This window comes from Staphylococcus sp. HGB0015 (genome assembly GCF_000411275.1).
Classification (GTDB): domain Bacteria; phylum Bacillota; class Bacilli; order Staphylococcales; family Staphylococcaceae; genus Staphylococcus; species Staphylococcus schleiferi.
Genome location: NZ_KE150417.1, coordinates 1,155,244 through 1,212,914, shown reverse-complemented (window position 1 = coordinate 1,212,914; position 57,671 = coordinate 1,155,244). Strand labels below are relative to the sequence as shown.

Here is a 57,671-nt window from a genome sequence, read left to right as displayed (position 1 = left end):
GTAGAAGCGGGTATTGATGTAGAGTACCGTCCGATGAAACGAGCCTTGGATTTATATGCTGACTTTTTCAAAAGTAAATCAGAGGGACGACCTATTGTAACTGTCAAAGTCAGTGCAAGTATAGATGGCAAACAAGCTACAGATGTTGAAGAGAGTCAGTGGATTACATCAAAAGCTGTAAAGCAAGATGTTTTTAATTTGAGGCATAATCATGATGCCATTATCACTGGTAATGGGACACTTCGCAAAGATAATCCAAGTTTGACAACGCGTATTGAAGACGGACATCATCCGGCAAAAGTCATTCTTTCGCGTTCTGGTGACGTGAACTGGAATGCGCAACTCTTTAAAGATGAAACGACACCGATTTATATTTATACCGAGAACCATAGTTTAACATCGACAAAAGACCATATTCATATTATTAAAGCGAATCAATTAAATGTTGATTTTATATTAAAAGATTTATTTCAAAAAGGTTTCGGTCGGATACTTGTTGAAGCCGGACCGAACGTGACATCACAATTTTTAGCGTCACATGATGTGACTAACTTCATCCTATATTTAGCCCCGAAAATCATAGGTGGTCAAGGTAAATATCAATTTTATCAAACAGACGATGTAATGCCTTTAGACCAACTACCACAATTTGAAATTGTACACAGTGAAATAATAGATACCGACATGAAATTACGAATGAAGAGGAAGTGAATCCATGTTCACAGGTATCGTTGAAGAAATAGGTACAATTGAAAAAATTCAAAAGCGAAACCCCACAACTGAACTGACTATACAATGTCAACATATATTAACAGATATGCATATTGGTGATTCTATAAGTGTCAATGGCACGTGCTTAACGGTAACCACTTTTAACGCAAACAGTTTTTCAGTGGAAGTTATTTTAGGTACTGAAAATAAAACATATCTTGCAGAACTTAAGGCAGGCGATAAAGTCAATCTAGAGCGCGCGTTATTAGCCACTGGCCGTTTAGGAGGTCACTTTGTGCAAGGCCATGTAGATGGGAAAGGTCGTATCAAACAAATTCAATCATCACAAAATGAATGGATTTATACGATTGAAGCACCCACTATTTTAATGAATCAAATGGTTTCTCAAGGGTCTATTGCTGTTGACGGTATCAGTTTAACAATTTTTAAAAAGCACCCTCATGCTTTTGACATTCATTTAATTCCAGAAACAAGAAAAGCGACAACTTTATCTACGAAGAAACAAGGAGATCCTGTTCATTTAGAGACAGACATGTTATTTAAATATGTCCAAACGATTGCAACACAAAAATCAGACCTATCTATGGAAGATTTGCTGAAAGCAGGATTTTAATGGAGGCGTAAGTAATGAAATTAGATACAATTGATGAAGCGCTCAATGCTTTAAAAAAAGGAGAAATGATTATTGTTGTAGACGATGAAGATCGTGAAAATGAAGGAGATCTTGTTGCTATAACGGAGTGGATGCACGATGACACCATTAATTTTATGACTAAATATGGAAGAGGACTCATATGTGCACCTATTACAAAAGAAATCGCTGAAAAAGCAGGATTGGATGGAATGGTTAAACACAATAACGATCCACATGGTACGGCTTTTACACAAAGTATTGATCATATCCAATCGACAACTGGAATTAGCGCTTTTGAAAGGATGCAGACTGCACGTGCTTTAATTGATGAACAAATGGACCAACATACCTTTAACCAACCGGGCCATTTATTTCCGTTGATTGCAAAAACGCATGGTGTTTTAGAACGTCGTGGTCATACAGAAGCCACTATTGATTTAGCACGGTTAACGGGTGCTACACCTGCAGGATTAATTTGTGAAATTATGAATGAAGATGGAACAATGGCTAAAGGCGTGCAACTTGAACAGTTCAAAGAGATGCATCAATTGAAAATGATTTCTATTGAGGATCTTGTTGGACACATTAAAGTGAATCGTAAAATCATAACGGAACAAGCGAAAGTTAAGTTACCTACGCGATTTGGTACTTTTGATATGTATGGATTCACTTCGAATATAGATGGTACTGAACATTTAGCTATTGTGAAGGGTGAGATTCACCCAACGATGAATGTACGTATTCATTCTGCTTGCGCTACAGGAGATATTTTTCATAGTGCACGCTGTGATTGTGGAGATCAACTTGAAGCGGCAATGGCCTATATTGAACAACATGGTGGCATGATTTTATACTTACCCCAAGAAGGTAGAGGCATTGGCTTAATGAATAAATTAAAAGCTTATGAGTTGATTGAGCAAGGCTATGATACAGTTTCCGCTAATGAAGCGTTAGGTTTTGAACCAGATTTAAGAGAGTACGATATCGCAGCACAAATGTTAAGACACTTTAATGTAGAGCGCGTGCATTTATTGAGTAATAATCCAGAAAAATTTCATGGTTTAAAACGTTATGGAATTCAAATTGATGAGCGAATTCCGCTCATAGCTGAAGAAAATGAACACAATCATGATTATATGCACGTCAAAAAAACACAAATGGGACATATGATTTAAATATAGGAGGAAGAAAAATGAAATTTGAAGGTCAACTTATAGGTAAAGGTTTAAAAATAGGGATTGTTGTAAGTCGTTTTAATGATTTTATCACAGGTCGTTTAGTCGAAGGGGCACTTGATGCGTTAAAACGCCACCAAGTCGAAGCTGACGATATTGATATTGCTTATGTACCGGGAGCATTCGAACTTCCAATTGTGTCAAAGAAAATGGCACAAACTCAAAAATATGATGCAGTGATTACACTTGGCTGTGTGATTCGTGGTGCAACATCCCATTATGATTATGTTTGTAACGAAGCTGCTAAAGGCATTGCTAAAGCGGGAGACGATACAGGCATTCCTGTAATATTTGGTGTTTTAACAACTGAAAATATTGAACAAGCTATTGAACGTGCAGGTACAAAAGCAGGCAATAAAGGGGCAGAAGTCGCCGTTGGTGCAATAGAAATGGCTAACTTATTAAAACAGTTTTAATGAAATAAAGCGCTCATATTTCAATTACGTAGCGATTACCAAAATTTTATAATTGAAAACGATGATGTGGAGTGGCGCTAAGACATGATGTCAATAGAGACAGCCACTCCATTTTGTTAATGTGACATTAATAAGCAGAAGCCACAACAGCTACTATTTTGGCATGTTGTGGCTTTCTAAAGTTGACATGAGTGTCAAACTATTTTATTTATTTTTTAACAGCTTAAATAATGTACCGACTGCAAGTCCAATTGCACCTATAGAGAGAAGGACTTTTGGTTTTACAAATTCTTTGAAGGCTAATGTTAAGTTTTGAGGTCTTTCCGCTAATCGTCGCATGAAGTAACCAAACCAATCATCACCATAAGGGACATAAATCGTAAAATTATATCCTTCCTTTGCAATCGACTCTGCTAGATCACTTCTAAATCCATACAACATTTGAAATTCGAATTGAGATTTATCAATATGATTGTCCTCAACAAATTTTTTAACATGGTTAATGATTTTGTGATCATGTGTGGCAATTGAAGTAAAGCTTTTAGAATTTAATAATCTTTTTTCGATAAGTCGAATATAATTTTGATTAATTTCTTCCTTCGTTTGATAGGCGATATGTGGTGATTCTTTATAAGCGCCTTTAACTAAACGTAAGCGGAGTTCTGGATATTTATCGATGAGTACATCTGCTTTAAATAAGTAAGCTTGAATCACTGTTCCAATATTTGAATAATTGGGTTTTAATCGATCTAAAGTTTGTGTAATATCGAAAAGGCTATCGTACTTTTCTGTATCGATGTTAATGTGCATATGATCATAGCGATTTGCTTTCGAAACAATTTCTTCAATGTTTTCAAAACATAAGGCACGATTAAATTCGCTACCTAATTGGCTGAGCTTAACCGACATATGCGCGTTGAGTTGATTTTCGTGAATCGCATCCATAACTTTTAATATATTTTCTTTGGCTGCAATTGCATCACGCTCATTATTGACAAACTCACCTAGATTATCGACGGTTGCTGCAATATTTTTGTCGTTTAATTTCTTAATTGTAGCGACAACCTCTTCTATCGTGTTACCAGCAACAACTCTATTTGCACCTAATGAAGGTCCTACAGTTTTTGCTAATGAGTTTAAATAAGCATTGTTTGATAGTGTAATAAAAAAGTTTTTGATTAAGCTCATTTCAATTCCTCCCATATCCTTTGTTCATTGTCATAATAATAGTGTATCATGAACAGATAATGGAAGAAAACGTTTTCATAGTACATAATTACAATTTTAGCATCTATTTTTCTTTTAGAATTATGAATATTTAAATTTTTTATTTGTTACTTGTGACTAAGATGATAAATTGTGTGAAACGGTGAGTGGTGGTTTCTGTAAATTAGTATCAATCGGTTCTTGTGCTAGTGCTAAAAAGAGGGGCATCATAAGCAAAAACAATAAACTAATCACACATTTAACGATGATTTTCATTAACGACACCTTCAATTTAAATTTATTTTCAACTAAAACGTATCATATGATTATCAAGTAGGTGTGAAAATGTTGTAAAGATGCGCTTTAAAAAGTAAACAGTGCTAAATATTAACGCAATGTAAAGTTCGCGATTGAAACTTTACGATATCTTTAAATTTCAATCGTTATGTGCATGTTAAAATAAGAGTGAAATCTTTTTAAGGGAGATTATAACATGTTTAGAGATATGGCATTTTATATATTTGGGACACAGTTAGATACGTTTGTACAATACTTTGTTTTTGAACTTATTATTTTAGTTCTAATTGGTTTAATTGTGGGGGTGCTGACACACCGATTGTGGCTTGTAGCTGTTGTAATTATAGGGTTGAATCTCATTGATGCTGGTATTATAGCGAATTTTAATGCTTCTCAGGGAAATGGCTCACTGATTGGTCAATTTTTCTTAATGTTAGTCGCAAAGTTTTTCCCTACTTTTTATGAATTGCTTTTAGCAATTTTATTATTACGTTTACCGTTCATACGTAAAACTTTTAAATTATCTTAAAAATGGAAAGCGCAGCATCATAGTAAATATTTAAAGATCACACGCGCTTTTTTAATAGTTGTCAGTGACGCATATCAACAGGATAGAAAATTTACGTCTCAAGTAGATTTCTATCCTGTTTTTATGATTTCCTTTTTATTCGCAAACATGAATAAAATCACGCTATAATAAAAGGAAGAACGTAAAGGAAGGGTAATGTTGTATGTGGAAATGGGAAACAGATAATAAAGCTAAAGGCGTCATCGTTATTGTTCATAATATGTTAGAACATACAGGAAGATACGCCTATGTCATCACACATTTAAAACGTAATGGTTATCATGTGATTATGGGCGATTTACCTGGACAAGGCCAAACGTCACGTATGAATAAGGGCCAAATCGAAAGCTTTGAAATCTATCAAGAACGGGTACTTGAGTGGATTGAAATTGCAGAAGCGTATCATCTTCCTACATTTATTATTGGGGTCGGATTAGGTGGGCTCATTTGTGTCAATTTATTAGAAAAAGTGCAACTTGATATTGAAGGATTGATTTTAATTTCGCCATTGATGGCTTTTCATAATAGTAATAAGACACGTAAAAATTTCTTAACAGCGAACATTGGAGATGTCTCTAAAAGTGCCAAATTTGATCTCGGATTTCAAGTCACTGATTTGACTCGAAATCCTGAAGTTCAAGAAGAAACATTAAATGATGCAATGATGTTGAAGAAAGTAAGTTACCATTGGTACAAAGAAGTGATTAGAACAATGAAAGAAACTGCGGATCATATGAATCAATTCATGTGTATTCCTATGTGCGTCATGTATGGTACAGAAGATGTGATTTCAGATACGAAAGTAACTTATCAATTTGTGAATAATCTTAATTACGATGAGCTTTATTTTAAAGCGTGGGAAGGGTTAGCGCATGAAATTCATAATGAACCTGAACGTGAAGCCGTTATGCGTTATATCCTCAGCTTTTTAAATAATAAAGTTTTCGCAGCAGGATATTTAATCGACGATGAAAATAGTATTAAGTAATTATTTTAAACTATTGACAAATATTGGAAAATAATTTCTCTCTGCATTACAATAAATTTTTATTGAAATATTGTGATAAACATGGTAGATTATATGTGAAAAGAATCACAATTATTGTGATAAATATAAATTTGCAAAGTAGGAGCGTGTTTTTCAATGGGAAAAAACAGTAATAAAGTCGTATTAGTTGGTAATGGCGCAGTTGGCGCGAGTTATGCATTTACAATGGTAAGTCAAGGCGTCGCTGATGAATTAGTCATTATCGACATTAATAAAGACAAAGTACTTGGTGATGTACTTGATTTAAATCACGGCGCGCCATATGCTGAATCACCTGTAAAAGTTAAAGCAGGTGAATATAGCGATTGTGGTGACGCTGATCTTATTGTGATTTGCGCAGGTGCTCCACAAAAAGTCGGTGAAACACGATTAGACCTCGTAGAGAAAAATGCTAAAATTTATAAAGATATTATCACTTCCATTATGGACAGTGGTTTCGATGGTATCTTCCTTATTGCTGCTAATCCTGTTGATATTTTATCTTATGTAACGCTTAGATATTCTGGTTTACCTAAGCATAAAGTCATCGGTTCAGGCACAATTTTAGATACTGCACGCTTTAAACATTTAATTAGTGAAGCATTTGACGTTGCACCAAGCAGTGTTCATGCGAATATTATTGGTGAACACGGTGATTCTGAAGTTCCAGTATGGTCAAGTGCAACAATTGCAGGTGTTTCAATTTATGATGAATTGAAAAATGATCCTTCAAAATCACATCTAATTGAAGATATTTACGTACAAACACGTGATGCTGCATACGATATTATCAAAGCAAAAGGTGCAACGTATTATGGTGTAGCTATGGGATTAATGCACATTTCTAAAGCGATTTTGAAAAATCAAAATACAGTTTTAACAGTATCAAGTTACTTAGAAGGTGAGTATGGCCATAGTGGTGTATACACAGGTGTGCCAACAGTAATTAATGGTGAAGGCGCAACACACATCGTTGAAACACCTTTAAATGAAGAAGAAAAAGAAAAATTTGAAAAATCAGTGAATATCTTAAAAAATATGCAACAATCTATCAATCATCTTTTTGATTAATTAAGATAAAAATTTAGACAAACGCGGACATAAGTTCTCAATTTCCAAAGAAAGTACTTCAAAAGTCATTTAGACGTTTTTTGAGGTGCTTTCTTATTTTATATATCCGTCATGACTATGGTCACCGTGAATCTATTTATGCACAATTGAAAGCGTGTTGGATTATGACATATTTAATTTACATTTATAATCATCTATGATATTTTCGGTTTGATAGAAATCATAGAAAAATAACTACAAACCTAGAATTGTCAGTGGTATTTTAAGATTTAAAATTAATTTATTACCAATAAATCAAACTTTTATACATTATGATTAAATTATAATAATTTGGGTAAAGATTCATGATAGGCAGTCTAATTGAATGGGGGCTTAATCATGGCTAAAAAGAAAAACTATCAAGTAAGCGATATTGTGTTATTAGATAATCTTCAAAAAGAGGTTGAATATATTTTTGAAGCGATTGAGGAGAAGTATCATTTATCAAAAGAAGAATTTTTGATTTTACTTACACTTTGGGATAAGGGGTCAATGACATTAAAAGACATCGATCATTATGTCAAAGTCAAAACGTACAAACGGACAAGAACTTTCAACAATCTTGTAGAGTTGAAATGGCTAGTAAAAGAAAGACCATCTGATGATGAAAGAACAGTCATTATTCATTTTAATGAAGAAAAAGAACAAGATAAACAAGAATTGATTAACTTTGCGTGTAGTGAAATTGAAAACCGAGAACAAAACTTAAAAGATTTACTGAATTCCATTATACACGGTTGCGATATATAATAAAAACGGGATTTGAGGCCATAGAACGTCTCAAATCCCGTTTTTGTTTTATCTTTTTTCAATGCCTATAATAAAAGGGGGACGATTTTGTTGATTGATGAATTCGTATTTCAAGATATGTGCTTTTTGCTGATCAAATGCTGTTAAATATTGCAATAGCGCTTGACTTTCTTCATAACCTTCATCGTGCCCAGGATATACCGCTAACACGATGATACCTTGAGGTTGCAAAAGTTCAAAAATGTGCTCTATCGCTTGAATTGTCGTTGAAGGCCGTGTGACAATAGATTTATCTCCTTTAGGTAAATAACCTAAATTAAAAAGTGCAGCATGTATGCGATTGTGATGTTTCTCTGAAATATATTGGGTAATTTTTTCATGACCCGTTTGGTAAAGTGACACATTTTTAAAATCGGCAACTTTCTTCGCGGTATTTTCAATTGCCGTTGCTTGAATGTCACAGCCATACACATGACCGGAAGGGACGGCCTGTGCTAGAAAAAGCGTGTCATAACCATTTCCACAAGTTGCATCAATTACAACGCTTTCGGGTGTAATATGACTTTGGATGAGTGATTTTGCGAATGGGAGGATACGTTCAACGATCATAGTTGTACCTGTGCTTCATAGTATTGACCTTGTACTGTACCACGTCTTTCAAGTTCAGCATCAATATCATTCAATACTTCCCATTTGTTCACACTCCACATTGGTCCAATCATTAAATCAATCGGACCATCACCTGTGATTCGATGAACGACCATTTCAGGTGGCAGTTGTTCAAGTTGGTCACACACTAAGTGAATATATTCTGTTTTAGACATAAAATTAAGTAACCCTTTTTCATACTGTTTTACCATTGGCGTTCCTTTTAATAGATGGAGAAGGTGAATCTTAATCCCTTGAACATCCATTTGTGCCACAGTTTTAGCAGTTTCCATCATCATGTCATAGTCTTCACCAGGTAGCCCATTAATAATATGAGAGCAGACATTGATATTATGTTTTCTAAGTTTAGCGACACCTTCATAGTAACAATCCATATCATGTGCGCGATTGATTAAGTCAGATGTAGACTGGTGGACCGTTTGGAGACCCAATTCGACCCATAAATATGTACGTTGATTCAATTCGGCTAAATATTCAACAACATCATCTGGTAAACAATCTGGACGTGTTCCAATGGATAAACCAACGACGCCAGGTTGTTTTAAAGCACTTTCAAATTTTTCGCGGAGCACTTCTACAGGTGCGTGTGTATTAGTGAATGCTTGGAAATAGGCAATATATTGGCCTTCATGCCATTTTTCATGCATGCGCGATTTTATTTCATTAAATTGTACTTCTATTGGATCAACACGATTACCCGCAAAGTCTCCGCTACCCGCTGCAGAACAAAATGTACAACCGCCATGTGCGACAGTTCCATCTCGATTTGGACAATCGAAGCCGGCATCGAGTGCCACTTTGAATATTTTTTGATTAAATTTATTTTTTAGAAGATAGTTTAATGTGTGATAGCGTTTTTGATTAAATGCGTATGGAAAATAAACCCCCATGATTATCGTCCTTTCAAAATTCATAATTAAAACGGATTTTTTGATACTGTGTTAAAATTCTTATTAACTGTATTTCAAGATTTTAACATATTTTAGACTAATCGTGTTATAGTGTGATTTAGAGAGAAAAGGAGTGTGTCATCAATGAAAATGCCAAAAGAAATATGGTGGCTTGTAATTGGTATGGCAATAAATATTACGGGAGCGAGTTTTTTATGGCCACTCAACACGATTTATATGAGTCAAGCTCTAGGTAAATCGTTAAGTACAGCCGGTGTTGTATTAATGGTGAATTCATTTGGTATGATAGCGGGTAACTTGTTAGGTGGAACTTTGTTTGATAAGTTGGGTGGCTATCGAACAATCATGCTGGGTACGATTATCAGTTTATGTGCAACCCTCCTATTGAATTTATTTCACGGATGGCCATGGTATGCAGTTTGGCTCATTATGCTTGGATTTGGAGGCGGTATGATTATTCCGGCTATTTATGCAATGGCAGGTGCTGTTTGGCCACAAGGTGGGAGACAAACATTTAATGCCTTTTATTTAGCCCAAAATATCGGTGTTGCTTTAGGGGCAGCTTTAGGCGGTGTCGTAGCAGAACTTAGCTTTAATTATATATTTATGGCAAACCTTGCGATGTATGTTGTATTTTTCTTCATCGCTCTATTTAATTTCAACATGGATTACCATGCGACAGTTAAGCAACACGAAACGATTGAAGAAATTGCACATCTTCAGAATAAAAAGCATTTTAACGCACTTCTTTTATTGTGTGTCATGTTTGCTTGTTGTTGGATTACGTATGTTCAATGGCAAACAACGATTGCTTCATTTACACAAAGTATTGGCATTTCTATGAGTCAATATAGTTTATTATGGACCATTAACGGTGTTTTGATACTCATTGGTCAACCTTTAATTACACCCATCGTTCAATTTTTCAAAGGGCAGTTAAAAAAACAATTATATTTTGGTTTGTTCGTCTTTATATTATCCTTTTTAGTGACGAGTTTTGCCAAATCATTTTCAATTTATGTCGTAGGTATCGTCATTATGACGTTTGCGGAAATGTTTGTATGGCCTGCTGTCCCAACGATAGCAAATGCATTAGCACCAAAGGGTCGCCAAGGTGTCTATCAAGGTATCGTCAATTCAGCTTCGACTGTCGGTAAAGCTTTCGGTCCGCTAATCGGTGGGATATTAGTAGACCTCTATAATATGCAAGTGATGTTTTTATCTATGATAGGATTGTTAGTTATCGCAATGATTTTCTTGTCTATCTATGATAGAAAAGTGGATCCAAAGATTTTATATCATTAGCGATGCTAAAATGAGGCTTGCATATTTGTGTTAAATTTTTTAATATAGATAATGATTAAAGTCATCGGAAGCATAGTTTTAAACGGTTTCGTCTCAATGTTTATTTATAAGTGAAATGTTGAGTGGAATTGTGCTATTTTCAAGTGATTAAAATGGAGTAGTAACTTAACTGTATTTCTTAAGAGAGCTAGTGGTGGTGCGAACTAGTGAAAACATTAAGTGAACTTGCCAATGTAATTAAATAATAATTAACATCTCTAACTATTTTTAATGAAGTGCACGTTTAGCGTGAATAAGGGTGGTACCGCGGCATGAGTCGTCCCTTACCATTGAAGAATAGTTCGAGATGTTTTTTTATGAATAGGAGGATTTAGTAGTGAATTACAATCATCGAGAAATTGAAAAAAAGTGGCAAACGTATTGGTTACAAAACAAAACTTTTAAAACAGAAGATCATTTAGGTCAAAAGAAATTTTATGCATTAGATATGTTCCCATATCCTTCAGGAGCGGGTTTACATGTTGGGCATCCAGAAGGCTACACTGCAACTGACATTTTGTCACGTTATAAAAGAATGCAAGGTTACAATGTGCTTCATCCGATGGGGTGGGATGCGTTTGGTTTACCTGCAGAGCAATATGCATTAGATACGGGTAATGATCCAGCAGAATTTACGCGTACAAACATCCAAACTTTTAAAAGACAAATTCAAGAGCTTGGTTTTAGTTACGATTGGGATCGTGAATTAAGTACAACAGATCCAGACTATTATAAATGGACGCAATGGATTTTTATTCAATTGTATAAAAAAGGTTTAGCTTATATCGATGAAATTCCAGTAAACTGGTGTGAAGCATTAGGTACGGTTCTATCAAATGAAGAAGTTGTAGATGGTGTATCTGAACGTGGAGGACATCCCGTTGTACGCCGCCCTATGAAACAATGGGTGCTCCGTATTACAGAGTATGCGGATCGTTTGTTAGAAGATTTAGATGATTTGGATTGGCCAGAGTCACTTAAAGACATGCAACGAAATTGGATTGGTCGTTCAGAGGGTGCCAAAGTTATTTATAAAGAAGCGAAATCGGAAAAAGCGATTGAAGTGTTTACGACGCGACCTGATACAATCTATGGTGCCACTTTCCTAGTATTAAGTCCAGAGCATGCTTTAGTCAATGAAATAACAACGACTGAACAATCGCAAGTAGTCAAACAATATCAAGACGAAGCAGCTAAAAAATCTGATTTAGAGCGTACGGATTTAGCGAAAGAAAAAACGGGTGTCTTTACAGGTGCTTATGCGATTCATCCGATGACAGGCGAACAAATTCCAATTTGGATTGCAGATTATGTGCTCGCTTCTTATGGTACTGGCGCGGTAATGGCTGTTCCTGGACACGATGAGCGTGACTATGAATTCGCTGAGACTTTTAATTTACCAGTTAAAACAGTTATCGATAATGACGCTGACACACCTTACTATACGGGTAATGGTCCGCATATTCATTCTGAAGCGCTAAATGGTCTTGAAAATGAAGATGCGATTGCGAAAGCGATTCAACTCCTTGAAGAAAAAGGTGTCGGTGAAAAGAAAGTTAATTATAAACTTCGAGATTGGTTGTTTAGTCGTCAACGTTATTGGGGTGAACCGATTCCGATTATTCATTGGGAAGATGGTTCAATGTCAACTATACCTGAAAATGAATTACCATTATTGCTTCCTAAAACGGATCAAATCAAACCTTCTGGTACAGGTGAATCTCCATTAGCAAATATAGACGATTTCGTGAATGTTACAGATCCTGAAACAGGCATGAAAGGGCGTCGAGAAACCAATACAATGCCACAATGGGCTGGAAGTTGTTGGTATTATTTACGCTATATTGATCCTAAAAATGATCAAATGTTAGCAGACCCTGAAAAATTGAAACATTGGTTACCTGTTGATTTATATATTGGCGGCGTCGAACATGCGGTATTACACTTACTCTACGCGCGTTTTTGGCATAAAGTGCTTTATGATTTAGGTGTGGTTCCAACTAAAGAGCCATTCCAAAAATTATTTAATCAAGGTATGATTTTAGGTGAAGGTCATGAGAAAATGAGTAAATCGAAAGGAAACGTCGTAAATCCTGATGATATTATTGTTTCTCATGGGGCAGATACTTTACGACTTTATGAAATGTTCATGGGACCTTTAGAAGCTTCAATCTCTTGGAGTGAAAAAGGTTTAGATGGCTCACGTCGCTTTTTAGATCGCGTTTGGCGTTTATTCGTAAATGAAGATGGTACATTAACAGATAAAGTTGTTGAAGATGAGACGCCGGCATTACAAAATGTTTATCATCAAACAGTTAAAAAAGTAACGGAAGACTTTGAATCTCTTAACTTTAATACAGCAATCAGTCAATTAATGGTATTTATCAATGATTGTTATAAAGCAGAGACGATTTCTCGTGCTTATGTAGAAGGTTTTGTTAAAATGCTAGCACCGATTGCACCACATTTAGGGGAAGAATTGTGGTCAATTTTAGGACATGAGACAACGATTACTTACCAACCATGGCCTAGTTATGATGAATCCCTTCTTGAAGCTGCAGTTGTTGAGATTGTACTACAAGTCAACGGCAAAGTGCGTGCGAAAGTTGAAATTCCTAAAGATCTGTCAAAAGAAGAAATGGAACAAATGGCATTAGCTAATGACAGTGTAAAAACAGTAATTGAGGGTAAAGAGATTAAGAAAGTGATTGCGGTTCCGCAAAAACTTGTTAATATTGTTGCGAAATAATTGAAAGGATGAGAAAGCGTGAAAGAGATCAGTGTCGATCAATTAAAAGAAATGATTATGAGCTCAGAACCTGTTCATGTCATCGATGTTCGTGAAGATGAAGAGGTTGCGATGGGAATGATTCCTGAAGCGGAGCATATTCCAATGAATAAGATTCCTGAAAAGCTCGAAGATTTTAATAAAAATACAACATATTATGTCGTTTGCGCTGGGGGCGTTCGAAGTGCAAAGGTTGTAGATTATTTAAATCAACATGATATTGATGCGGTCAATATCGAAGGTGGTATGCACGCATGGGGCGATGGGGGCTTAGAATATAAACGCATCTAATGATGTGTCGCTTCAAGGTGGACAGGGATAACGAAGGATTTTCCAGTGTTATCCTGTTTCCTACCTTATATAATTTAATATGATTATTAAAGAAGAGTTAAAAGACGAGTCTGGGACATAAATACCAAAATAAATAGCTCGAAGATGATTTTGATAAAAATCATCTTCGAGCTTCCTTTTTATTATCATGCTTCGTATTATATAGGCTCGCTTTCCGAGGGGACAGCCTCAGCCTGTAGTCTTCGGCTCGTCCTGTTCCCTCAGGAGTCTCGCTATAAATACTTCGCTTATATATATGTAATCATTCACCATTATACTTAAAAAAATAAGGCACTTTCGTATAATTTAATTCATCACAACAAAAACTAAACTAACGAGGTGCCTTATGTATAAAGATTATAACATGTCTCAATTAACTCTACCAATAGAAATATCTATTTTAATTCCTGATAAGGAAAAAATCCGAGATTTTTCGTTTTTTACGAAAACCTCGGATTTCATCGATTATTGAGACATTTTTGTTTCAGCCTCGTCTTTATTTTGGAATATTAAACAATGTAACAGTGATTATTCTACAAATCCTGCAAAGTAGCCTGCAACATAACCTGTTACCAATGCACTTGTTATATTATATCCCCCGGTGTAACCATGAATATCTAAAACTTCACCGCACAAAAATAAACCAGGTGCCAACTTTGATTCCATTGTGCTCGGTACAATTTCTTTAATATCAACACCGCCACCTGTGACAAATGCCTTTTCAAGGGGGAGGGTTCCATGTACATCGAAAGTAAAGGCTTTTAACAAATGCGTGAGTTCAGCCAATTTTTGTTGGCTTAAATGATGATAAGTCGTTTGAGGGTCAATGTTCGCTTCATCTATTATAAAAGATAAGTATCGTTCTTCGATAAGTCCCTTGAGTGCATTTTTAATATGTTTATCAGGTTGAGATTTTAATTTTTGTTCAATTTGTTGTTTTAATGCATCTTCTTTAACATCAGGAAAAGCATCAATTTGCATTTTAATATGTGTTTGGTGTTGTGCTTTTTGTTCATAATAGACGAATTGACTACATCTTAAAGCAGCAGGACCACTAATACCAAAATGAGTAAAGATCATATCCATTTGGTGAGTGATTCTTTTTTTACCATTTTTTCTTAATACTGAAAGCCCAACATTACTCAAGCTAAGCCCTTTTAATTGTTGCTTTTTAATAAAAGGGGCATTTGATTTAATAGGGACTTCAGTTGGGAAAAGTGGTGTAATATGATGACCCAATGCCGTAGCGAAACGGTAACCATCTCCAGTAGAACCTGTTTGTGGGACACTTGTGCCACCTGTTGCAATAATAATGGATTTAGCTTGATATGTTGTGCCATCTTGCAACTTGACTATAAAATAGCCTTCGTCTTGCTTTTCAACGGATGTCACCACATGTTGTTCTTTAATAGTGACATGATGATCATGAAGTGTTTTGATGAGTGCATCTAAAACATCTTGTGATTGATTCGATACCGGAAACATGCGTCCATGATCTTCTTCTTTTAAAGGCACACCCCGTGTTTCAAAAAAATCTATAATGGATTGATTATCGAAAATAGAAAAGGGACTATATAAAAATTTACCGTTTCCTGGTATGTTTTTAATGATCTCAGCATAGGGGAGACGATTCGTTACATTACAACGCCCTCCACCAGAGATTTTTAATTTGCGACCTAAACCTTTCTTTTTTTCTAGTAATAGGACGGACTTACCATGTTGGCTCGCTGATATTGCAGCCATAAGCCCACTGGGTCCACCGCCGATGACGATTGATTGATACATATTGTAAAAACCCCTTAAAGTTGATATTTTGATTTTAACATATCTTTATTCGGTGTATAATAACCATATTGTGTTATAATTTGAGTTTGAAAAATTGAAGAGTAGGTAGGTTGGCTATGAGTGAAAATAAGGAATTGGTAAGAGGAACTTTTTTACTCACATTAAGTATCCTCATTACTAAAGTTTTAGGTATCATTTATATTATTCCGTTTTATCGAATTATCGGTGGCGCCGATAATTTAGCGCCTTTTAACTATGCGTATGGGCCATACAATATCGCGATAGCGGTAGCGACAGCAGGTGTTCCGCTTGCAGCATCAAAATATGTGGCAAAGTATAACGCATTAGGCGCATATCGTGTCAGTCAAAAGTTATACAAATCGAGTTTTGTGGTGATGAGTATCACCGGTATTTTAGGCTTTTTAGCACTGTATTTGTTATCTCCAACAATTGCGTCAATAACAATTGCAAACAATACCGATCAAAAAGCAGGTTGGACAGTTGATCAAATAACATCTATTATTAGAACAATTAGTTTTGTGGTGATTTTTATACCTGTACTTGCAACTTGGCGAGGTGTTTTCCAAGGTTATAAATCTATGGGGCCAACTGCGCTTTCAGAAGTGACAGAACAAATTGCGCGTATTATTTTTATCCTTTTAGGAAGTTATCTTGTATTGAACGTTTTTGATGGTTCAGTCTTATTAGCTAATGGTATTGCAACTTTTGGTGCGGCAATTGGGGCAATTGCAGGTATCTTGACACTATGGTGGTACTGGATTAAACGTCGTAAAGGGATACATGAAATGGTTGAATCCGATACGACAGGAATCGATGTTTCGTATAAACATATGTACAAAGAAATTATATCTTACAGTATTCCTTTCGTTATTGTGAGTTTGAATTTTCCATTATTTATGATTGTTGACCAATTAACTCACAATCATGCTTTAGCGATTGCTGGGGTTGAAACACGTTTACAAGATATGTTCTTTACCATGTTAAACATGACGACAAACAAAATTGTCATGATACCTACGTCTTTAGCGGCAGGTTTTGCGATTAGTTTGATCCCTTTTATTACAAAAACGTATGAAAAAGGTGATTTTAGAGAGATGCATCACCAAATTCAAACGGCTTTAGGTGTCTTAATGTATATTACTGTACCTGCAAGTTTAGGGATTATGTCTCTAGCTGTGCCACTATATACTGTTTTTTATGAATATAGTATTGATGGCAGTCGATTATTGTTTTATTATGCACCTGTTGCAATTTTAATTTCTTTATTAAGTGTCACTGCTTCAATGCTTCAAGGTATTGATAAGCAGAAACTCACTGTTTTTATCATTTTAGGTTCTGTCGTATTGAAATTTTTATTAAACATGCCGCTTATTATTATGTTTGAAACAGCTGGTGCGATTTTAAGTACTGCAATTGCATTACTCTTTGCGATTTTATGTAATTTTGTTGTATTAAAAAAATATGCGCGTTTTAAATTTTATGACACGCTTTTAGATACATGTAAAATTTTATTCTATGGCTTTTTAATGATGATTATCGTAGAAGCTATCTATTACGTATTGCAACTCTTTATTTCTCCAGCGAGTCATGTAGGTGCATTCATCATAACTGTGATTTGTGCAGTTATTGGTGCATTAATCTACGGTGGTATTACAATCAAAACGAGACTTGCAGATAAGTTTTTAGGTAATATTCCAAATAAAATTCGTCAAAAAGTTGGTTTCTTATAATGAGAATTGATAAGTTTCTCTCTCAAATGGGATTCGGTACACGTTCTGAGGTCAAAGTATTAATTAAAAAAGGTTTTGTAACTTGTAATCAAGAGCGTATTAAAAGTCCAAAGTTTCAAATCGATGCGGATACCGATTTAATAGAAGTGAATGGTGAAAAGGTTCAATATGAACCTTTTCAATATTTAATGATGAATAAACCTAAAGGCGTTATTTCAGCAACCGAAGATCCAGTCCATCAAACGGTTATTGATTTAGTGAAGGACGATTCACATTTAGATTTATTTCCTGTAGGTCGATTAGATAAAGATACGGAAGGCTTATTGTTCATTACTAATGATGGGAAGTTTAATCATGAATTAATGAGCCCGAACAAGCATGTTACAAAAACTTATTGGGTTGAAGCTAAAAAACAACTTGAAATGTCGGATATTACCGCTTTTGAAAAAGGAATCACTTTAAAAGAAGGATTACTCAAACCTGCGCAATTAGAAATATTAGAGCCTCCTAATACGGCACTTGTTACGATTCAAGAAGGAAAATATCATCAAGTTAAGCGGATGTTTCATGCGATTAATAATGAAGTGCTGGCATTGAAGCGGATAGCCATTGGTGATGTTCAATTGGATGAGACGCTAAAGCCAGGTGAATGTCGGGCGTTGACTGCTGAAGAATTAACTACGCTTTATCCCACTTTGAATCCAAAAAATTAATGTTTAATTCTTTGTTAGCCGGGTAACCTTACACTAAACAAAATTGAGGTGATATCATGGCTAAATCTGGAAAATTTTTAAGAGCGGCTATCGGTATTGGAAGTGCTGTTGCTGCAGTTGTACTTTCTAATAAAGATAACCGTGACAAATTAAAAAATGAATATAACAAGTATAAAGAAAACCCAGAAGATTATAAAAAACGTGCACAAGAAAAAGCTTCGCAACTTGGTGAAGCTGCGACACAAGAATTTAATAAAGTGAAAGAGGATCCAAAAGCTTATGTAAATGAAGCTAAGCAAGATCCAAAAGGTTTTATTAATAATAAAAAAGAACAGTTGTTAAATAACGATACTAAAGACACAACGGATAAAAGAGCAGCCAAATTCGATGATGAAGGCGGCGGTAATCCAGCAAATAATTTGCGTATTGTGACTGAAGAAGAATTGAATAATAAGAATCAATCATAATGTAAAGGATTTGTGAAACGATTAATCATTTTGGTGTACTTTCATTCATTTAACTAGATGACGAATGACATATACGTCTAAACGACCAATAGTGATTGCGTTATTTCATCGCTTTACAATGACTTTCTAGGGTTGAGAAATATTACAAATTTGACTACAAAGTTGTTTTGTATCAAAAATTCTAAAACCCTAGTTCATTCAAATTGAAGACATTTCAATTTGAATTTGTCGGCGAATCAGTATTTGGTGTATATCAAGTGAACTGGTTCGTTTTTTTATTCAATAAAAATAAAAAGGAGTGTCCGCGTGCTGATGAGGACAGATGGCGCTTCGTCTGTCGCAAACGATTGATTATGTTTGAAAAATAAAATGTGAGTCCATCAATTTTACTGTTGTTTATTGAATAATTCATGTAGAATAGAAAGTACAACTATTAAAAAGGAAGAGATGATCAGCATGTGGAGAGAAAAAGTACAAGAATATGAAGCGCAAATGATCGAAGACTTAAAAGGACTTTTATCTATTAAATCCGTACGTGATGATGCAGCAGCTACCGCAGAAGCACCAGTTGGACCTGGTCCAAGAGCGGCATTAGATTATATGTATCAACTCGCTGAAAGAGATGGATTTAACACATTTGATACAGATCACTTAGCAGGTCGTATTGAGATTGGAAAAGGTGAAGAGTTGTTCGGAATTTTAGGTCATGTCGACGTTGTGCCTGCTGGAGACGGATGGGATACAGATCCATTTGACCCGGTTGAAACGGAAGACCGCATTATTGCACGTGGGACATTAGATGACAAAGGGCCAACCATCGCCGCATATTATGCAGTTAAGATTCTTAATGATATGAATGTGGATTGGAAAAAAAGAATACATATTATCATTGGAAGTGATGAGGAATCTGATTGGAAATGTACAGAGCGCTATTTTAAAACAGAGGAAATGCCGTCCATCGGTATTGCACCAGATGCAGAGTTCCCGTTAATTCATGGTGAAAAAGGAATTACAACTTTTGATATTAAACAACGAACATTAGCGCTTGATGAAGATGAACCTGAAATTGAGTTGCAACAATTTGAATCTGGTGAACGTTACAACATGGTGCCTGATAAAGCACATGCGCATATTTTAGTTAAAGAAAATATGACGGACACGATTCAACGATTTGAGGCATTTTTAACAGCGCATCAATTGACAGGAGAACATGAAGTTGACAGCGGAATTTTAAAATTAAGTGTGTACGGTAAGGCTGTACATGCAATGGATCCAGCTATCGGTGTCAATGCAGGATTATATTTAATTCATTTCCTAAATACATTAAACTTAAATCAATCTGCGAAAGCATGGGCAGCATTGAGTGACCAATACTTATTTGAGTCACATTTCGGAGAGAAAATGAATATGCAATTTCATTCTGATGAAATGGGCGATGTCACTACTAATCCTGGTGTGATTCGTTATGATCGTGAAAATGGAGGTACTTTTGGTATTAACCTACGTTATCCAGAAGGCTTTGATTTTGATACTGCGATTGCAGCATTTGAAAAAGAATTGGTAGCAAAAGGTTTTGAACTTGAATTGCATAAAGTCCAAACACCACACTTTGTAAATCCAGATGATCCATTTATTCAAAAACTATTAACAGCCTATCGTAACCAAACAGGCGATATGAAACCGTCATTTACAATTGGTGGCGGGACATATGCCCGTAATTTAGATAAAGGTGTCGCATTCGGAGCAATGTTTGATGACTCTGAAGATTTAATGCACCAAAAAAATGAATATATTACTAAGAAGCAGTTATTCAACGCAACGAGCATTTATTTAGAGGCCATTTATTCGGTTTGTGTGGAGGGATAAGTATGACAAAAATATTATTGAATCAAAGTTTTGTCGATGAAAGTGAAGCAAAAGTACCTTTTAACGATAGAGGTTATAATTTTGGCGACGGCATTTATGAATATATCCGCGTTTATGACGGTAAATTATTTACTTCAAAAGAACACTTCGAGCGTTTGTTAAGAAGCGCGGCTGAAATTGGTTTTGATTTAAATCATACTGTTGAATCTTTAACAGAGCTTGTACGTGAATTAGCTGAAGTGAATCAAGTTGTTAATGGTGGCATTTATATACAAGTGACACGTGGTGTTGCACCTCGTGATCACGCGTTTCCTACGCCACCTGTTGAACCCGTTATCACAGGTTTTGCTAAACACTACGATCGTCCCTATGAAGCACTTGATGAAGGTGTCTCTGCAGTCACTACAGAAGATATTCGTTGGTTAAGATGTGACATTAAGAGCTTAAATCTTTTAGGTAATGTATTAGCTAAAGAATATGCTTCGAAATATAATGCAATTGAAGCCATTCAACATCGTGATGGTGTTGTAACAGAAGGTGCATCAAGTAACGTCTATGCGATTAAAGATAACGTTGTTTATACACACCCAGTAAGTCATCTTATTTTGAATGGGATTACACGACAAGTGATTAAATGGGTTTGTGAAGATGAAAACATTACAATGAAAGAGGAACCTTTTACGGTCGCATTTTTGAAAGAGGCTGATGAAGTTATCATTTCAAGTACCTCTGTAGAAGTAATGCCGATTGTCACTTTAGATGGTGAAGCTGTAAACGATGGGAAGGTTGGCCCAATCACACGCCAATTACAAAAAGGTTTCGAACGTTATATCCGTTCACATTCACATTAAAAAATAAATCTAATTTAATTTATGATATTTTTATGAAATTTTGTGTTGCACAAAGGTAAAAAGTCACATTTTGTGTCCCATTTTTGGTTGAAAAAAAAGGCCAATAATTATAGAATTTAACTTGAGTGCAAAACGTGAACAGAAATAAAATCATTGAAAATTGATGATGTAAATATGGCTCTTGAATAATTTTTCATGAGCCTTTTCTAATTGGAAAGTGAGGTGAGTGAGTTGTGGAGCAGTTTTATCAGTTAGGATGGACGCTTGACTCTGCTGGCGGGGCATCAGGGGAAGCTTATATGGCTGAGCAAGATGGGCAAAAACTGTTTTTGAAACGAAATTCGAATCCGTTTATTGCAGCATTATCAGCTGAAGGTATTGTTCCAAAATTGGTTTGGACGAAGCGGATTGAAACGGGTGAAGTAGTCACTGCGCAACATTGGAAAAATGGGCGTGAATTAACTTCAAATGAAATGGCTCAAGATAGAGTGGCCTATTTATTAAGAAAAATCCACCAGTCAAAACCACTATTAACGATGTTAAAACGTATGGAAATGGCACCTATCACGCCTGAAATCATGCTGAATAAAATTAATGCTTCTTTATCGAGAGAAGTATTGACACATCATGTCATTCGTAAGGCTTTGACTTATTTAGAAGAGCATATGCCTGAATATGATCCACGTTTTTATACGGTGGTCCATGGTGATGTTAACCACAATAACTGGTTATTATCGGATACAGATGAACTTTTCTTAGTTGACTGGGAAGGTGCGATGATTGCCGATCCAGCGATTGACATCGGAATGTTGCTCTACAACTACGTACCTGAAACCCAATGGTCTGAATGGTTTGATATATACGAGGTAAAAGAAACCTTAAATTTAAAAAAACGAATGAAATGGTATACCGTCATTCAATCTATCGGTATGGTTCAGTGGAACGAAGAACATAAACGTTATAAAGATATGAACACGTGGCTTAAATTTTTAAATCAAGTGATGGGAAGTAACGTTTTTATATAAGGAGAACGAATCATGAGAATGAGAAATAAACCGTGGGCTGAGTCCTATCTGATTGAGCATAGTGATATTGTCGATTTGGACGGTTCACACGCACAAGAAGTCAGTAACTGGTTTGAAAAGTCACAGCCTATTCATATTGAAGTGGGCTCGGGCATGGGTAAATTCATCACGACACTTGCAAGTCAAAATCCGAATATTAATTATGTAGCGATTGAGCGAGATAAAAATGTGATGATTCGTGTGTTAGATAAAGTCAATGCGTTGAAACTGACGAATATCAAATTATTGTGTAATGATGCGATAAAGCTAACAGATTATTTTAAAAATGATGAAGTTGATAGAATCTATCTTAACTTTTCTGACCCATGGCCTAAAAAACGCCATGCTAAACGACGTTTAACTTACCCAACATTTTTAGAAATCTACGAGCAAATCTTGAAAAATGATGGGGAGCTTCATTTCAAAACCGATAACCGTGGATTATTTGCATATAGTTTAGAAAGTATGTCGCAATATGGCATGTACTTTACTAAAATCAATTTAAACCTACATCAAGAAGATGAAGGTGACAATATACCAACAGAATACGAACATAAATTTGCTGAAAAAGGCTCTAGAATTTATCGCATGGAAGCCAAGTTTCACAATAAAAATCAATGATGAAGGATCGGGCTGATAAGCATGTCAATGTTTATCAATCCGATTTTTTGCGGCTGTACACTTTATATGGTGGTTATGTGTCTATAATAATTAAGTCGCAAACTTCCGATTGCTTCTTCGAGTCTCGCTTTCCCAGGCGCCTTACCTCAACTAATTTTGGCTTTTATTGTAGCTCATAAGAAGCCAAAATGGATTTTCGGTTTCGGCTCTATGCCTCGGGAGTCTCGACTCGGTACGCAATCTATTTAAGCAATTTCACTATTGAAAAGTGGCATTGCTTACTTTATGAATCACACGTTTTACAGAAGATGCAGAAACGTTACAATCACTTGCGATATCAGTTTCTGAGCGAACTTGTGTTGCTTTATCTATAATAGCTTTCTGAACATGGTTTGAGATAAAACAGTTATCCTCAACAACATTTGTTTTAGAAGTAAAAGTCCGACCACAAACCCTACATTTAAACATTGTTTTAACAGATTTAAATACACTGCTATCTCTTGGAATCTTAAAAAAGTAATTCGCGATAAACGTTTTCCGTGTTTGTGTATTCGGTTTGGATTCGAATGATAACAGTGAGGACAAGTCATAGGCTTATATGAAAGGGTACCAAAGATGACGTTAGATTTCTGACCTCTAATAACTACATCTTCTTCAACTTTAGTGATTTTAATATTATTATCTTTTAATATATCATTACACATAGGCGCAATATGTCTCCTTTATTTTTGGTTTAGTCACTTAAAATGATAGAGGCATTTGCGCTATTTTTGTACAAAAAAGCAGTATGACTTATGTCATCCCACCATAAAAAATGAAGAACCTTTTTTGCTTTTACTGGCTTTTTAAGGAAGTAGCCAATGAGTTTGCGTATGATGATGTTAACTATAAATATTGTGTATTAGTAAAACTTGATAGTTTACCAGTTGATATCGAGATTGATTCTATCGTCGTGTGTGTTTATAAATGATTGTCTTTTATCTTGCAATTCGTTGCATTGAACTGTCTGAGCGTCTTACAATTAATATATTAAGGAGTGGTAACATGGATATTGGTAAATTTAAAGTTGATGCATTAGATGGTGGCTTTACACAAATGGATGGTGGGGCCATTTTTGGTGTTGTACCTAAACCATTATGGGAAAAACAATATGCAGTGAATGATAAAAATCAAGTTCCGTTAGTCACGCATCCTATTCTAATTCGGACAAGCGATTGTAATATTTTAATTGATGCAGGTATTGGCAATCATAAATTAACTGAGAAGCAATTACGTAATTATGGTGTAATCAATGAGTCTCGTATTAAGGAAGGATTAGCGCGTTTTTCATTAACACCTGAGGAAATAGATCTTGTCTTAATGACACATATGCACTTTGATCATGCGACAGGGCTTACTGACGCTGAGGGGAATGCACAGTTTCCAAATGCGCGCCATTATATACAACAAGATGAGTGGCATGAATTTATAGCACCTAATATCAGAAGCCGAGCAACATATTGGCCAAGTAATAGAGGTACGTATGAAGATCGAATGATTTTATTTGAAGATACGATTGAACCCTATCCGGGCATAAAGATGAAACATACCGGCGGACATAGCTATGGCCATGTTTTAATTGAAATAGAAAGTGATAATGAAAAAGCTGTACACATGGCAGATATTTTTAGCACAGCGGCACATCGTAATCCACTTTGGGTGACTGCCTATGATGATTATCCGATGCAATCGATTAGAGAAAAAGAGCGCTTAACACGTTACTATGCGGCAAACGAATATTGGTTTTTGTTTTATCATGATGTTGAATATTTTGCGGTACAATTAAGTGATGACTTAAAAAACATTAAAGCGCAAATCTTGAGATAATAAAAAAGGGTGGACATTAAATTGTGTCCAATCCCCTCAGCTATATTTCTATAATGTCAATGATTTGGCCATCATATGCGTCAGCGATAAATTCATAATGGTAAATTTTACCATTGCGCTCAGCACTGATGCCCCCTTTGTATACCTCATATTCGATACCAAATTTACGATATGTTGTCGGTTCATAAAGGATATAAGACCCTGTGACATGTTTAAAGTAGCTTTTAACAGAATCTATGACTTTATTGGCTGGGATATATTTCTGTTTATTCATATTCAGCACATAAAAATAACTTCCTGCAAGAACCACGCCGATTGTGATTGGTATCAATAAAGGCCAGTTTTTTTTCGATAACATAATTCACATCTCCTTGTTGAAGACTTAATTCTAGTTTACCACAGTAGAGATGATATACTAAATAAAGAGACTAAAAAAATAAGGAGTGTGCGATATGACAACAAGTACGATTGAAAAAATTAAGACTTTAACGGAACTACACGGTGCTCCTAATTTTGAACATCGCGTACGTGAATATATGAAAGCGAGTATGACACCTTATGTTGATACATTTGTATATGATCGAATGGGCGGATTTTACGGTGTAAAGAAAAGTAAAAATAAAAATGCGAAACGTGTAATGGTTGCAGCCCATATGGATGAGATTGGATTTATGATCACAGAAGTAACGGCACAAGGTTTGATTAAATTTACGGCCCTTGGTGGAGTGGCAAATGATATTTGGCAAGGGCAACGTCTTAAAATTTTGACACAACAAAATGAAGAAATCATCGGTGTAGTGGCGAATATACCAAGCCACTTTAGAACAGGACAAGAAGGCGCGCCACGCATTGAAGATTTACTTTTAGATATTGGAGAAAGTTCTAAAGAGGATGTTTTAAAGCGAGGCGTACAATTAGGAGACCCTATTGTACCGCACACAGAATTATTACAGTTGTCTGAACACCGATATGCAGCAAAAGCATGGGATAACCGATACGGCTGTGTCATCGGTCTAGAATTACTCGAACAACTTAAAGACGTTGAATTAGATTTTGATTTATATGTTGGCGCGAATGTACAAGAAGAAGTAGGTTTACGAGGTGCTGAAGCGGCTGCGCGTCTGATTAATCCAGATGTCGCTTTTGTTGTTGATTGCTCACCTGCTAACGATATGAAAGGGCGACAAGGTCTTTCGGGTGTACTAGGAGAAGGGGCGCTGTTACGAATTAAAGATGGTACGATGCTACTCAAACCAGCCTTTAAATCTTATTTACAACAAATTGCAGCAGAACACCAGATTCAATATCAACATTATATCTCACCTGGTGGTACTGACGGCGGTGTAATTCATAAATCGAATATTGGTGTGCCAACTGCTGTGATTGGCGTGTGTGCAAGATATATTCATAGTGTGGATGCTGTTTTTGATATTCGTGATTATCAAGCAGCGAATGCATGGTTAACGGCGTCTATCCGTCAATTAGATGATGAAACGATAGAACGATTACAATATCAATAGGAGTGATAGTGATGATTCAATTAGAAAGTGAACAACAATTTAATGCATTTGCGCAAAAAAATACCGTTTTCTTATTTAGTGCAGGTTGGTGTCCAGATTGTCATGTCATTGAGCCGGGTTTACCTGGACTGGAAGAAAAGTACCAACAATTTGACTTTGTAAAAGTGGATCGAGATCAATTCATTGATTTAGCGATTGAGCACGGTATTATGGGCATTCCAAGTTTCTTAGTTTATCAAAATGGTAAGCAAGTGGGTTCTTATATTGGAAAAGAACGAAAAACAGTAGAACAAATCGATGAATTTTTGAGTCAATTTTAAATAGATTTTAACCCTTGGGACATAGTTTTTCTCTAGTCCTAAGGGTATATTTATTGTAAACTAATAAAAGGCATGAAATTAGGAGTGAAAAAATGAATGTCTTTAAAATGAGAGATTTGATTAAGTCACGATTAGAAGATTTAGAGGTTCAATATCAATTTAATCGTAAAGAAGAATCTTTGAGAATTTATCGAACTGATAATCATAAAGGCTTAACAGTTAAACTTTCCCCAATTGTTGCTAAATTCAACAAAGGGCAAGAAAATATTGTTGATGAAATTATTTATTACATTGAAGAAACCATTCATCAAATGAAAGATGAATCCTATAAAGCATTAGATGAAATACGTGTGATGCCTGTCATACGTTCGACAAGTTTTAATGAGAAAACAGATGATGGAAAAGTGTTTATTACTGAACCGCATACTGCTGAAACACGTATTTATTTTGCTCTTGATCTAGGAAAATCGTATCGTCTCATTGATGAAACACTTATGACATCTTTAAAGTTGTCCAAACAACAAATTAAAGAAATGGCGATGTTTAACGTACGTAAACTTGATAATACGTTTACGACAGATGAAGTAAAAGGGAATATCTTTTATTTTATTAATCAAAATGATGGCTATGATGCAAGTCGCATCATGAACGCAAAGCTATTAAGTGAATTTGAAGAACGATGCCAGGGTGAAATGTTAGTCGCCGTTCCACATCAAGATGTGCTCATTATTGCAGATATACGGAACAAAACAGGTTATGACGTGATGGCACATATTACTATGGACTTTTTTGCTAAAGGATTAGTTCCGATAACCTCACTTTCGTTTGCTTATCAAGAGGGGCACTTCGAACCTATCTTCATTTTAGGTAAAAATAATAAGCCTAAAAATCAAGCACATCCTAATGTCGTACATCACTTACGCGCAACTAAAGATAATGATAATCAAAATGAGGAGTAATGAATATGAATTTATTTTATAACCCAACAGGAGTTGGAAACGTTGCATTTTTACAAATTGATCAAGTGGAAGGACCATTTGAATATGAAAGTTATGGAGATGTCGTTGCAATAAAAAAAGAAGGTGAGATCGTCGGCTTTAACCTTTTCAATGCGACAAATCACTTGAGCCTTTCTGGAAAAGGTCATATTAAATTGACGGCATCACATATTGATGACATTCAAAAAATGATTGATGAAACAGATTTGGATTATCAACTTGAAGCGGATTTATCTCCGAAATTTGTAGTAGGTTATGTACAATCAAAAGAAAAGCACCCAGATGCTGATAAACTGAGCGTTTGTCAAATTGATGTGGGTTCTGAAACGTTACAAATCGTCTGTGGTGCACCAAACATTGAGCAAGGTCAAAAAGTTGTTGTTGCCAAAGTTGGAGCTGTAATGCCAAGTGGTATGATTATTAAAGACGCTGAGCTAAGAGGTGTCGCTTCAAGTGGTATGGTTTGTTCAATGAAAGAACTGAACTTGCCTAATGCGCCGCAAGAGAAAGGAATCATGGTTTTAGAAGATAGTTATAAAGTAGGTCAATCATTTTTCGATGAATAAAGGAAGGTTGTGAAATCAATGAGCTGGTTTGATCAATTATTTGGTGAAGATGATAAAAGCTATTCATCACAACGTTCAAAACGAAGAAAAAGCGAGCAACAGAAAAGTCAAATTAAAAGTGATCTTGTACCGCAAAGTAACGATATTTACCAAAGACCAAGAGGTAAATTCCGCTTTCCAATTCATATGTATGAGCAACATAGAGAGCCAACACAAGATCATACTGCAACAGCTAAACAACATAAAGAAAACGTGTCACAACATACACCACACACTTTAATTACAGATCGTAAACAGCGTCGTCATCGCGGTATGCATCAGCAACCATCGCAAGCCTCTGAACAAGTATCTAAACAAGATAACATTCAATATTCCAACAATCAGCGTTATCATAAAAATCAGCATGTCGGATCGCAATATACACGCCATGCTAAAAATCATTTTCCTGAAAAGCCAAATTATCACCAGAAGGAATTTAGAGCAAGTGAGGTACCTTCAGCGATATTTGGAACAAAACAACATAAGAAAATTGAAAATAGTGGATTAAAGCAACCACCTGGCACGCGTCATGCTGAAGATACGCATGAAGCATCAAAGGTCAAATCAACAAGTTCAAGCAATAAAAACGAAACTCAATCAAATAGCAAAGCACAAAATTCTCAAAAAGGTACACCTTCTGGTCCAAGAAGTAACACCGTTAATATTGAAAATATTTATGCGTCTCAAATTGTTGAAGAAATTCGTCGTGAACGCGAGAAAAAAGTGCTACAAAAGAAACGTTTTCAAGAGGAACTTAAGAAAAAACGTGAACATCAAGCGAATGATACACAAAATGAGCTGCAAAAAGCGATTGACGATATGCATTCGGCACAAGCACGTCAGTTATTAGGTGAGCAATATGATACATCTATAGAGGACGCCGATGATGACGTTCCTACAACGGCTGAAGATACGCCACAATTAAATGTTGAAGAAACTGAATCACAAGATCAGAATCATTATTATACGTATGAAGAAGTTGATTTGGCACAATTTGATGAGCCATCTTCTGCAAGTGTAGAGACAGCTGAGGACTTGTCAGTACAACAACCGCGAGAATTACAAACATCTGAGGAAACGACTGATAATACGGCATTAGAAGACTATGAAGACAATTTTGAAAGTGAATGGCATCAAGAAAATGAGAATGATGCAATGGATAGTAATGCCACAGATATGAGTAATGCCTCTGACAATGAGGATATTGAAGAAAATGAAAACACTGTGGCGAGCTTTGAGGATAAGGATGTAAAAGCTAAAGATACCGTCCAGTTAGAACCTGTGCTAAAACCAGAGCTTCATCGTGATAAAACGAATGAATCCAATCATGTAGAGGTCCAAAAAACGACAGATTCTAATGATGAAGAAAGTCAATCAAATGACGATAAAGTCAATGCGACAACTGATAAAAAGCAAACAAAACCGACTATCACGCCGATACGTAAAGGAAGCAAGCCTTTTAATGTTGTTATGACACCGTCAGATAAAAAAAGAATTATGGATCGACAAAAGAAAATCCAACAGTTCAATCCAAGTCATAACGAAGTGAAAGATGATAGACATCAACAATCATCACAAGCGGAAGATGCAATTTCAAATGAAAATACACAAGGTGCAGTAATTGCTGACAATCCAACGCAACAAACATCTGTTAATGAAGATTTGTCTACTACGTCAGAGCAACGAGAAGTTGAATCTTCAATGACGACGGTACATAATCAAAATTTTGTTGAAGATACCCAATCTACAGCATCAAAACAAGAAGAAAAGGTTGTTCGACGTGGGCCTAATTTGAATTTGCCAAGTATTGCACTACTGGATGAGCCTGAAATTCAAGAACGTGATGAAGCCTGGATTTCTGAGAAAAAACAAGAGTTAAACGATGCCTTTTATTATTTCAATGTTCCAGCAGAAGTTGTCAATGTTATCGAAGGTCCAAGTGTGACACGTTTTGAATTATCTGTTGAAAGAGGGGTAAAGGTTTCAAGAATCACTGCTTTGCAAGATGATATTAAAATGGCGCTTGCAGCGAAAGATATACGTATTGAAGCCCCTATACCGGGTACAAGTTTGGTAGGTATAGAAGTCCCTAATCAACATGCGACAAAAGTTAATTTAAGATCGATTATCGATACACAAGTATTTAAAAATGCGGAATCAAAATTAACAGTTGCAATGGGAAATCGAATCAATAACGAACCGTTACTTATGGATATAGCTAAAACACCGCATGCTTTAATAGCAGGTGCCACGGGTTCAGGTAAATCTGTCTCTATTAACAGTATTTTAATTTCATTGTTGTATAGAAACCATCCAGAAGAATTAAAACTACTTTTAATTGACCCTAAAATGGTTGAACTTGCACCTTATAATGATTTACCACATCTCGTTGCACCAGTCATTACAGATGTAAAAGCTGCGACGCAAAGTTTGAAGTGGGCTGTGGATGAAATGGAAAGACGTTATAAGCTTTTTGCACAAGCACATGTCCGTAACATATCAGCATTCAACAAAAAAGTGTCCTATGATCAACGCATTCCTAAAATTGTGATTGTCATAGATGAGCTTGCAGATTTAATGATGATGGCGCCTCAAGATGTAGAGCAATCTATTGCACGATTGGCACAAAAAGCACGTGCATGTGGTATTCATATGTTAGTGGCAACACAAAGACCATCAGTCAATGTCATTACGGGATTGATTAAAGCAAATATACCTACTCGAATTGCATTTATGGTATCATCGAGTGTGGATTCTAGAACCATTTTAGATAGTGGTGGCGCCGAACGCCTTCTTGGTTATGGGGACATGTTGTATCTTGGTGGTGGCATGAATAAGCCGATACGTGTTCAAGGAACTTTTGTGTCAGATGATGAAATTGATGCTGTGGTTGATTTTATTAAATCACAACGAGAGCCTGAATATTTATTCCAAGAGCAAGAGTTATTACAAAAAACGGAAGCACCTGTTAAGGATGAATTATTCGATGACGTATGCGCATTTATGGTACGAGAAAACCATATTTCAACTTCCTTAATACAACGCCATTTTCAAATCGGTTATAATCGAGCAGCACGTATCATTGATCAATTAGAACAACTGGGTTTTATCTCTGGGGCAAATGGATCAAAACCACGTGATGTATATCTTACAGAGTCTGAATTAAATGAGCTTTAGTGTGGAAAAAGAGAAAGGAGCGATGAAACAATGACGAAATACCATTTTGTTGGTATTAAAGGTGCTGGGATGAGCTCATTAGCGCAAATTATTTATGATTTGGGCTATGATGTTCAAGGATCAGATATAGACCAGTACGTTTTTACTGAAATTGCATTAAAAAATAAGGGGATTAAAATATTACCATTTACCGCGGATAATATTACTGAGGGGTTAACCATTATTCAAGGTAATGCATTTAATGATTCACATGAAGAAATCGCTCGTGCACATGAACTCGGTTTAAAAGTGATTCGTTATCACGATTTTTTAAGCGAAGTCATCAACCAGTACATATCCGTTGCAGTGACAGGTGCGCACGGCAAAACTTCAACGACTGGTTTGTTGTCTCATGTAATGAATGGTGATAAAAAGACGTCATTTTTAATTGGTGACGGTACAGGTATGGGGCTGCCTCAAAGTGAGTATTTCGCTTTTGAAGCTTGTGAATACCGACGTCATTTTCTAAGTTATCAACCAGACTATGCGATTATCACGAATATCGATTTTGATCATCCAGATTATTTCAAAGATGTGGATGATGTCATTAATGCTTTCCAAGGGATGGCAAACAATGTTAAAAAGGCGATTATCGCATGGGGTGATGATCCTTACGTTAAAGAAATTAATGTGAATATTCCAGTTTATTATTATGGCTTCGATCCATCAATGGATGTTTCTGCACAAAATATCGAAGTTACAGATAAAGGAACAGCATTCGATGTTTATATTAAAGGTGAGTATTATGATCATTTTGTCTCACCACAATATGGTGATCACAATATTTTAAATGCCTTGGCTGTATTAACTGTAAGTTACCTTGAAAAGTTAGATGTAGACAATATTAAAGAAGCGTTGATTACTTTCGGTGGTGTAAAACGTCGCTTTAATGAAACATTTGTACAAAATCAAGTATTAGTAGACGATTATGCCCACCATCCAAGAGAAATTAGTGCTACAATTGAGACAGCTAGAAAAAAATATCCTAATAAAGAAGTGGTTGCGATTTTTCAACCACATACTTTCTCTCGAACAAAAGCATTTTTACAAGAGTTTGCAGATGTGTTAAGTGATGCAGATCAAACTTATTTGTGTGATATTTTTGGTTCCATTCGTGAAAATCAAGGTGAATTGTCAATTGAAGACTTATTACAACGGATTGATGGGGCACACTTGATTTCAGAAGATAATGTTGACCAATTAGAGAAACATGACGATGCTGTACTTCTTTTTATGGGTGCAGGAGACATTCAAAAGATTCTCAAAGCATACATGGAAAAAGTTAGTGTTGAACATGGGTTTTAATGTTTGAGTTTCAAGAGGTTGGGTATTAAAGTAAAATAAATAGCATATTATTTAATGTCATTAGGAGGCGTTTACGAATGGAATGGATTTTACCTATTGCAGGAATCATCGCAGCAATTGCATTTTTAATCTTGTGTATTGGTATCGTAGCTGTATTGGTTTCTGTTAAAAAGAACTTGGACCATGTGGCTAAAACACTTGATGGTGTTGAAGGTCAAATTCAAGGGATTACACGTGAATCAACTGACCTGCTACACAAAGCAAATCGTTTAACTGAAGATATCCAAGACAAAGCAAATCGCTTAAACTCTGTGGTTGACGCAGTAAAAGGTATTGGTGATTCAGTGCAAACATTAAACGGTTCAGTGGATCGTGTAACTCACTCAATTACACATAACATTTCACAGAACGAAGACAAAATTTCACAAGTTGTTCAATGGTCTAATGTTGCAATGGAAATTGCTGATAAATGGCAAAATAGAAAAAGCCGCCGTGGAAGTGCAGCTTATAAAACGAACAACGTAGCAGATGATGCAAATCGTGGCCAAGGTCATCAACATTCACATTCTTTATCTAACGATGAATTAGTGAATAATGAATATAAAAATAAAGACTTAAACGATTTCTCAACTGACCCAGAATCAGTAAATACAAAGTATACGACTTTAAATGACTCTGATTCTAAACACAAATAATAAGTTCAGATTTTGAATAGGCTTTAAACAGAATGCACTTAAATGAGTTTAATACTTGATTTAAGTGCATTTATTAATAGGAGGGGACGATTGGATGGAAAAATATAATCGAGACTTATACACTAAAGGTTTAGAAAGTTATGAAGTGCCTCATTATGAAGAAGGAAACAAAGGTTTAGATTTCGTATTCGGCTTTGTAGCAGGTGCTATTTTAGGAAGTGCGTTAGGTATTGTTTTAAAACCAGGATCAGCACAAAGAAAGAATAAAAATCGCAATCAAACTGTGAACGTCAACGAACAATCTGTACAATTGAGAGAAGAAGCACAACGTAAAGCAGAAGCACTTAAAGCGCAAGCAAGACAAATTAGAGATGAAAAAGCAAGTGCTACACAAAAACCTGAAAATAAAGAGAACGTAACGTCTTCAGAACTAGAAGCGCAACGTCGTGCGATTCGAAGCGAAGTGGATTCAGATCGTTTAGAACAACCTACGCGTAATCATGATCAATCAACAAAGTCTACTGACCTAAAAAATCATAAAAATGAAAGTGTAGCAACAGCGGCTGCTACGCCTGTTCAACAAGAAAATTCTCAATCATCAACAGCTACAAAAACGCAAAACAAACAAGCTGTACAAGATGATACCGTTGCAGCACAACAACGCGCGATTCGTAATGAAGTCGATTCAGATCGTTTAGCGGGTCAAGCTGCTGATCAAAACAATGGTAAAGCACAAGTAGATGATAAAGGTCAAAAATCAGATAGCCAGGCACATGCTACAGCACAATCATCAAATAAACCGCAACCGCATAGTGAAGCACAATTTGAAAATGGTGTGATTACGCATGATACTTCTCATAAAGAGAACAAACAAAAAGATGACTTTAAACTTTCATCTGAACATAATCAAGCTGTATCTGAAGAAGCTAAAAAAACAAATAGTAAAGTAGACAAACATACTTTCAACAATAAATAACATCAATTTAAAATAACGAAAATGAGACATTAATCTCAAAAATAATAGCGCTAAGATGATTTTTAATAGAAAATCGTTTTAGCGCTTTTTTATGATATGACTTCACTTTATGAGATGCAACAGCCTCAATTTGTCGTTTCCGCTAATTCTATTTTAAATGGTTGTATATTTTTAACGGTTGGTGAAATATTCACTGACCGTTATTTTAATTTTTGATATTAAAAAAGCACAAATATCTCTATAATTGTAAGTGACCAAACCAACGATTAAGGAGATATTGTGCCTATGTGTAATGATATATCAGAAATGCTTGGAATTAAAGTCAAAAATTTAAAAATCACTCAAAATCTAGGATTAGATGTACATAAAAACGTAAAGGCATTATTATACGAAGGCCAATTGACATATCATCCCAGTGCTTGTGCGTGTTGTGGAATTAAAAATGATGCCCATTTAATTATTAAACATGGCTTTCGTAAAACGAAAGTTTATATGGGATTAATTTTTGAAAGACCTGCCTATTTAAAATTGAAGAAACAGCGCTTTTACTGTAAAGCTTGTCAACAAACCTTTACAGCTCAAACACCCTATATTCAACCCCGATGTACCATCTCAAATGAGGTCAAACGCATGATGACCCGGAAACTATCTAAAGTCATCTCTGAAAAGGATGTCGCTGAAAGTCTATGTGTATCACCTTCAACTGTCCATCGCCATTTAAAAGAGGTAAGTGATTCGGTGAAGACGCAGGCACATCATGTTTTACCGGAGCACTTAGCTTTTGACGAATTCAAATCAACGAAAGATGTCGAAGGTGCGATGAGCTTTATTTACTGTGATAGTGTAACCCATGATATCATCGATATTTTACCTGATCGTCGCAAACATAAATTAGAAGCCTATTTTTTAAAGTTCTCTAGAAAGCAACGTGAAAGAGTGAAAACCATCTCTATAGATATGTTTCCACCTTATATCGCACTCATTCAAGACTTATTTCCTCATGCGGAGATAATTATGGATCGCTTTCATATCGTGCAGGCTATCAATCGTGAAATCAATCGATGCCGAGTTCAAGTTATGAATGGTTTTAGGACAAAAGATAGACCTCAATATAATAAATTAAAGCGTTATTGGAAGTTACTATTAAAAGCGCCCTTAGATTTAGATCGAATGATATATCAGTCATACGGACTTTTTAAGTCTTGGCAGAGTCAATACAGTTTAGTTCAGTATTTATTGGAGCTTGATGAGAGGCTCAAAGAGACATATGAAACGGGGCATCGTCTTTTAAGTGCTCTGAAAGTAAACGATATCCAGCAATTACGCTTCATCTTACAGGATTCAAAAACAAAAGATATTTCACAAGGACTCAAGCGCGTCATTCAAACATTCATCAAATATTTGCCCTATATCTCAAATACGATGCGTTATCCACATTTAACGAATGGGCCAATTGAGGGCATTAATAATAAAATAAAACTGATTAAACGGGTTTCTTATGGTTATAGAAATTTCTGGAATTTTAGGAATCGAATCTTAATCATTTCCAAGGTATTTGTAAGTGAATATAAAAAACGCATTAAACAACAAAATAACGTTGCTTAATGCGTTATCGTCTCGCCAACCGACGTTGACAAAGAACCTTTTAAATTAGGCTTATTGCTCATTGTTTAAGCCATTCAATATCCTCAACTAAACTAAAATGTGCCCACAAATCTGAATCGTTTTCTCTGATGCAAGAAAAGTTTATAATAAAACTAGAAAATGGTATAATTGATATTAAATTTTAAATTTTCTGTCAAAATACATTGACTTACTGCGCAATATATTCTACAGTTTTAATAATTAGTAGTTTATGTTTATATATTATTGTGGAGAATGGGTTGAAATTAAGGGATATTATTGATAATATACTCAATATCCACTTGAAGTTTTATTGCTTTAAAGCAAGTTAGAAAATGATTGGTTGAGGTGAAAGATATGACAAGTAAATTAGAAGCATACAGAAAGCAGATTGAAGATATCAATGGACAAATTTTAGATTTATTATCAAAACGTGGAGAGCTTGCTCAAAAAATCGGTGAGGAAAAACGTAAACAAAGCACAGTAGTTTATGATCCGCAACGTGAAAAAGAAATGCTCAATACATTAATTGATAAAAACCAAGGTCCATTTAATGATAATGTAATTAAACAACTGTTTAAAGAAATATTTAAAGCCTCAACAGATTTACAAAAGTCAGATAATGAAAAGCACCTCTATGTTTCTCGTAAACTGAAACCTGAAGATACCATTGTTCATTTTGATAATGGTGGCATTATAGGAGAAGGTGTAAAATCATTTGTATTTGGCCCTTGTTCTGTAGAATCATATGAACAAGTTGAAGCTGTTGCTAAGAATTTACACGCCAAAGGTGAAAAATTCATTCGTGGTGGTGCATTTAAACCACGTACATCTCCGTATGATTTCCAAGGATTAGGAGAAGAAGGCCTTAAAATATTAAAACAAATTAAAGATAAATATGATTTAAATGTTGTCAGTGAAATTGTACATCCAAACGATTTTGAAATTGCAGATCAATATTTAGATGTATTTCAAATCGGTGCACGAAATATGCAAAACTTCGAATTGTTAAAAGAAGCTGGTCGTACGAAAAAACCAATTTTGTTAAAACGTGGATTATCCGCAACAATTGAAGAATTTGTTTATGCAGCTGAATACATTGCTTCAGAAGGTAACCAAAATATTATTTTATGTGAACGTGGTATTCGTACATACGAAAAAGCAACGCGTAACACTTTAGATATTTCTGCTGTTCCAATTTTGAAGCAAGGCACACATTTACCAGTTATGGTTGACGTGACACATAGTACAGGAAGAAAAGACATTATGTTACCAACTGCTAAGGCAGCATTAGCTGTAGGTGCGGATGGTGTTATGGCTGAGGTACACCCTGAACCTTCTGTTGCGTTAAGTGATAGTGGTCAGCAAATGGATTTAAATGAATTTGATGCATTCTACAATGTACTCAAACCGCTGTCAGATTTATATAATCAACAAAAGATTAAATAATTTTTGTGTAACAACCTTTATAAAAAACCAAGACAAACCAAGCTAAAATTCAATATGATTTTTCCTAAGCGGCGAAGCTATTTTTTGATGAATGGTTTCGTCGCTTTTGGTGCTTTATATTTAAAATAATTATTTCCATTATATATATTGATAGAAAAGAAAATAAGATATCAATAAAACAATGAGTATATATATCATTTTGACAATAATTACGTTATAATATTATTTTTAAATATGACAAAAATTTGACAAGAAAGCGTTTTAGATTTCTAAATTTGTCAATTTATGATAAACTTTGAAAATGACATGAAAACGTATTAAAATAAACAATAAAGCGTTTTCGAGGAGGGACTTTCAATATGACTGTAACCATTTATGATGTTGCTCGAGAAGCACGTGTCTCGATGGCAACAGTGTCAAGAGTTGTGAATGGGAATCAAAATGTAAAACCTGAAACAAGAGATAAAGTAAACGAGGTTATTAAACGTTTAAACTATAGACCTAATGCCGTTGCGAGAGGTTTAGCAAGTAAGCGTACGACGACAGTTGGCGTTATCATCCCTGATATTTCTAATATCTATTACTCTCAATTAGCGCGAGGTCTAGAAGATATTGCAACGATGTATAAATATCATACAATCATATCAAACTCTGATAACGATCCTGAAAAGGAAAAAGAGATTTTTAATAATTTATTAAGTAAACAAGTAGATGGTATTATCTTTCTTGGGGGCACTTTAACGGAAGATATTAAAGAACAAATTAGCCGCGCTTCAATACCGGTTGTGGTTTCTGGTACGAATGGTAAAGACGACGGTATTGCTTCAGTTAATATTGATTTTGTTAAAGCAAGTGAAGAAGTCACTGAAAAGCTTGTTCAATCAGGTGCAACGAAATTTGCTTTTGTGGGTGGAGGCTATTCAAAAAAAGCACAAGAAGATGCATATGATGGACTTAAAAAGGCGTTAGAAAAACATAATTTATCTGTGGATCAACATCTGTTATATGTAGGAAATGAAACTTATAAAGATGGGTTACGCGCATTTGAGAAATTAAGTGAATATCGTCCAGATGTTGTGTTGTCTATTAGTGATGAACAAGCAATAGGCATTGTTCACGCCGCTTTAGATTATGGTCTAGAAGTACCTAAAGATATTCAAGTTGTTAGCTTTAACAATACACGCTTAGTTGAAATGGTACGGCCACAATTATCAAGCGTCATTCAACCTTTATACGATATTGGTGCGGTAGGGATGCGTTTACTTACTAAATATATGAATAACGAAGATATTGAAGATCATAACGTTATTTTGCCACATAAAATTCAATATCGTGGTACGACACGCTAATATTCAATTCAAACTCAAAGAAGCTGTGAAGACATTTATGAAAATAGATTTCTTCACAGCTATTTTTTTAAGATTTTGGTTATTAAAACCAGCTTAAAATGTTAGAGGCCACTTGTTCATTCTGTTTCGTGATGGCTTCTCTTCTTGGAATTTCTTGATAATCTTCAAACTGTTCCTCCCAGTATTCAGGAATTGGAACAGGACTATAATGGCGCCACTTGTTCAGCCAAGCTTCTGGTAATTTTCCTGATAACGGTGGTTGGTGTATTAAGCTTAAATAAATATGACTCCAAGCTCTAGGTACGACACGCCAAATATTATAACCACCACCGCCTAACATGATTTGCTTTCCGTCACAATATTTTTCTGCTAAATCCGTAATAATATAAGGGATTTCATAAAGTGTATTTAAGTTGCAACTCATATGTGTCAGTGGATCTAAATAATGAATATCTGAACCATTGACACTCACAATGAAATCAGGTTGAAATGCTTCTGCAACCTTTCCTACTGTTTTTTTAAAGACATCGATAAAAGAATCATGCTCTGTATAAGGTTCTAAAGGCACGTTGATACAATAGCCAAAACCTTGATCGGTGCCTCTCTCAGTGTAGTGTCCTGAACCAGGAAATAAAAATTTTCCTGTTTCATGAATTGAATAATTCATAATTTGATTTGAAGTAAAAAAACGCCATTGCACACCATCCCCATGATGCGCATCAGTATCAATGTACAATACGCGTTGATGGTATCGTTCATTGAGATATTTCATGTAAATGGCTGCATCATTATAAACACAAAAACCACTTGCTCGTCCTTCGTGTGCATGATGAAGCCCTCCAGCAAGATGACAACCATTTCTAAACTGGCCTGTCATGATGGCATCAACCAGATTCAATCCGCCTCCGATAATGGTAGCTGTGCTACGATGAATCGTTGAAAATACATGTGTATCCTCATCCCCTAAACCATATTTTTGTTGTTCGTCAATAGTTAAAATATTCTTTTCCCCACGTTTTACGGCTTCAATATAGTCATAATTATGAACGGTTGCAATCTCATTTGTTGTGGCTTGTCTTGGCTTAATAATCTGTGAATCTGACAAGTAACCCGTTGCTTTTAATAATTCGGTGGTTAACTTAACACGCATTTGATTAAATGGATGTTTATTATGGAAGCGATACCGTAAAAGCGCGTCTGAATAGACATAACCTGTTTGTTGTGACTGTTCTTTCATGCCACACACCCCCTAGAAAAAGAAACGATTCATAAACCGTATATTGTCGAATTCTGTCATTTGATCGACTGTTATATTTTTGCCAATTCGAGCCATTAAGCAGTTTGCAGGATGACTCGTAATTTCAGGGTCATCTGTAGCAAATACTTCCAATCCGCCATGCGACATCATTGCTTGCATCAGTTTTTTATATTCAAAAACATCTAAACCAGAATTTTTCAAATCCCAATGCCAATAATATTCAGTTGTGATGACAATGTAATCCTCAAATTCAGGACTGCGTGTACTGACTTTTAATAACGCGTTTCCTAATCCTAGACCACGATAGGGTAGGCTAATTTCTATAGCACCTAGTTCAAGTAAATAAGGGAGATTTCCTGTTGACCATCTTTCCATTGGATCAGGATATAAATAAGTGACATAACCAATAATATGCTGGGCTTTTCTAATGATATAAATGCGACCTTCGTCTAAAGTACTTATATCTTGGATGGCTTCGAATTGCGCAATGGGTATACGAAACGCATCAAGTCCTTCGTCAAATGTCATTGTTTGTAGATAATCTTTTGAAACAGGACCTTCAATCACAAAGGTTTGACCAGCTTTTTCGTAACTTTCAAATTCGTATGTTTTTACATGAGACATGACGGTAGCTCCTTTCTTACGTATTACACTACATTTATTATAATGTAACTTTTGTGAATTTTCATCTTGTAGTCAGAATAAGTATAATATTTTGAAAACAATAGTCGAGTACGCTATAATATTTTTGAAAGCGATTACAAAAGGGGGTACTCGTGATGAAAGTCGAAGTATACAAAGGGGAACAAGGAGATTTCAACCTAACGAATTATCAAGAAACATATCAAAATTTCGATTGGAAAGAAGTCGAAAAAGCTTTTTCGTGGTATGAAACTGGAAAGGTCAATATGGCATATGAATGTATCGATCGCCATGTGAATGAAGGTAAAGCGGATAAAATTGCTTTAAATTATAAAGATGAGAATCGAAAAGAAAGCTACACATTTAAAGAAATGCAAGATAAAACAAATCAAGCCGCAAATGTGCTCAAAGAACAAGCGCATGTTCAAAAAGGAGATCGCGTTTTTATTTTTATGCCAAGAACGCCTGAACTCTATTTCGCTTTCTTTGGTATTCTTAAGATAGGTGCAATTGTTGGACCGTTATTTGAAGCATTTATGGAAAAAGCAGTGAAGGATCGTTTAGAAAATAGTGACGCTAAGGTTATTATTACAACGAATCAACTATTATCTCGAATTCCTAAAGACCAACTGCCGCATTTAGAAACAATTGTGGTTGTAGATGACCACGTTGAAGCTGATTATGTCGATTTTAATCAAGCATTGGCCGAGGCGGATACGTCATTCGACATCGAATGGTTAAACCGTGAAGATGGTTTAATATTACATTATACATCGGGATCGACAGGTCAACCAAAAGGTGTATTACATGTTCAGAACGCAATGTTGTTACATTATATTTCAGGTCGTTATGTTTTAGACTTTCATGAAGATGATATTTATTGGTGTACTGCTGATCCAGGTTGGGTTACTGGTACATCTTACGGTATTTTTGCACCGTGGTTAAATGGTGTCACAAACTGTATTGCTGGTGGCCGCTTTTCACCTGAGGGTTGGTACAGCATGATTGAGGATTTCAATGTGACCATTTGGTATACAGCACCGACTGCTTTAAGAATGTTAATGAGTGCTGGCGATGATTTGGTGGCAAAATATAATCTTTCCTCTGTTAAAAGTATTTTATCTGTAGGTGAACCTTTGAATCCTGAGGTCATTAAATGGGCTAAAAAAGTTTATCATAAACGTGTTTTAGATACATGGTGGATGACAGAGACTGGTGGTCACATGATTGTTAATTATCGCAATATGGATATTAAATTAGGTTCGATGGGTAAACCGTTACCAGGTATTGAAGCTGCAATTATCGATAACGAAGGTCATATCTTACCACCAAATCGCATGGGGAATTTGGCGATAAAAAAAGGTTGGCCGTCAATGATGCGTGAAATTTGGAAAAATCCTGAGAAATATCGCTCTTACTTTATTGGTGATTGGTATGTTTCGGGTGATTCCGCATATCAAGATGAAGATGGTTATTTCTGGTTCCAAGGTCGTGTTGACGATGTCATCATGACAGCTGGTGAAAGAGTGGGCCCATTTGAAGTTGAATCTAAGTTAGTCGAGCATGAAGCTGTTGCTGAAGCGGGTGTTATTGGGAAGCCCGATCCTGTACGTGGAGAGATTATCAAGGCTTTTGTTGCACTTCGTCAAGGATACGAACCTTCTGACGCATTGAAAGAAGATATTCGGAAATTTGTTAAAGAAGGGCTTGCTGCACATGCTGCACCGAGAGAAATCGAATTTAAGGAAAAACTGCCTAAAACGCGATCAGGTAAAATTATGCGTCGTGTGCTTAAAGCTTGGGAATTAGATTTGCCAACTGGTGATTTAAGCACAATGGAAGATTAAAGTGTTTATTGAAAAATTCATCGAACTTTATAAATTTAAATCAATAGCAGCATGAAATGCATAAAGATGTCTAGATTGTGCAAGGCTTGGATAGTTAAAGCTTTGCTCAATTCTAGTCATCTTTATTTTGGGGAGGACAATAAAATGATATTGCCAATCAAGACGCTGTTTAAAGATTTTTTCATTTTTTAAAGACGATTTACTTTATTTTTATATTTTAAGGGGACTGATTGATTAGGCTTAGTATTATAAGGGATTAAAAAAACATTATTGCCGAATAAAAATACAAGGATTTAAGTGTGAGGTTTTCCAAAATATGTTTGATATTTTGTTCGACATTGTCATCATTGTCCGTTATGATGAGTGATAAAGGGCGGGTAATATATACACACTCTCTTTCTTACAGTTAAGTGATGTAGATTGAATATTCGCGTTGAGTTCAATTTTTCACATGCTGTTCTGTTTCTAAACATTGATTTACATACTAACACTAAATTTTTAAAGGGGTTGACTATGGTGAGTCATTTATCAGATTTGGAAATTGCGAACCAATCGACATTAAGACCAATTCAAGAAATTGCTGAACGTGCAGGTATTTCTGAGGATGCCTTAGAACAATATGGGCATTATAAAGCAAAAATTGACATTTCTAAAGTAGCAACGAAGGGGACGAAAGGTAAAGTAGTCTTAGTGACTGCGATGAGTCCTACACCAGCTGGTGAAGGTAAATCAACTGTAACGGTTGGTCTTGCTGATGCATTTAAGCAAATTAATCAAAATGTCATGGTTGCTTTACGTGAACCTGCCTTAGGTCCGACATTTGGTATTAAAGGCGGCGCAACAGGAGGCGGATACGCACAGGTGTTGCCGATGGAAGACATTAACCTTCATTTTAATGGCGATTTTCATGCGATTACTACAGCCAATAATGCTTTATCTGCATTTATTGATAATCACATTCATCAAGGAAACGCATTAGGTATTGATCAACGACGTATTGAATGGAAACGTGTGTTGGACATGAACGATAGAGCATTACGTCAAGTCATTGTTGGTCTTGGTGGTCCAACGCAAGGGGTACCACGTGAAGATGGTTTTAATATTACGGTGGCTTCTGAAATTATGGCAATATTATGCTTAAGCACAGGAATAAAAGATTTAAAAGAAAATATTGCTAAGATTACAATTGGCTATACACGTGATCGTCAACCTGTCACTGTTAGAGATTTAGAAGTTGAAGGTGCTTTAGCGATGATTTTAAAAGATGCGATTAAGCCAAACCTTGTTCAAACAATTGAAGGAACACCTGCATTGGTACATGGTGGACCATTCGCGAATATTGCACATGGTTGTAACTCTATCATCGCAACTGAAACAGCACGTGACTTAGCTGATATCGTCGTCACAGAAGCAGGTTTTGGTTCAGACTTAGGTGCTGAAAAGTTTATTAACATTAAATCAAGAAAAGCTGGCTTTGAACCTGATGCAGTTGTCGTTGTTGCAACAATACGTGCGCTAAAAATGCATGGTGGTGTAGCGAAAGATCAACTAAAAGAAGAAAATGTAGATGCATTAAAAGCAGGTATTCAAAATTTAGAGCGTCATGTTAACAATATTCGTAAATTTGGTGTGGAACCCGTTGTAGCTTTGAATGCGTTTATCCACGACACAGAAGCCGAATTTGAGTATGTTGAACAATGGGCTAAAGCGAACAATGTACGTCTTTCTCTGACTGAAGTGTGGGAAAAAGGCGGTAAAGGTGGCGTTGATTTAGCAGAAAAAGTGTTAGAAGTCGTCAATACGCCAAATGACTTTAAACGACTTTATGAATTGGAGTCACCGCTTGAAGAAAAAATCGAAAAAATCGTTAAGGAAATATATGGTGGTTCTAAAGTGACATTTTCTTCAAAAGCACAAAAACAATTACAACAATTTAAAGAAAATGGTTGGGATCACTATCCAGTATGTATGGCAAAGACACAATATTCTTTCTCAGATGATCAAACACGATTAGGTGCACCGACTGGGTTTGAAATTACAATTCGTGAATTAGAGGCGAAAACGGGTGCTGGTTTCATTGTTGCATTAACGGGTGCGATTATGACGATGCCAGGATTACCTAAAAAACCTGCCGCATTAAATATGGATGTGACAGATGACGGCCATGCCATTGGCTTGTTCTAAATGGATGTGCAAAAGCAATAGTTAAATTAAATAAAAATAAGGCAGGAATCAGAAGGGTTTGACTTCGATTTCTGCCTTTTACTGTGTTCGATAGAGGTGGTTGTATATATCATAGGATAGGGCGCGTTGATATTGTTGAGATGAAATCATTTTTTCGACACGCATGCGTTTGAGTACATAATGTTGTCTGTTAATAGAAAGATTAACTGCTTGCTTATCTTTCAACTGGCCATCTTTAGTGAAAGGGGTATATACATAAGGGCTTTGTAGTAACCCTGTAATATAAGCTGATTCAGCGATGTTAAGGTCATGGGGTGGTTTGCCAAAAATACCGTATGAAGCAGATGTAATTCCTGTAATGTTTTGACCGTGTGTATCTAAGCCAAAGGGAACAAGATTTAAATAAGTATAAATGATTTCTTGCTTGGTCATAATATGCTCAATTCGCGACGCATACATAATTTCTTTTGCTTTTCTATCGTAGGTGCGTTCATTCGTGAGTACTTGATTTTTTACAAGTTGCTGGGTAATGGTGCTCCCACCTGTCGCAAATTTAGTGTCAAAAATATCTTGATACATTGCACGTAATATCGCTTTCGGTAGAATACCATTATGTGTATAAAAATCTGCATCTTCAGAAGCGACTAATGCTTTTGTTACATAAGGGGACACCTCGGCTGGACCTGCAATTAGAGGTGGTTCTTGTTGATTGTAGACTGCAATTAAATTCTCCTTTTCGGGATGCGCCAAGTTCAGTTCTGGAAGGCGTGTAATTTGACGCATCAATTCATGGTTATCAATCGACTTTGCATCTGAGACAATACTTGCAAAGTAACCTAGAGTAAGGCCGGATAGAAAAATCAGACCTAATAATATAAATATAATAAAGGAAAAAATTGTCTGTTTGATTCTTTTAAAATAATAATCATACCGCTCTAGAAATGAAGTCGCTTGATTTGGATAATTTGTTGTTAACTTCATACGCCATGACCTCCATATATTAATCAAAGTATAGCATATTTTAAAAAAGGTGTCCGAAGTCACTTTTAAGTTGTATTTGACATCGATTTTGGAAGGTTATATAATAAAATGCAATTACATAACGTATTGAAATTGAGGACAAGTAATTTTTGTAATTATATCAAGAGAGTCAGTGGGTGGTGCAAACTGATTATAATACATTAATGAATACACCTCTTAATTGAATTTCATCGTTTGGCAATGAACGTATCATTGTAAGAGTTCCAAGTATGGTGGTAACGTGCTTCAAAGCGCCCTTACAGTTTGCATGTAAGCGGTGCTTTTTATTTTTGATAATTTTAATTAGGGAGGTTATTTTTATGACAAATGCATTATTAGAAGAATTAAGCTGGAGAGGTTTAATTTATCAACAAACAGATGAAGAAGGTATAGAAGCGCTTTTAAATAAAGAGAAAGTCAAATTATATTGTGGTGCAGATCCAACTGCTGATAGTTTGCATATCGGGCATCTCTTACCTTATCTTACTTTACGTCGATTTCAAGATGCGGGTCATAGACCGATTGTCCTTGTCGGTGGCGCTACTGGTATGGTAGGAGACCCATCTGGTAAATCTGAAGAACGTTTATTACAAACTGAAGAACAAGTTGAACGAAATGTTCAAGGAATAAAGAAACAAATGGAGCAATTGTTTGATTTCAATACTGAAAATGGTCCTATTTTAGTAAACAATAAAGACTGGTTAGGACAAATTTCATTGTTAACATTTTTACGTGATTACGGTAAACATGTGGGTGTCAATTACATGCTTGCTAAAGATTCTATCCAATCACGACTCGAACGTGGTATTTCATATACTGAATTCACGTATACGATTCTTCAAGCCATTGATTTTGGTCATTTAAACCGTGAATATGACTGTCGAATTCAAATTGGTGGCTCTGATCAATGGGGAAACATTACAAGTGGTATTGAATTAATGCGCCGTATGTTTGGTGTGAATGATGTCTATGGCCTTACTATCCCATTAGTCACTAAAGCAGATGGGAAAAAATTTGGTAAATCTGAATCAGGAACAGTATGGTTGGATAAAGAAAAGACAAGCCCATATGAATTTTATCAATTTTGGATTAACACTACAGATGAAGATGTCATCAAGTTCTTGAAATATTTTACATTTTTATCTCAAGATGAAATCGCTGACTTAGAGGTTTCTGTTCAAACAGAACCGCATTTGAGAAAAGCACAAACAACATTAGCGGAAAGTGTAACACGCTTCATTCATGGTGAGGATGCTTTAGAGGAAGCGAAACGCATTTCTCAAGCCTTATTTAAAGGGGACGTTAAAGCATTAACTTCACAAGAAATCAAAGCCGGATTTAAAGATGTACCTCAAGTGACTTTATCTCGTGAAACGACAAACATCGTGGACGCGCTTGTAGAAACTAAAATTTCACCATCTAAGCGTCAAGCACGTGAAGATGTTAATAATGGTGCAATTTACATTAACGGGGAAAGACAGCAAGCTTTAGATTATACATTATCTGAATCAGATCGTTACGATGATACATTTACAATTATTCGCCGTGGTAAGAAAAAATACTTTATGGTGAATTTTGAGTAATTGAAATCAACTAAATAGGCTCATTATTCGCTAATGCTTATCGTTTTTAATTGACTTTGATATGATGCATTATAAATAAGCATTTCGATATAAAACCCAAACTCAATAGCGCTAAGATGGTTTTTAATAAAACCGTCGTAGCGCTTTTTTTGATGTCTTTTAGGTTGAATGGGATGATTTTTTTCTTAACTAGACAACTTCAACGCTTGTATCATTTCAATCATCTGGGTAGCAAGTTTTGAATTAACTTTAAAATAAATAAGGAACTGTTCAAGAAAAAATCCGAGATTTTCGTGATATTTTACGAAAACCTCGGATGATGCCGATGATTAAACTGTTTTTACGCCAAGCTCTTTTGTAAAGACTGGGTATAGCTCATTTATGAAGTTTTATTTGACTCAGATAATTTAACATCCACATCTTTAGTTTTGCCGTCACGATTAATTTTTAACGTGATATGTTCGCCTGGTTTTTTGTTTTTATACAGATAGGATCTTAAATCTGTGTCACTATCTACCTTTTTGCCATCAATTCCTGTTATGATATCACCTTTTTTGATATCAATATCACGACGTTGAACTTCAGCAACATAAATACCAGAATCAGAGTGAATACTATTGCGATATTGTTGAGGTATTTCTGAAATATTGATTATACCGATAGATGGTCGTTTCACTTCGCCATGCTTAACTAATTCTTCAATCACAAGTTTCACTTCATTACTTGGGATTGCAAAACCAATGCCTTCAACTTGAGGTGCAGAAATTTTCATCGAGTTAATGCCGACTAAGTTTCCGTTAATATCAACCAGTGCGCCACCAGAGTTACCAGGATTTATCGCAGCATCTGTTTGAAGCACTGTGACTTTATTTGGCCCTGCCGAAGTGTTAGCCTCAATTGTTCGTTCATTTGCAGAAATAATACCTGAAGTGACTGTATTTGAAAATTCTAAGCCTAATGGGTTACCCATTGCAAACACGCTATCCCCAGTTTTAACTTTTGATGAATCAGCGAAAGTGATTGCCTTAATATCATCTCGGTCTTTAATTTTAAGCACAGCAATGTCAGTTAATGGGTCTGTTCCAACTAATTTAGCATCTACTTGTTTAGAATTATGTAATTGCACTTTAATTGAAGAAGCGCCCTCAATCACATGGTTATTAGTGACAATAAATGCATCCCCATTATTTTTTTGATAAATGACACCTGAACCAATTCCTGTCGGTTCGGCTTTAGTCGATTTGCCTCTTAACAGATCTTCAAGACTTTGTGCTTGTTGTTCATTGATCACACCTACAATTGCAGGGGATTGATCTTTTATCATTTCATTCACAGATTTGTATTTGTTGCTCTTTCCATCTAACGTATTGCCACCATTATCATTTTTGGCCACATTTACTTGCGAGCCATTATGACCTTCGAATAGTGAGCCGTTTGAAAAAAGTCCTGCCACGCCTAATACTATTAAACCGCCTAACAATCCTGCGATTAAAGAAATCAAAACGATTTTGAGCCAAGGCAGTTTCGGTTTTCGTGGAGGAGGTGGATTATAACTGTGAGTTGAAGAGAAGCGTTGATCACTGCTTCTTTGATTTAGATTTTCGTTTTCATGTGGTGTCCCATGATTTTGTTGTTCATTATCAAAATCTCGCATAAAATTCCTCCTTTAATTCATATTATGATTGTTTTCAATCTATATTACCAGTATGATGTTATCAGACTTTAGATGTATCTTATGGAATGGTTGTTGAATCACAATCGAAGTGATAGAATTTAAAGGGTTAAAAAATGATAAAGCAGGTGTGAGAATGTTATATAAAATTATAGGTAATGTGATTGATTTCATTATTGTGAAAGTATTGAGAAATTTAGAGGTGTTAGGAAAAGAAAATCAACCCGCAAACAATCAGTATGTGGTGACATGCAATCATGAAAGTTACAATGAAATCATTTTACTGGGTGTAGCTTTATTACCGAATCAGATTCACTTTATGGCTAAGCAAGAACTATTTCAAAATAAATGGTTTGGTAAGTTTTTAACACAGTTAAATGCATTTCCAGTTAATCGTGAAAATCCGGGACCGAGCACGTTAAAAATCCCCGTAAAATTATTGAAAGAGAATAAAACGGTTGGAATTTTTCCATCTGGTCACCGTACGAGTGAAGAAGTACCTTTAAAGCGTGGGGCATCTACGATTGCGATGCTTGCTAAACAGCCTATATTACCTGCAGCATATGTAGGACCTACTCAAATTAGAGGGTTATTTACTAAAAAAGCTTATATTAAATTTGGTGAACCGATTAGTACTACGGATATCCCTAAAGAATTAAATCGCCAAGAAAAGGTTGATTATATTACACAGCAAATCAGCGCGCGTACAAAACAATTGCAAGATGAATTAAACGCATATGTTAACCAAAAATAGGTTTTAAAATCAACGGAAAAGTATAAAGAGATGCTTTTCTGTTGTTTCTATTTAAAGTAGTGCCTATTAACAGGTTTAATTATAGCCAGATTGATACACGGGGATTTTCCTAAAAGAAAATCATGTTATAATAGTTTTGTCAGAATTTTCAGTTAGAGGAGGGGTAGGATTGGTAAAAGCTGTATTATTTGATGTCGATGGTGTATTTTTAGATGAATCTCGCTGTTTTGATGTTTCGGCATTGACAGTCTATGAATTACTTTATCATTCTTCATATTTAGGGTTAAATGAACGCAACACAGATTTGAGTCAATTGACGGATGAAACAATAGCGAACATTAGAACTCAAATATTTAAGAATGATCAAATTCTTAATCAATTAAAATCACTTGGTATTAACTCAAACTGGGATATGTTATTTGTCGTTTTTTCAATTCATCTTATCGACTATCTTAAACAATTAGCGCCAAAAGAAAGGGAAGCATTTTTGCAAAGTGAGACATGGACTGCTGATGCATTATGTGCTGTTGGGAAGATAAAGCCAGATTTCCACATTTCTTTTGAACAACCATTGGCATTTATTGAAAATGTTGAGCCTGGTAAAAATCATATTTATGAAGCTTTACAAAGTCATGCGAAAGAACAACTTAATACAAATCAAACGTCTCTTTTTGATATGAAAAGTCCATTGTGGCATTTGGCACAAGAGCTTTATCAAGAATGGTATTTAGGTCATGAATTATATGAAAAAGTCGAGCATAAAGTGCCTAAAACACAATATAAAAAAGGATACATATATCACGAAATTGCACTCGCACCTATTGAGCCGATTAAAACATTATTAACAGATTTAAAACAAGCAGGTTATCTCATTGCAATTGCAACGGGAAGACCACGTACAGAAACGATTGTTCCTTTTGAGGCACTTGGCTTGTTAGATTTATTTGATCCACAACATATTGTTTCGGCAAGCGAAGTTTTAGAAGCGGAAAAAATGTTCCCTGATTTAAAACCACTTGGAAAGCCTAACCCTTTTAGTTATATCGCTACATATGAAGGGAATCAGCTTGAAAATTATTTTGATTATGCAACAGAACAAGAAGGACGTATGCATCCAGACTATGTCACAATCGTAGGTGATTCCTTAGCGGATTTATTGAGTGCTAAAGTGCTTAACGCAAGATTTATAGGGACATTAACTGGCTTAAAAGGCCAAAAGGCAGCAGATGAACTCAAGCAACATGGGGCAGAGATACTTGTTGACAATGTCCTTGATATACGACCATATTTATTAACATCATCACATTAATAATCAATGCTTAAAATACGATATAAGTTGATTGAAGAGACGATAAAAAAGATTAATTAAATGATCGCAAGAACCAAGAACGAGTCAGGATAGCTTCTCCTGATTCGTTTTTTTGCCCTATGACTATCAAGTTAATTTGAGAAGTTTATAGTGCATATGAAAGGAGGGATTGGGCCATTAATCCCAACGTAAAAAGTGCTAAGATGACTATCAACAGAAAATCGTCTTAACACTTCTTTTTTATAAGACCGCGTATTGTATGACTTCGCTTAATTATGCCTCATTCTTCGCGTAGTGGTTGTCTGACTTTACATACGCTCAAGTTCGCATTTGCGACGTTGAGTCAACATAGATTTAAGACTTTATACCCATTGCAAGTATGTGCATTGAGGCAAGGGTATCAAAAACTTTATGTCCAGAATGCCCCATATTTTGTTTTTAAGAATCATATTAATTGGAAGGATCTAAAATAACTTGAACTACATTTTGAAAGCCATCAATTTCTAATAAGGCTTTACGGACATCATCATTAATCGGATGGTCAATAGAAAGAATCATCATCGCGTCACCACCGAGTTGAGTACGTCCTAAATGCATAGAAGCGATATTGACGCCATGTTCGCCTAGTATTTGACCTGTTTTACCAACGATGCCTGGACGGTCAAAGTGATTAATAATTAATTGATATTGTTCAGGCTTAAAGTCAACAGGATAGTCATTAATGCGCACAATTCTTGGACCAAAACCATTTAAAACTGTGGCACCAATTTTTAAACTATCCGCTTTATTGATTAATTCAAGCTCAATATAATTGCTAAATCCTTTTTTCTTTTTCGTCTTTTCAATCGTATAAGTAACGTTTTGTTCATTAAGTAAAACTAAAGCGTTTATCAAGTTAACATGATCACCCATATCTTGTTGTAAAACCCCAGTGACAAGATTTCGAGTGATGAGACTCGTATCGTCTAATGCGATATCACCGGCGTATGTTATTTTAAGTGTTCTTGGTGCTTTAGGTAATATTTGAATACCGACTTGACCTGTAATTTTAGCAAGTTCTACAAAAGGTTTTAACTCTTCATCTTCATTAAAGACGCCTTTAGGTGCATTAACTGCATGTTTGACATTCCCATTTTTCAAAATGTCGATAATCTCTTCCGCGACAGAGACGGCAACTTTTTCTTGGGCTTCGATTGTCGACGCACCTAAATGAGGTGTCACAATAATTTTTGGATGTTTCACAACTGCGGATTGATGCGCAGGTTCACTTTCGAAAACATCAAGCGCTGCTGCTGTAATTTTATTGTCATCTAATGCTTCAATCAAAGCTTTCTCATCAATGATGCCCCCACGCGCAACATTAATAATTTGCAGGTTCGGTTTTGCTTGATTAAAGAAAGATTGATTAATAATACCTTTTGTTTTTTCTGTAAGGGGCGTATGTACAGTAATAAAGTCAGCATGCTGCGCGATTTCGTCAATTGATGCGCGTGTAAATTCAAGTTCTTTTGCTTTTTCTTCACTTAAGTAAGGATCATAAGCCAAAACTTTCATACCGAAACTTTGCAATCGTTTCGCAACACCCGTTCCAATGCGCCCTGTTCCAATGACACCGAGTGTTTTTCGATACAATTCTGTTCCTCTGAATGTTTTTCTATCCCACGTCCCATGACTCAATGACTGATGGGCTTGAGGGATATTTCGCGCCATACTTAACAACATTGCAACTGAGTGTTCAGTAGCGGATATCGTGTTACCGTCAGGTGCATTGATAACAATAATACCTTCTTTTGTAGCAGTATCGATATCAATATTATCAACACCTACACCAGCACGAGCGACTACTTTTAATCTAGAGCCAGCCTTTAATACCCCGGCTGATACTGTTGTTTGACTACGCACGATTAAAGCATTGTAATCTTTGATTTCATTTATCAATGCTTCTTCAGTTAATGCGGTCTGATGTATCACTTCAAATTCTGGGTCCTCATTTAAACTTTTAAGACCTTCTTCTGCGATTGGATCTGCGACTAAAACTTTATATTTCATTATGAACAACCTCCAAAAATGCTTGTGTTGCTATACCGATATAAGATTGATTTCGGTATTTTGTTAAAATCATTTCTAACCCTGCAATAAAAGGTAATAAATCGAAAGGTGAGATGAAGCCCATATGCCCGACTCTCAAAATTTTTCCTTTTAGATGGCCTTGACCTCCAGCAATTGTAATATTAAACTGTGATTCTAATTGTGATTTAATGTGCTTCACTTCTGCTTCATCTTTAGGTACAAAAGCAGTAACGGTTGGTGACGCATATTGATCTTCAACCAAAAGAGGTAAATCCAATTTTTTTAATGCTGCGCATACAGCATCTCTAATTGTTGAATGACGGCGAATGACGTTGTCAAAACCTTCTTCAGATATCATTTTTTGAAATTCGATGACCCCTCTAAATGTCGAAACATTAGGCGTAAAAGGTGTGGAATGTTTTTCGAGAGCATTGTGATGCTTGGCTAAATCCAAATAAAAGCGTGGCGTTTTTACTGATTTGAAGCGTTCCAATGCGCGATCGTTGTATGCAACAAAAGCAATGCCGGGTGGCAACATTAACGCTTTTTGGCTTCCTGAAACGAGGACATCAATATCGTCGCGTGTTAAATCAACATCGACTGCACCAATACAGCTCACACCATCAACAACATAGTATATATTTGGATCGTGTGCTTTAAGGGCATGGCCGAGTTCAGCAACAGGGTGTAATACAGCGGTAGAGGTTTCGCAATATTGTGTAAAAACGGCATTCACAGGTGTCTCTATATTTTTAATAAATTCGATGACACCATCGACTTCAAAAGATTTTCCCCATTCGACTTCATAGACGTGAACATGATTAAAATAAGTTTCAGCAATTTGTTTGTAACGGTTACCAAATGCGCCCGAAACAATGATAACTACTGTATCATCTGGATTTACAATATTTAACATGCTTGCTTCAAGTGCACTTGTACCGCTTGAAGTTAAAATCATAACGTCATTTGTGCTTCCGAACACTTGTTTAAGTGACGAAAATGCTGCTTCAGCGATTGTTTCAAATTCAGTTGACCGGTGACCGACCATAGGTAAGTTCATTTGTGCTTGGATACGTTGGGGTACTGGGGTAGGACCGGGTGTTAAAAGTAAAGAATGATGTGTATACATAGAGAACCTCCCTTAATAATATTTTTTAATTTTATCAAATTTTCTGACATATTAACAGGTATCAATACAAAATTTTGGATTTGTTGGTGCTGAAAGGGGATGTGGAATGAGATCGAATGGAAGCTCTTACCGCATCGCGACAAGGATAAATGCGGTTTTGGAAAATATAGATAAAATAGTTGTAATACATTATCTAATCGCACCGTTGTATAACTTATTTATTATTTTGATTTCTTAATTAGATGGTTAGAATTTGAAGATGACTGAGAAGATTGAATTTTAATTATTGGTTCAGTTTCAACCGCAACGTTACCTCTTACACTATTTGAAATCATACAATTTTGATCTGCAATTTTAATCAATTGAGACAACCGTTTTTCTATTTGATCCTTCTTGGATAGTTGGTCAACAATAATTTTAGGTTTATGTATGATTTTGACCATTTTAAATCGTTGTTGTTCAAATTGTGCTTCACCGTAACTCTGCATATTAATTGCTATCGGTGTTAGATGCGCACGCTCTAAAGTTGCAGCTAAAGAAATTGTCATACAACTTGCGGCTGCACTGACTAAAAGCTCATCAGGATTTGTGCCAATACCGACACCTCCAAGTTCACTTGGGATAGAAATCTTATGTTGGATATGATTTCCTGTTACTTCTCCAACACTATCGCGTCCACCAGTCCACTTCACTTGAACTGGAAATTGATGATGTGCCAAATGTCTCACTCCTTATAAAAATATGTTAAGTTAAGTGTAGTAGAATATAGATAGAATTGAAAGGAAGACTCATTGTATGAAATTGATTCAACCACCCAAACATTTTCAAATCGTAGCGCACAGAGGTTTTTCAAAAATGTACCCTGAAAATACGAAATCAGCATATCAAGCTGCACTTGGCAGACATATTCAAATGTTAGAAATTGATTTGCATATGACAAAAGATGATGTGCTCGTCTCTATTCATGATGATACGATTGATCGTACATCGGATCATACGGGTGAAATTAAATCCTATACTTTAGATGCATTACGAGAATTTGACTTTGGAAGTTGGAAAGCGGGGAGTAAGAAAGAAGAAATAATGACGTTTGATGAGGTTTTGACACTCGCTAAAAATTTTTCGAAAACGTTGTTGATTGAAATTAAAAAGCCTCATCTCTATCCAGGTATTGAAGAGGCAATCGTGCAAACCATTAAAAAACATAATTTTCCTTTTAATCGTATTATCATACAGTCTTTTGATCAGAAAAGTATTCAAAAATTGCATGACTTAGCGCCTTACATTCAATTAGGCGTGTTATTAAGTAAAAGAAAGTATTGGTTAAAACAACCAGAATTTCAAGAGCTTGCTCAATTTGCAGATTTTGCGAATCCTAACTTCAAATTGGTGAATAAAAAATTTATCTCAAAAGCGCATCAACATCACTTAAAGGTTATACCGTACACTGTTAATCGTATGGAAGATGCAAAGAGATTGATACAGCTTGGTGTTGATGGGATAATTTCTGATGCACCTAATGAGTTATTTAAAGTATAAGTATGCTTATAGATAAAAAGGAGCAGAAGAGTGACAGCGGTCGAGTGGACTTCTGTTGCTCTCCTGCTCCTTTTAATCATGGATAAAGTGAAAATGTCGGTCGTTACTGTTTTTTTGTTAGACGTTCATATGCGCCTAAAGCAACCGCAAGATCAAAGTATGCGGCACCGACACATTTAAAAACAGTGATACTCTCATCATTTGAGCGTTGCAATGTACCATTAAGTGACAATGATTTTAAATCACCATCATAATCTTCAAATTTAAAAATACCTTTTTCATTTGCTTCGATGATTTCACCTGCTTCTTTTTTAACGCCTTCGACATCATCAAAGATGACTTTATCTGCTTTAGGTAAGATACGATTATCAATTTCTTTCATATCTGGACGATATGAGCCGATGCCATTAATATGTGTCCCCGGTTTAACAGTATCCGCATCAAAAACAGGCTCAGCTGAAGAGGTTTGACAATTGATAATATCAGATTGTGTTACTAACGTTTCCACATCATCAACGATTTCAACTTCATAATCTGAATACGTTTTCAAAATACGTGCTTTTAAATCTTCTGCTTTATCTTTGGATTGATTATAAAGCAAAATACGTTGAATGGGTCTTACTTCAAGATTTGCAATTAATTGTTCAAAAGCCATGCCGCCTGTACCAATCATGCCAATCGTCTGTGCATTTTCTTGACTTAAATATTGTGTGGCAATACCACTTAACGCGCCCGTTCTTAAGCGTGTTAAATAACTTCCATCGATACTCGCAACATGTTCACCCGTTTTTAAATCCGTTACAATGATTGTCCCTTGTGTCGTTGGACGATCATGGTCTGGATTTTCAGGTGTAATAGAAGTAATTTTAATAATACCTAGTTGTCTGTTCAAGTGGATACAAGGCATATAGAGCATTGATTTCGCACCTTCACCTGTAGGAATTACAATTCTTTGTGCTTGACGAACGCCCTCCATATCTTTAAATAATGCCTCAATATCTTGAATCGCATCTCCAATATGATAAGCATTTTTAACTGCTTCCTCATTAAAAACTTGCATAAATCGTACCTCCTCAGTTTATGTTTCTATCTCAAAGTATAAAATAAAGAAGAAACGATGTGAAATAATAAAAGCGATACAGTTGATGAGTGCGTGTATAGGAAAATAACAAATTTATGTCTCTTTTTACGAAAATTTAATTGACCAAAATTTTGGAACAGAAGAGGGGACAAACCATGATTTTAAAAGGTTCTTCATTTTTTATGGTGGGATGACATAAGTCATCCTGCTTTTTTGTACAAAAATAGCGCAAATGCCTCTATCATTTTAAGTGACTAAACCAAAAATAAAGGAGACATATTGCGCCTATGTGTAATGATATATTAAAGTTACTAAAAATTAAAGATAATAATATTAAAATCACTAAAGTTAAAGAAGATGTAGTTATTAGAGGTAAGAAATCTAACGTCATCTTTGGTACCCTTTCATACAAGCCTATGACTTGTCCTCACTGTTATCATACGAATCCAAACCGAATACACAAATACGGAAAACGTTTATCGCGAATTACTTTTTTAAGATTCCAAGAGATAGCAGTGTATTTAAA

General features: G+C 35.6%; 49 protein-coding genes, 2 pseudogenes and 1 other annotated feature (1 of these 52 running past the window's edge). Of the genes and pseudogenes, 37 read left to right on the top strand and 14 right to left on the bottom strand.

The features are described 5' to 3' along the window. The 4 genes in view from ribD to ribH are tightly spaced (at most 17 nt apart) and all read left to right on the top strand, a layout consistent with a single transcriptional unit that may run on beyond the window. Positions 1 to 711: the 3' portion of a bifunctional diaminohydroxyphosphoribosylaminopyrimidine deaminase/5-amino-6-(5-phosphoribosylamino)uracil reductase RibD gene (ribD, locus tag HMPREF1208_RS05610; protein WP_016425395.1), read on the top strand. It extends 336 nt beyond the left edge of the window; only the last 711 of its 1,047 coding nucleotides appear in the window; its start codon lies beyond the left edge, outside the window; the stop codon is at positions 709 to 711. 4 nt (positions 712 to 715) lie between these two features. Then, entirely contained in the window at positions 716 to 1,345 is a 630-nt protein-coding gene (locus HMPREF1208_RS05605) for a riboflavin synthase (RefSeq protein ID WP_016425394.1), read from the top strand. 14 nt (positions 1,346 to 1,359) lie between these two features. After that, positions 1,360 to 2,541 (top strand): bifunctional 3,4-dihydroxy-2-butanone-4-phosphate synthase/GTP cyclohydrolase II, encoded by a 1,182-nt coding sequence (locus HMPREF1208_RS05600; protein ID WP_016425393.1) that lies wholly within the window; start codon positions 1,360 to 1,362, stop codon positions 2,539 to 2,541. A 17-nt stretch (positions 2,542 to 2,558) separates the two neighbouring features. Next, a complete protein-coding gene (gene ribH, locus HMPREF1208_RS05595; RefSeq protein ID WP_016425392.1) occupies positions 2,559 to 3,017 on the top strand; it encodes a 6,7-dimethyl-8-ribityllumazine synthase in 459 nt (152 codons plus the stop codon). Between the two features lie 204 nt (positions 3,018 to 3,221). Here ribH and HMPREF1208_RS05590 read toward each other — a convergent pair whose 3' ends face one another. Next, positions 3,222 to 4,205 carry a proline dehydrogenase family protein gene (locus HMPREF1208_RS05590; RefSeq protein ID WP_016425391.1) on the bottom strand — a complete coding sequence of 328 codons (984 nt, stop codon included), beginning with the start codon at positions 4,203 to 4,205 and terminating at the stop codon, positions 3,222 to 3,224. A 511-nt stretch (positions 4,206 to 4,716) separates the two neighbouring features. Here HMPREF1208_RS05590 and HMPREF1208_RS05585 point away from each other — a divergent pair. The 4 genes from HMPREF1208_RS05585 (at position 4,717) to HMPREF1208_RS05570 (ending at position 7,975) form a co-directional block, all read left to right on the top strand. Next, entirely contained in the window at positions 4,717 to 5,049 is a 333-nt protein-coding gene (locus HMPREF1208_RS05585) for a hypothetical protein (protein WP_016425389.1), read from the top strand. 202 nt (positions 5,050 to 5,251) lie between these two features. Next, positions 5,252 to 6,076, top strand: a complete 825-nt coding sequence (locus HMPREF1208_RS05580; RefSeq protein ID WP_016425388.1) for an alpha/beta fold hydrolase — start codon at positions 5,252 to 5,254, stop codon at positions 6,074 to 6,076. Positions 6,077 to 6,232: 156 nt separating this feature from the next. Continuing rightward, positions 6,233 to 7,186: an L-lactate dehydrogenase gene (locus HMPREF1208_RS05575; RefSeq protein ID WP_016425387.1), complete on the top strand. Its 954-nt coding sequence runs from the start codon at positions 6,233 to 6,235 to the stop codon at positions 7,184 to 7,186. 378 nt (positions 7,187 to 7,564) lie between these two features. Beyond that, positions 7,565 to 7,975 (top strand): transcriptional regulator, SarA/Rot family, encoded by a 411-nt coding sequence (locus HMPREF1208_RS05570; protein ID WP_016425386.1) that lies wholly within the window; start codon positions 7,565 to 7,567, stop codon positions 7,973 to 7,975. A gap of 48 nt (positions 7,976 to 8,023) precedes the next feature. Here the strand turns inward: HMPREF1208_RS05570 and HMPREF1208_RS05565 are convergent, their stop codons facing one another. Together HMPREF1208_RS05565 and HMPREF1208_RS05560 are read right to left on the bottom strand one after the other, a co-directional pair. After that, positions 8,024 to 8,584 carry a class I SAM-dependent methyltransferase gene (locus tag HMPREF1208_RS05565; protein WP_016425385.1) on the bottom strand — a complete coding sequence of 187 codons (561 nt, stop codon included), beginning with the start codon at positions 8,582 to 8,584 and terminating at the stop codon, positions 8,024 to 8,026. Then, on the bottom strand, positions 8,581 to 9,534 hold the full coding sequence (locus HMPREF1208_RS05560; RefSeq protein WP_016425384.1) for a TIGR01212 family radical SAM protein: 954 nt from the start codon (positions 9,532 to 9,534) through the stop codon (positions 8,581 to 8,583). The genes HMPREF1208_RS05565 and HMPREF1208_RS05560 overlap by 4 nt, the downstream gene beginning before the upstream one ends. 144 nt (positions 9,535 to 9,678) lie before the next feature. Between HMPREF1208_RS05560 and HMPREF1208_RS05555 the strand changes: the two genes are divergently transcribed. The 3 genes from HMPREF1208_RS05555 (at position 9,679) to HMPREF1208_RS05545 (ending at position 13,978) form a co-directional block, all read left to right on the top strand. Further along, positions 9,679 to 10,860 carry an MDR family MFS transporter gene (locus tag HMPREF1208_RS05555; protein WP_016425383.1) on the top strand — a complete coding sequence of 394 codons (1,182 nt, stop codon included), beginning with the start codon at positions 9,679 to 9,681 and terminating at the stop codon, positions 10,858 to 10,860. A gap of 138 nt (positions 10,861 to 10,998) precedes the next feature. Further along, positions 10,999 to 11,187: a binding site (T-box leader), on the top strand. A 49-nt stretch (positions 11,188 to 11,236) separates the two neighbouring features. After that, positions 11,237 to 13,648 (top strand): leucine--tRNA ligase, encoded by a 2,412-nt coding sequence (gene leuS, locus HMPREF1208_RS05550; RefSeq protein ID WP_016425382.1) that lies wholly within the window; start codon positions 11,237 to 11,239, stop codon positions 13,646 to 13,648. 18 nt (positions 13,649 to 13,666) lie between these two features. Continuing rightward, a complete protein-coding gene (locus HMPREF1208_RS05545; RefSeq protein WP_016425381.1) occupies positions 13,667 to 13,978 on the top strand; it encodes a rhodanese-like domain-containing protein in 312 nt (103 codons plus the stop codon). Positions 13,979 to 14,545: 567 nt separating this feature from the next. On the opposite strand, the gene HMPREF1208_RS05540 is transcribed toward HMPREF1208_RS05545, so the two are convergent. Continuing rightward, the gene (locus HMPREF1208_RS05540) at positions 14,546 to 15,802 is read right to left on the bottom strand and encodes an NAD(P)/FAD-dependent oxidoreductase (RefSeq protein WP_016425379.1); all 1,257 of its coding nucleotides are present in this window, start codon (positions 15,800 to 15,802) and stop codon (positions 14,546 to 14,548) included. A 116-nt stretch (positions 15,803 to 15,918) separates the two neighbouring features. Between HMPREF1208_RS05540 and HMPREF1208_RS05535 the strand changes: the two genes are divergently transcribed. The 7 genes from HMPREF1208_RS05535 to trmB all read left to right on the top strand — a co-directional run bounded on the left by HMPREF1208_RS05535 (position 15,919) and on the right by trmB (position 23,135). After that, complete coding sequence (locus HMPREF1208_RS05535; protein ID WP_016425378.1) at positions 15,919 to 17,553, top strand: putative polysaccharide biosynthesis protein; 1,635 nt, start codon at positions 15,919 to 15,921, stop codon at positions 17,551 to 17,553. Continuing rightward, positions 17,553 to 18,266, top strand: a complete 714-nt coding sequence (locus tag HMPREF1208_RS05530; protein ID WP_016425377.1) for a pseudouridine synthase — start codon at positions 17,553 to 17,555, stop codon at positions 18,264 to 18,266. Before HMPREF1208_RS05535 ends, HMPREF1208_RS05530 begins: the two co-directional genes overlap by 1 nt. Before the next feature lie 56 nt (positions 18,267 to 18,322). Continuing rightward, entirely contained in the window at positions 18,323 to 18,733 is a 411-nt protein-coding gene (locus HMPREF1208_RS05525; RefSeq protein WP_016425376.1) for a YtxH domain-containing protein, read from the top strand. 456 nt (positions 18,734 to 19,189) lie between these two features. Continuing rightward, complete coding sequence (gene pepV, locus HMPREF1208_RS05520) at positions 19,190 to 20,599, top strand: dipeptidase PepV (RefSeq protein WP_016425375.1); 1,410 nt, start codon at positions 19,190 to 19,192, stop codon at positions 20,597 to 20,599. A 2-nt stretch (positions 20,600 to 20,601) separates the two neighbouring features. Continuing rightward, positions 20,602 to 21,450 (top strand): D-amino-acid transaminase, encoded by an 849-nt coding sequence (gene dat / locus HMPREF1208_RS05515; RefSeq protein ID WP_016425374.1) that lies wholly within the window; start codon positions 20,602 to 20,604, stop codon positions 21,448 to 21,450. Positions 21,451 to 21,683: 233 nt separating this feature from the next. Then, positions 21,684 to 22,475: a phosphotransferase family protein gene (locus HMPREF1208_RS05510; protein WP_016425373.1), complete on the top strand. Its 792-nt coding sequence runs from the start codon at positions 21,684 to 21,686 to the stop codon at positions 22,473 to 22,475. A 12-nt stretch (positions 22,476 to 22,487) separates the two neighbouring features. Beyond that, positions 22,488 to 23,135: a tRNA (guanosine(46)-N7)-methyltransferase TrmB gene (gene trmB, locus HMPREF1208_RS05505; RefSeq protein ID WP_016425372.1), complete on the top strand. Its 648-nt coding sequence runs from the start codon at positions 22,488 to 22,490 to the stop codon at positions 23,133 to 23,135. A gap of 258 nt (positions 23,136 to 23,393) precedes the next feature. Here the strand turns inward: trmB and HMPREF1208_RS12045 are convergent, their stop codons facing one another. After that, the gene (locus HMPREF1208_RS12045; RefSeq protein WP_154840301.1) at positions 23,394 to 23,720 is read right to left on the bottom strand and encodes a transposase family protein; all 327 of its coding nucleotides are present in this window, start codon (positions 23,718 to 23,720) and stop codon (positions 23,394 to 23,396) included. Between the two features lie 459 nt (positions 23,721 to 24,179). On the opposite strand from HMPREF1208_RS12045, the gene HMPREF1208_RS05495 reads away from it, so the two are divergent. Continuing rightward, on the top strand, positions 24,180 to 25,001 hold the full coding sequence (locus tag HMPREF1208_RS05495) for a YtnP family quorum-quenching lactonase (protein WP_016425370.1): 822 nt from the start codon (positions 24,180 to 24,182) through the stop codon (positions 24,999 to 25,001). Positions 25,002 to 25,041: 40 nt separating this feature from the next. On the opposite strand, the gene HMPREF1208_RS05490 is transcribed toward HMPREF1208_RS05495, so the two are convergent. Then, the gene (locus HMPREF1208_RS05490; RefSeq protein ID WP_016425369.1) at positions 25,042 to 25,359 is read right to left on the bottom strand and encodes a hypothetical protein; all 318 of its coding nucleotides are present in this window, start codon (positions 25,357 to 25,359) and stop codon (positions 25,042 to 25,044) included. Between the two features lie 94 nt (positions 25,360 to 25,453). Between HMPREF1208_RS05490 and HMPREF1208_RS05485 the strand changes: the two genes are divergently transcribed. The 11 genes and pseudogenes from HMPREF1208_RS05485 to ccpA all read left to right on the top strand — a co-directional run bounded on the left by HMPREF1208_RS05485 (position 25,454) and on the right by ccpA (position 39,057). Next, positions 25,454 to 26,521: a M42 family metallopeptidase gene (locus HMPREF1208_RS05485; protein ID WP_016425368.1), complete on the top strand. Its 1,068-nt coding sequence runs from the start codon at positions 25,454 to 25,456 to the stop codon at positions 26,519 to 26,521. An 11-nt stretch (positions 26,522 to 26,532) separates the two neighbouring features. After that, on the top strand, positions 26,533 to 26,841 hold the full coding sequence (locus HMPREF1208_RS05480) for a thioredoxin family protein (RefSeq protein ID WP_016425367.1): 309 nt from the start codon (positions 26,533 to 26,535) through the stop codon (positions 26,839 to 26,841). Positions 26,842 to 26,933: 92 nt separating this feature from the next. Then, positions 26,934 to 27,800 carry a DUF1444 domain-containing protein gene (locus HMPREF1208_RS05475; protein WP_016425366.1) on the top strand — a complete coding sequence of 289 codons (867 nt, stop codon included), beginning with the start codon at positions 26,934 to 26,936 and terminating at the stop codon, positions 27,798 to 27,800. Between the two features lie 5 nt (positions 27,801 to 27,805). Then, complete coding sequence (gene ytpR, locus HMPREF1208_RS05470; RefSeq protein WP_016425365.1) at positions 27,806 to 28,405, top strand: YtpR family tRNA-binding protein; 600 nt, start codon at positions 27,806 to 27,808, stop codon at positions 28,403 to 28,405. Between the two features lie 18 nt (positions 28,406 to 28,423). Continuing rightward, positions 28,424 to 31,621, top strand: coding sequence for a DNA translocase FtsK (locus HMPREF1208_RS05465; RefSeq protein WP_016425364.1), 3,198 nt, complete (start codon positions 28,424 to 28,426; stop codon positions 31,619 to 31,621). A gap of 30 nt (positions 31,622 to 31,651) precedes the next feature. After that, positions 31,652 to 32,965 carry a UDP-N-acetylmuramate--L-alanine ligase gene (gene murC, locus HMPREF1208_RS05460; RefSeq protein ID WP_016425363.1) on the top strand — a complete coding sequence of 438 codons (1,314 nt, stop codon included), beginning with the start codon at positions 31,652 to 31,654 and terminating at the stop codon, positions 32,963 to 32,965. Between the two features lie 77 nt (positions 32,966 to 33,042). Continuing rightward, positions 33,043 to 33,504, top strand: a pseudogene (locus tag HMPREF1208_RS05455) (DUF948 domain-containing protein); the annotation flags it as partial. 250 nt (positions 33,505 to 33,754) lie between these two features. Continuing rightward, positions 33,755 to 34,636 (top strand): hypothetical protein, encoded by an 882-nt coding sequence (locus HMPREF1208_RS05450; protein WP_016425361.1) that lies wholly within the window; start codon positions 33,755 to 33,757, stop codon positions 34,634 to 34,636. Positions 34,637 to 34,921: 285 nt separating this feature from the next. Further along, positions 34,922 to 36,241: an ISL3 family transposase gene (locus tag HMPREF1208_RS05445; RefSeq protein WP_016425360.1), complete on the top strand. Its 1,320-nt coding sequence runs from the start codon at positions 34,922 to 34,924 to the stop codon at positions 36,239 to 36,241. 375 nt (positions 36,242 to 36,616) lie between these two features. Next, positions 36,617 to 37,708 carry a bifunctional 3-deoxy-7-phosphoheptulonate synthase/chorismate mutase gene (locus tag HMPREF1208_RS05440; protein WP_016425359.1) on the top strand — a complete coding sequence of 364 codons (1,092 nt, stop codon included), beginning with the start codon at positions 36,617 to 36,619 and terminating at the stop codon, positions 37,706 to 37,708. 359 nt (positions 37,709 to 38,067) lie between these two features. After that, a complete protein-coding gene (ccpA, locus tag HMPREF1208_RS05435; RefSeq protein ID WP_016425358.1) occupies positions 38,068 to 39,057 on the top strand; it encodes a catabolite control protein A in 990 nt (329 codons plus the stop codon). Between the two features lie 82 nt (positions 39,058 to 39,139). Here the strand turns inward: ccpA and HMPREF1208_RS05430 are convergent, their stop codons facing one another. Beyond that, positions 39,140 to 40,294 (bottom strand): acetoin utilization protein AcuC, encoded by a 1,155-nt coding sequence (locus tag HMPREF1208_RS05430; protein ID WP_016425357.1) that lies wholly within the window; start codon positions 40,292 to 40,294, stop codon positions 39,140 to 39,142. A gap of 12 nt (positions 40,295 to 40,306) precedes the next feature. Then, the gene (locus HMPREF1208_RS05425) at positions 40,307 to 40,939 is read right to left on the bottom strand and encodes a GNAT family N-acetyltransferase (protein ID WP_016425356.1); all 633 of its coding nucleotides are present in this window, start codon (positions 40,937 to 40,939) and stop codon (positions 40,307 to 40,309) included. A 155-nt stretch (positions 40,940 to 41,094) separates the two neighbouring features. Here HMPREF1208_RS05425 and acsA point away from each other — a divergent pair, with 155 nt between their 5' ends. Together acsA and HMPREF1208_RS05415 are read left to right on the top strand one after the other, a co-directional pair. Continuing rightward, a complete protein-coding gene (gene acsA / locus HMPREF1208_RS05420; protein ID WP_016425355.1) occupies positions 41,095 to 42,804 on the top strand; it encodes an acetate--CoA ligase in 1,710 nt (569 codons plus the stop codon). Between the two features lie 516 nt (positions 42,805 to 43,320). Further along, a complete protein-coding gene (locus tag HMPREF1208_RS05415; RefSeq protein WP_037559297.1) occupies positions 43,321 to 44,988 on the top strand; it encodes a formate--tetrahydrofolate ligase in 1,668 nt (555 codons plus the stop codon). Positions 44,989 to 45,066: 78 nt separating this feature from the next. Here the strand turns inward: HMPREF1208_RS05415 and HMPREF1208_RS05410 are convergent, their stop codons facing one another. After that, positions 45,067 to 45,969, bottom strand: a complete 903-nt coding sequence (locus HMPREF1208_RS05410) for a biosynthetic peptidoglycan transglycosylase (RefSeq protein WP_016425353.1) — start codon at positions 45,967 to 45,969, stop codon at positions 45,067 to 45,069. A 359-nt stretch (positions 45,970 to 46,328) separates the two neighbouring features. Here HMPREF1208_RS05410 and tyrS point away from each other — a divergent pair, with 359 nt between their 5' ends. Beyond that, a complete protein-coding gene (gene tyrS, locus HMPREF1208_RS05405) occupies positions 46,329 to 47,591 on the top strand; it encodes a tyrosine--tRNA ligase (protein WP_016425352.1) in 1,263 nt (420 codons plus the stop codon). Between the two features lie 379 nt (positions 47,592 to 47,970). Here the strand turns inward: tyrS and HMPREF1208_RS05400 are convergent, their stop codons facing one another. After that, entirely contained in the window at positions 47,971 to 49,245 is a 1,275-nt protein-coding gene (locus HMPREF1208_RS05400) for a S1C family serine protease (RefSeq protein ID WP_016425351.1), read from the bottom strand. Between the two features lie 154 nt (positions 49,246 to 49,399). Between HMPREF1208_RS05400 and HMPREF1208_RS05395 the strand changes: the two genes are divergently transcribed. Both HMPREF1208_RS05395 and HMPREF1208_RS05390 read left to right on the top strand, forming a co-directional pair. Then, positions 49,400 to 50,017, top strand: a complete 618-nt coding sequence (locus HMPREF1208_RS05395; protein ID WP_016425350.1) for a lysophospholipid acyltransferase family protein — start codon at positions 49,400 to 49,402, stop codon at positions 50,015 to 50,017. Between the two features lie 169 nt (positions 50,018 to 50,186). After that, the gene (locus HMPREF1208_RS05390) at positions 50,187 to 51,326 is read left to right on the top strand and encodes an HAD family hydrolase (protein WP_016425349.1); all 1,140 of its coding nucleotides are present in this window, start codon (positions 50,187 to 50,189) and stop codon (positions 51,324 to 51,326) included. Between the two features lie 450 nt (positions 51,327 to 51,776). Here the strand turns inward: HMPREF1208_RS05390 and serA are convergent, their stop codons facing one another. From serA to HMPREF1208_RS05375, 3 genes are all read right to left on the bottom strand, one after another. Beyond that, the gene (gene serA, locus HMPREF1208_RS05385; RefSeq protein WP_016425348.1) at positions 51,777 to 53,375 is read right to left on the bottom strand and encodes a phosphoglycerate dehydrogenase; all 1,599 of its coding nucleotides are present in this window, start codon (positions 53,373 to 53,375) and stop codon (positions 51,777 to 51,779) included. Then, on the bottom strand, positions 53,365 to 54,525 hold the full coding sequence (locus tag HMPREF1208_RS05380) for a pyridoxal-phosphate-dependent aminotransferase family protein (RefSeq protein WP_016425347.1): 1,161 nt from the start codon (positions 54,523 to 54,525) through the stop codon (positions 53,365 to 53,367). Before HMPREF1208_RS05380 ends, serA begins: the two co-directional genes overlap by 11 nt. Before the next feature lie 221 nt (positions 54,526 to 54,746). Next, on the bottom strand, positions 54,747 to 55,244 hold the full coding sequence (locus HMPREF1208_RS05375; RefSeq protein WP_016425346.1) for an SACOL1771 family peroxiredoxin: 498 nt from the start codon (positions 55,242 to 55,244) through the stop codon (positions 54,747 to 54,749). A 76-nt stretch (positions 55,245 to 55,320) separates the two neighbouring features. On the opposite strand from HMPREF1208_RS05375, the gene HMPREF1208_RS05370 reads away from it, so the two are divergent. Continuing rightward, the gene (locus HMPREF1208_RS05370; protein WP_016425345.1) at positions 55,321 to 56,064 is read left to right on the top strand and encodes a glycerophosphodiester phosphodiesterase; all 744 of its coding nucleotides are present in this window, start codon (positions 55,321 to 55,323) and stop codon (positions 56,062 to 56,064) included. A gap of 103 nt (positions 56,065 to 56,167) precedes the next feature. Here HMPREF1208_RS05370 and HMPREF1208_RS05365 read toward each other — a convergent pair whose 3' ends face one another. Next, on the bottom strand, positions 56,168 to 57,124 hold the full coding sequence (locus HMPREF1208_RS05365) for an ornithine cyclodeaminase family protein (protein ID WP_016425344.1): 957 nt from the start codon (positions 57,122 to 57,124) through the stop codon (positions 56,168 to 56,170). Positions 57,125 to 57,432: 308 nt separating this feature from the next. Between HMPREF1208_RS05365 and HMPREF1208_RS12180 the strand changes: the two are divergent. Further along, positions 57,433 to 57,671 (top strand): annotated as a pseudogene (locus tag HMPREF1208_RS12180) (ISL3 family transposase); the annotation flags it as partial.

Coding starts and splice junctions, on each gene's coding strand:
- ytpR (WP_016425365.1), top strand. CDS start 27,806: ATGAATTTATTTTATAACCCAACAGGAGTTGGAAACGTTGCATTTTTA.
- HMPREF1208_RS05380 (WP_016425347.1), bottom strand. CDS start 54,525: ATGTATACACATCATTCTTTACTTTTAACACCCGGTCCTACCCCAGTA.
- HMPREF1208_RS05410 (WP_016425353.1), bottom strand. CDS start 45,969: ATGAAGTTAACAACAAATTATCCAAATCAAGCGACTTCATTTCTAGAG.
- pepV (WP_016425375.1), top strand. CDS start 19,190: ATGTGGAGAGAAAAAGTACAAGAATATGAAGCGCAAATGATCGAAGAC.
- HMPREF1208_RS05605 (WP_016425394.1), top strand. CDS start 716: ATGTTCACAGGTATCGTTGAAGAAATAGGTACAATTGAAAAAATTCAA.
- HMPREF1208_RS05465 (WP_016425364.1), top strand. CDS start 28,424: ATGAGCTGGTTTGATCAATTATTTGGTGAAGATGATAAAAGCTATTCA.
- HMPREF1208_RS05480 (WP_016425367.1), top strand. CDS start 26,533: ATGATTCAATTAGAAAGTGAACAACAATTTAATGCATTTGCGCAAAAA.
- serA (WP_016425348.1), bottom strand. CDS start 53,375: ATGAAATATAAAGTTTTAGTCGCAGATCCAATCGCAGAAGAAGGTCTT.
- HMPREF1208_RS05565 (WP_016425385.1), bottom strand. CDS start 8,584: ATGATCGTTGAACGTATCCTCCCATTCGCAAAATCACTCATCCAAAGT.
- dat (WP_016425374.1), top strand. CDS start 20,602: ATGACAAAAATATTATTGAATCAAAGTTTTGTCGATGAAAGTGAAGCA.
- HMPREF1208_RS05490 (WP_016425369.1), bottom strand. CDS start 25,359: ATGTTATCGAAAAAAAACTGGCCTTTATTGATACCAATCACAATCGGC.
- HMPREF1208_RS05400 (WP_016425351.1), bottom strand. CDS start 49,245: ATGCGAGATTTTGATAATGAACAACAAAATCATGGGACACCACATGAA.
- HMPREF1208_RS05590 (WP_016425391.1), bottom strand. CDS start 4,205: ATGAGCTTAATCAAAAACTTTTTTATTACACTATCAAACAATGCTTAT.
- HMPREF1208_RS05425 (WP_016425356.1), bottom strand. CDS start 40,939: ATGTCTCATGTAAAAACATACGAATTTGAAAGTTACGAAAAAGCTGGT.
- HMPREF1208_RS05450 (WP_016425361.1), top strand. CDS start 33,755: ATGGAAAAATATAATCGAGACTTATACACTAAAGGTTTAGAAAGTTAT.
- HMPREF1208_RS05440 (WP_016425359.1), top strand. CDS start 36,617: ATGACAAGTAAATTAGAAGCATACAGAAAGCAGATTGAAGATATCAAT.
- HMPREF1208_RS05495 (WP_016425370.1), top strand. CDS start 24,180: ATGGATATTGGTAAATTTAAAGTTGATGCATTAGATGGTGGCTTTACA.
- HMPREF1208_RS05600 (WP_016425393.1), top strand. CDS start 1,360: ATGAAATTAGATACAATTGATGAAGCGCTCAATGCTTTAAAAAAAGGA.
- HMPREF1208_RS05525 (WP_016425376.1), top strand. CDS start 18,323: ATGGCTAAATCTGGAAAATTTTTAAGAGCGGCTATCGGTATTGGAAGT.
- HMPREF1208_RS05445 (WP_016425360.1), top strand. CDS start 34,922: ATGTGTAATGATATATCAGAAATGCTTGGAATTAAAGTCAAAAATTTA.
- trmB (WP_016425372.1), top strand. CDS start 22,488: ATGAGAATGAGAAATAAACCGTGGGCTGAGTCCTATCTGATTGAGCAT.
- HMPREF1208_RS05530 (WP_016425377.1), top strand. CDS start 17,553: ATGAGAATTGATAAGTTTCTCTCTCAAATGGGATTCGGTACACGTTCT.
- HMPREF1208_RS05485 (WP_016425368.1), top strand. CDS start 25,454: ATGACAACAAGTACGATTGAAAAAATTAAGACTTTAACGGAACTACAC.
- HMPREF1208_RS05370 (WP_016425345.1), top strand. CDS start 55,321: ATGAAATTGATTCAACCACCCAAACATTTTCAAATCGTAGCGCACAGA.
- HMPREF1208_RS05585 (WP_016425389.1), top strand. CDS start 4,717: ATGTTTAGAGATATGGCATTTTATATATTTGGGACACAGTTAGATACG.
- HMPREF1208_RS05540 (WP_016425379.1), bottom strand. CDS start 15,802: ATGTATCAATCAATCGTCATCGGCGGTGGACCCAGTGGGCTTATGGCT.
- murC (WP_016425363.1), top strand. CDS start 31,652: ATGACGAAATACCATTTTGTTGGTATTAAAGGTGCTGGGATGAGCTCA.
- HMPREF1208_RS05475 (WP_016425366.1), top strand. CDS start 26,934: ATGAATGTCTTTAAAATGAGAGATTTGATTAAGTCACGATTAGAAGAT.
- acsA (WP_016425355.1), top strand. CDS start 41,095: ATGAAAGTCGAAGTATACAAAGGGGAACAAGGAGATTTCAACCTAACG.
- HMPREF1208_RS05575 (WP_016425387.1), top strand. CDS start 6,233: ATGGGAAAAAACAGTAATAAAGTCGTATTAGTTGGTAATGGCGCAGTT.
- ccpA (WP_016425358.1), top strand. CDS start 38,068: ATGACTGTAACCATTTATGATGTTGCTCGAGAAGCACGTGTCTCGATG.
- ribH (WP_016425392.1), top strand. CDS start 2,559: ATGAAATTTGAAGGTCAACTTATAGGTAAAGGTTTAAAAATAGGGATT.
- HMPREF1208_RS05535 (WP_016425378.1), top strand. CDS start 15,919: ATGAGTGAAAATAAGGAATTGGTAAGAGGAACTTTTTTACTCACATTA.
- HMPREF1208_RS05560 (WP_016425384.1), bottom strand. CDS start 9,534: ATGGGGGTTTATTTTCCATACGCATTTAATCAAAAACGCTATCACACA.
- HMPREF1208_RS05570 (WP_016425386.1), top strand. CDS start 7,565: ATGGCTAAAAAGAAAAACTATCAAGTAAGCGATATTGTGTTATTAGAT.
- HMPREF1208_RS05430 (WP_016425357.1), bottom strand. CDS start 40,294: ATGAAAGAACAGTCACAACAAACAGGTTATGTCTATTCAGACGCGCTT.
- HMPREF1208_RS05580 (WP_016425388.1), top strand. CDS start 5,252: ATGTGGAAATGGGAAACAGATAATAAAGCTAAAGGCGTCATCGTTATT.
- HMPREF1208_RS05365 (WP_016425344.1), bottom strand. CDS start 57,124: ATGCAAGTTTTTAATGAGGAAGCAGTTAAAAATGCTTATCATATTGGA.
- tyrS (WP_016425352.1), top strand. CDS start 46,329: ATGACAAATGCATTATTAGAAGAATTAAGCTGGAGAGGTTTAATTTAT.
- HMPREF1208_RS05395 (WP_016425350.1), top strand. CDS start 49,400: ATGTTATATAAAATTATAGGTAATGTGATTGATTTCATTATTGTGAAA.
- HMPREF1208_RS05555 (WP_016425383.1), top strand. CDS start 9,679: ATGAAAATGCCAAAAGAAATATGGTGGCTTGTAATTGGTATGGCAATA.